Here is a 57,671-nt window from a genome sequence, read left to right on the forward strand (position 1 = left end):
GCGCACTCGCCGCAGTGGTGTTTTGGCTCCCTTCGGGCGCCAGCGGCTCGGCGCAGGTATAATGCCCGCTCTGCGGCCATTATACCATAAGTCCTTCGGCTGTACAGGGGGGAGTTTCTGGGGGGAGGGAAAGGGATTTTTTCTGAATTGGAAAGTTTTTTCGTGGGAGAGCTTCCCTGATTTTTTCTTCCAGAAGCCCAGTCGGGCGGGAGCAATCCCTTATATTTCCTGCATTTTCTGCATTTTTCAGGAATGCTCCCGCCCGACTGGACTTTGATTATTTTTGTTCTGAGGTACTGTTTTACTTATTGATTTTTTCTATTCTCAGTTTCTTTTTGCCTGAATTTTCTATGCCTGATCCGGCCCTTTTACCGGCTGGCGCCTGTATATTTTTCTGCCTGGCTCTCTGCCTTGACTCTCCTATGCCTGCCGGCTGATTTCCTTCTGCCTCCTTAGGCTGTTACGCCTTCTTCTCTTCCAGGAGCGCTCTCACCTCAAACGGCTGGAGCGGCGTCTTAGCAGGCTCTGCGCTGTCCGTCTCGGCAGCCGGTGCGGTTTCTGCTTCCCAGTTTCCCATAAGCAGGCGGGCTTTTTTGCTGTACTCCTGCTTCGCACCCTCGAATTCCTGGCACATTCCGGAAAAATTGCAGAGCACTGTCAGCTTTTCCTGAGAATTCTCCCTGACATAGCCAATCACCTTTTCATTTCCCGTCTCCAGGAACCGTACGGAGCCTTCCGAGATGACGCTGTGCTCTTTTCGCAGACGGATCAGCCTGCGGTAAAAGTTCAGGACAGAGGTCTTATCTTCTCTCTGGGCCTCCACATTGATCGTCTCATAGTTGTCCGGCAGGCTAATCCACGGCTCTGCCCCGGAAAATCCTGCATTTTTCCCGCTGTTCCACTGCATGGGCGTGCGGCTGTTGTCCCGGGAGCGGGCCTCGAGAATCTTCAGGGCCTCTTCCTCTGTCTTCCCCTCGGAAAGCATAATCCTGTAGTAATTCAGGCTCTCCACATCACGATAGCGGCTGATGTCATGGTAGTGAGGATCTGTCATGCCAATCTCCTCGCCCTGGTAGATATACGGAGTTCCCCGCAGCAGGTGGATAAAAGCCCCGAGCATTTTGGCCGACTCTTTCCAGTATTTCCTGTCATCTCCAAACCGGGTCACAATTCTGGGCTGATCGTGGTTGCACCAGAAAACGGCATTCCAGCCGCCATGCTCCTCCATCCCCTCCTGCCAGGTCTTAAACAGCTGCTTAAGCGCCTGCAGGTCTGGCTCTTTCAGTTCCCATTTATTTCCATTCCTGTAATCCACCTTCAGGTGGTGGAAGTTAAAGCACATGGAAAGCTCATGCTCCGCTGGGTTAGAGTAGCGGATGCAGTTTTCCAGAGTGGTGGAAGACATCTCTCCCACTGTCACCATGCCGTCAATGCCGGAATCCCGCACCAGCTCCTTCAAATACTCGTGAACTCTCGGCCCATCTGTGTAAAAGCGGCGGCCGTCTCCCTCCTCGTCGTTCTGAAAGCAGTCCGGTTTTGAGATCAGGTTCACCACGTCAAACCGAAATCCCTCTACCCCCTTATCTTTCCAGAAACGGAGCACCTTTTTAAGCTCCTCCCTGACCTTCGGGTTTTCCCAGTTCAGGTCGGCCTGCGTCACATCAAACAGGTGGAGGTACCACTTTTTCAGTTCCGGCACGTACTGCCACGCATTTCCTCCGAATTTGGATACCCAGTTGGTGGGCGGTTCCTGCCCCTTCCCATCCCTGAAAATATAGTAGTCCATATATTCCGGATCTCCTGCCAGAGCCTTTTTAAACCATTCATGCTCGGTGGAGGTGTGGTTAAACACCATGTCCAGCATCAGACCGATTCCCCTCTTTTTTGCCTCCCGCGAGAGTTCCTCAAAGTCCTCCATGGTGCCGTATCTGGGGTCCACGGACAGATAATCCGCCACATCGTATCCATTGTCATTCTGCGGAGAAATGAAAAACGGTGTCAGCCAAATGTAATCGGCTCCGAGAAATTGAATGTAGTCGAGTTTTTCCGTCACTCCCCTTAAATCACCCAGTCCGTCCCCATCTGTATCCCGGAAGGATTTAGGGTAAATCTGATATATCACCTTATCCTTAAAGCTGTTCATCTGTCCTCTCCTCTGATTTTCTATTCCTCAATCTCTGCCACAACGGTTTCTCCGGCCTGTGCATCCATTCCGGTTCTGTAGCTTAAAGCTCCCCGGCCGGTGCCGTCTGTCACAGCCATAATAGTAACAGCCCGCTTTCCGGCTTTCTGAATCTTGTCCCGGTCAAATCGGATGAGGGGCGTTCCTGCCTCCACCACATCCCCCTGGTTTACCAGATACTTAAAACCGTCACCGTTCATCTGCACCGTGTCAAGCCCCACATGGATCAGAAGCTCTCTTCCATCCTCCATCACAAGTCCCACTGCGTGCCTGGACTCCTGCATCAGCACGGCAACCGTGACCCTGGCAGGAGCCACCACTGTATCGCTCTCCGGCTCGATGGCGATTCCGTCTCCCAGGATTTTAGCTGAGAACACACCGTCTCCGACTTCCTCAATCGGGATCACCTTACCGGAAAGGTATGCCACAAGATGCTCCTTTTCTTTGCCGTTTCCATTCCCACTGTCCGCGTTTTTACAAACCTCTGCACCTTTTTTAGGCTCCTTCTCGCCGCTCTGGAGCTCTGCTCTGTCTTTTTTGTCCTCCTCTGCTGCCAGCCCTTCCTCCGTTCCTCTGTCAGCCGCTGACAGTTTCTTCTGTCCTGCCAGCATGGTCAGGATAAACGGAATGACGATGGCAGCCGCCATGGCAATGGCAAAGGTCGGCATGGAGGCCACCTGAATAGACAGGATGCCTGGAAGTCCTCCCACTCCCACTGCATTGGCCGTGGTGCCTGTTGCCACTGAAATCACGGCTGCCGCAGCGGAGCCAATCATGCCGCAGATAAATGGGAAGGTATATTTCAGGTTGACGCCGAAAATTGCAGGCTCTGTCACACCCAGATAGCAGGAAATGCAGGCCGGAACATTGACCTCCTGTGCCCTGGTGTTCTTTTTCTGAAGACGGATCATGGCGAGAACGGCCGAGCCCTGCGCAATATTGGAGAGAGCAATCATGGGCCAGAGCATAGTTCCGCCATAGTCAGCGCAGAGCTGAAGGTCAATGGCATTGGACATATGGTGAAGTCCCGTAATGACAAGAGGTGCATAGGCAAAACCGAAAATTGCCGCGAACACCACCTTAAAGCTGCCTGTAATCCCCGCATAAACCACGGAAGAGATGGCAGAGCCGATCTTCCAGCCAATGGGTCCCAGCACCCAGTGAGCCGCCATCACTGCCAGCAGAAGGCTTAAGAAGGGCACGACTATCATGGAAATGGCCTGGGGCACAATCTTCTTAAAAAAGCGCTCCAGATAAGCCAGGGTAAAGGCCGCCAGCATAGCCGGAATCACCTGTGCCTGATAGCCGATCATATTGATCTGGAAAAAACCGAAATCCCACTTGGGAATCTCTGCCGCAGCCGTGCCTGCCACACTGTAGGCATTTAACAGCTGACTGGAAACAAGGGTAAGTCCCATGACGATGCCCAGCATCTCCGTCGTTCCCATCTTCTTGGCCACCGACCAGCAGATTCCAACCGGAATTCCCACATGGAACACAGCCTCTCCAATGAGCCATAAAAATGAGTCGACGCCCGCCCAGAACTGGCTTAAATCGCAGAGTGTCTTTGTCCCGTTTTCAAACAGGTAAAGGCTGTCAATACAGTTTCTAAAGCCCAGGATCAGACCTCCTGTAATGATAGCAGGAATCAGAGGAGCGAAAATCTCTGCCAGAACTGCAATAGCCCTCTGAAGCGGATTCTGATTTTTCTTAGCCGCCTGTTTTACCGCATCCTTGGACACTCCCTCAATACCCGCCGCTGCGGTAAAGTCATTATAAAAGAGAGATACGTCATTTCCGATAATTACCTGAAACTGACCTGCCTGGGTGAAGCTGCCCTTCACTGCCTTTAATGCCTCAATTTTCTCCACATCTGCCTTCTTCGGATCATTTAGCACGAACCGCATTCTGGTCATGCAGTGTGAAACCGCGGCAATATTTTCCCTGCCGCCCACAAGCTCAAGGAGCTGTCTGGAATCCTCTGTGTACTTGCCCATCGTTACCCTCCGTTTTTATTTCTGGCTTTTCCTCTCTCGGGATGATACCGCTTTTCCCTGGAAAAGTCTCTGCTGAGCCCCGGCATGGTATGTTTTTCTTCGAACCGGGTTTAACTTGTTTAAACATCTTTTTATAATCCCGTTATAACACACTTGTTTAAACGTGTCAATCAATTTTTCCTAAAATCCATTGACTTTTTCTTCTATATTTAATATCCTTGATTTAGTTTCGGCCAGACACTGAAATTTATACAAGAAAACGGGAAGTGAGTACCTATGCCAAAGGCAAAATTTGAACAGATTTACAGGGATCTGAAACGGAAAATAGAAAATGCCACCTACGGCTTTCAGATGCTTCTGCCGTCGGAAAATATCCTGACAGAGGTCTATTCCTGTTCGCGCAATACGGTCCGCCGGGCCATCTCTGCCCTGGCGGCAGAGGGCTATGTCCAGTCCCTTCACGGCATTGGGGTGCGCGTTATCTTTCAGCCTGTAGAACAGGCAGCCTTCACTATCGGCGGCATCGAATCCTTCCGGGAATCTGCTGCCAGAAACCACCTGAATGCCTGCACCAGAGTTATCTGCTTCATGGAACTGACCGCCGATGAGCGGATCAGCAGGCGTTCAGGCTTCCCCGTAGGAAGTGAACTCTACTATATCCAGAGAGTCCGCTACCTGGACAAAAAAGCCCTGATTCTCGACATCAACATGTTTCTGAAGGAGAAATGCCTGGGACTGACTAAAGAAATTGCTGAGGATTCCATCTACAGCTACCTGGAGCAGGAATGCAGACTGAACATCGTCACCAGCAAACGGAAAATGACGGTAGAGCTTGTCACAGAGATCGATGAGAAATACCTGGAGCTTGGCGACTATAACTGCCTGGCCGTCATATCAAGCCAGACCTTTGATGCAGACGGAGTCATGTTTGAGTACACCCAGTCCAGGCACAGACCAGACTACTTCTGCTTCCAGGATACGGCAGTGAGGAGAAAATGAAAAGGGGAGTGGGGAAGGGAGAGGCGTTCAGGTTCCAGCGAAGTCACCTGAACGCCTCTCCCTTCCCCTGCGCAGTGCGGCGGATGGGTGTTCCCACAAGGAAAAAAGAGGAAGATTTTCAGTGACTTCGCTGGAACTGAAAATCTTCCTCTTTTTTCTCCCCCACTAATCCAACTCCAGTTTTCCTGTATAGAGCTGGTAGTAGATTCCTTTTTCTTTGATTAAGTCCTCATGGCTTCCTCTCTCCACGATCCGGCCGTGTTCCAGAACCATGATGGCGTCGCTGTTTCTGATGGTGGAGAGCCTGTGAGCGATAACGAACACAGTTCTGCCCTTCATCAGGTTATCCATACCCTGCTGAACAATCTGCTCGGTTCTTGTGTCGATGCTTGAGGTAGCCTCATCGAGGATCAGAACCGGCGGATCGGCCACTGCGGCTCTGGCGATGGCCAAAAGCTGCCTCTGCCCCTGTGACAGCTCTTCGCCGTCGTTTGTCAGCATGGTGTCATAGCCCTTTGGAAGCATCTTGATAAACTGATCTGCATGGGCCAGCTTAGCCGCCGCAAATACTTCCTCATCTGTCGCATCCAGCTTTCCATAGCGGATATTGTCCATAATGGTTCCTGTAAACAGGTGGGTATCCTGAAGCACGATTCCCAGGGAGCGGCGCAGATCTGCCTTCTTGATCTTGTTGATATTGATTCCGTCGTAGCGGATTTTTCCGTCCTGCACGTCGTAGAACCGGTTGATCAGGTTGGTGATGGTGGTCTTTCCGGCTCCGGTAGAGCCTACAAAGGCCAGCTTCTGCCCAGGCTTCGCATAGAGGGTCAGGTCATGGAGAACCATTTTCTCATCTGTATAGCCGAAGGTCATGTCAAAGAAGCGCACATCGCCCTTCAGCTCCGTGTAGGTAACGGTGCCGTCTGCCTGATGCGGATGCTTCCAGGCCCACATTCCCGTGCGCTCCGTACACTCTGTGATCGTTCCGTCTGCGTCTTTTCTGGCGTTTACTAAGGTTACGTATCCCTCGTCCACCTCCGGCTCCTCGTCCATCATGCGGAAGATCCGCTCAGCTCCGGCGAGAGCCATGACAATGGAGTTGAACTGCTGGGCGATGGACATGAAAGGCTGTGTAAAGCTCTTTGTAAACTGCAGGTAGGACGCCATAACGCCCAGAGTAATTCCTCCGATTCCCATTACATAGAGGAAGCCTCCCAGAACGGCTGTCAGAACAAACTGCAGGTTTCCAATGTTTCCAATCACCGGTCCCATCATATTGGCGAAGGTATTTGCATTGGCAGCACTGTGGAACAGCTTCTCATTCAGCTCATCGAACTCTTCCTCTGCGATGCGCTCATGGTTGAATACCTTGATCACCCTCTGACCGTTCATGTGTTCCTCCACAAAGCCGGTCACATCAGCGATGGCAAGCTGCTGCCTGAGGAAATACTTTCCGCTGTTTCCGCCGATAGTCCTTGTCACAAGCAGCATGACGATAATCATGACAACCGCAAGGACTGTTAAAAGCGGGCTTAACACCAGCATGGAAATAAAGGTCACAATCACCGTCAGCAGAGACTGAAGCACCTGTGGGATCGACTGGTTGATCATCTGCCTTAAGGTATCTGTATCATTGGTATAAAGACTCATGATGGAGCCGTTTGTATTCTGGTCAAAATAGCGGATAGGGAGCTTCTGCATATGCTCGAACATCTCATCCCTGACCTTCTTTAAAACGCCCTGACCGATATATACCATCAGCCTCGTGTAGATAAAGGTTGCCGCCACGCCGCAGAGGAAAATGGTTCCCAGTACGGCCAGCGCTCCGTAAAGCTCTGAATAGTCTGGGTTCTGCTGTCCTATCAGCGGAATAATGAAATCGTCCAGCAGGAATTTCAGCGACAGGGATACGGAAATAGACGCGATGGAGCTTATGAGAATACAGCAGAACACGCCGATAAATCGCAGCTTGTAATCCCTCAGCACGTATCCGAGAAGCCTTTTTCCTGTCAGTAATGTGTCCTTTGTCACTCTCGGTTTCTGCATCTTACTCATTATCCTCACCTCCCTTGACCTGTGACTCATATACCTCCCGGTAAATAGCGTTTGTCTTAAGCAGCTCCTCCGAGGTTCCGATTCCGTTTACCATACCGTCTTCCATGACGATGATCATGTCTGCGTCCTCTACGGAGGAAACCCTCTGGGCAATGATAATCTTCGTGGTATCCGGAATCTCCTCCCTGAAGGCTTTTCTGATCAGGGCATCCGTCTTCGTGTCAACCGCGCTGGTGGAGTCGTCGAGAATCAGGATTTTCGGCTTCTTCAACAGAGCTCTCGCAATGCAGAGTCTCTGTTTCTGACCGCCTGACACATTGTTTCCTCCCTCCACAATCATCGTGTTGTAGCCGGCCGGAAACTCTTTCACAAAGCCGTCAGCCTGAGCCAGCCTGCAGACTCTCTGAACCTCCTCGTCACTGGCATTCTCATCTCCCCAGCGGATATTGTCATAGATGCTTCCGGTAAAGAGCACATTTTTCTGAAGAACCATGGAGACCTGATCTCTCAGCTCTTTCAGCCCGTACTCCCTCACGTCGATACCTCCGACCTTCACACAGCCCTCTGTCACGTCGTAAAGCCTTGGGATCAGGTTTACGAGGGAGGTCTTCGCGCTTCCCGTTCCTCCGATGATTCCCACTGTCTGGCCTGACTTGATGTGAAGGTTGATATTCTTCAGGGAAAGATTTCCTCCCTTTCCGCCATAGCTGAAGGATACGTTCTCAAAATCGATATCACCGTTCGGCACTTCCTTCACTGCATTAGCCGGATCCTGCATCTCAGGCACCTCTTCAAGCACCTCCGCGATTCGGTCTGTGGATGCTTCTGCAATCATGATCATAACGAACACGAAGGTTACCATCATCAGCGACATGAGAATCTGAAATGCATACACAATCACGCTTGTAAGCTCTCCTGTCTCCATAGTCTGATTGATGATACTCCGCCCTCCGACCGAAACCATCAAAAGAATGACGCCGTACATGAAAAACTGCATCGTAGGCGCATTCCAGGCTACAATCTTCTCAGCCTTTGTGAACAGCGTGTACACCAGTCTGGAAACCCCGTGGAATTTCTCAATCTCATAGTCCTCCCGCACATAGGCCTTTACCACGCGGGCGGCGTTTACGTTTTCCTGAACGGAATTGTTCAGCACATCGTACTCATCAAATACCTTAATGAAGTGGGGATGAGCCTTTTTCGCAATAAACATGAGGATTCCGCCCAGAATGGGGATCAGAATCAGCAGTGCAACGGAAATTTCCACGTTGATTGTAAGGATCATCACCAGGGAGAGAATAATCATAATCGGCGCCCTGGCCAGCAGTCTCACGCTCATCATATATGCCAGCTGCACATTCGTAATATCTGTCGTAAGCCTGGTTACAAGGCTCGAAGTGGAAAAATGGTCAATGTTTTTAAATGAAAAATCCTGTATTTTGTAGAAAATATCATGGCGCAGGTTTTTGGCATATCCTGCCGCTGCGACTGCCGCAAATTTTCCGGCCATGGCGCCGAAAAACAGCGCAAGCATTGCCATGACAACCAGAATGGCGCCCATCTTCATAATGTAGGTCAGGTCTCCATTCTGGATGCCCACGTCAATGATCTTTGCCATCTGCAGCGGAATCAAAACTTCCATTAAAACTTCCAGGATCACGAACACAGGGGCCAGAATGGACTCCCGCTTATATTCCCGGATAGATTTAAACAGTTTTCTGTTCATGGTTTCCTCCTTGTGCAATTACTTGTTGTCATTTTCTGGGAAGGAACGGACTTCCTTAGGGAACTCTCTGCCGTGAAATCCCTGTGCTCTGCAGTCCTGTTCCCCGCATGAAAGATTGCGGGACATCCGGTTCAGCACGCGGATACAAATTTCAAGCTCTCCCGGCTCAATGCCCTCCAGCATCTTCTTCTCCACATTTCTGATGTCCTCAAGCACCCCGTCCCTGAGGGCCAGGGCTTTCTCAGTAGGGACCACCCTTTTAAGCCGGGCATCCCGCTTTACGCTCTCCCGGCGTATAAAGCCGTTTTTCTCCAGAAGCTGCATCATCCCTGTAGCCGTGGACTTCCTGATGTGAAACTCTGCCTCCACGTCCTTCTGATATATCTCCCTGTGCATGGAGGCCAGGATAATAAAATGGAGCATATGACGCTGAAGCATCGTCAGCCCACTGTCATCCACCGGGACGATAAAATGGCGTTTCAGCTGATTCGACAGGATGTTCACCATCCGTCCCGCATTCTTACAGCAGAGTTGTTCGCCGCAGTCTTCTGCTGTTGTACACATAGTCTCACCTCCGTCTAAAAGCAGGCCCGCAGCTGATTTTCTCTGCGGAAATTAATTGTTCGCTACCTAACTTTTGAAAGTATAGTAGGATTTTTTTTTATTGTCAAGTAGGAAAATAAAAGTTTCTTCAAAAAGTTGTATTGTCAACTATTGGACTGTCCCAATCTGTTTTCTGAACGCAGACAGGGAAGACTTCCCTTTCAGGAAATCTTCCCTGCCCCCTGGCTTTGCCGTTCTGGCCCATCAGCTTTTGGCCTCGCCTGTCATGACGATGCTTCCTTCCGGGAATGCACGCCTGAAGAGAAAGCGCACCATGGGTCCTGCGATCAGAAGCTGGAATGGCAGGGCCATAATGAAATTTCGGGGAATATTGAAAGCCCAGATAAAAAGCAGAGTCCCCCATTCTCCTGTTCTCACGCAGGCCTCCGCTGCCCCGAACAGAGACATGATAAATACCATGGGGACTACCATGCAGCTTGAGACCGCGATTACCATGCAAAACGGGCTGGATGCTCCCGGCTTTACAAGAAAGTGGAAGGCAAAGCCCTTGGCAAGCCCCGAAACCAGAAACCAGTCACAGCACATGGCAAACACATAGGCAACCGGAAATCCCAGCCAGGCGTCAGCGAGGACGGAAAATGACAGTCCTCCCTTGTGAAGAGCTACATTGTAAATACTCATCCAGAGTACCATCACAAAACACATCATCACTGTATAAATAAAACTCTCTCTTCTGTTTTTCGGCATACTTTTTCTCTCCTTTTTCTTTCCGGCTTTTTTCTGCTTTCGTCTTTATTTTGCAGGCAGACGCAAAAAGCCTGCCGCCCGTTATAATAGTTTATCATCGGGCCATGCAGGCAAATAAGCGTTTTTTTCATTTTCATGAATCTGTCAAATTACCCTCTCCGGTTTTTGAATGATTTAGGAAAATTATCCAGGAATTCGACTTTCATCTGCGTGTTTTCCCTTATCTTTTCTGTTGAGATTTGACAAATCTGCATTTACTGTCTGTTTTCCGTTCTCACCTCATCCCTGTCCCCCTGACAGAATCCCCCACAAAAGATTTGCCCCTCCGCACAGGCACATCACAAGGATGGGATTCCATTTCAGCCGGCGCAGGAACAGAAAGGCCGCCAGAAAGATGACTCCGCCTGCAAGGTGCAGAGCTTCCGCGCTCACCGCCCCTTCCCCGAACAGAGCCGTTTTCAGCATGGAAAGACCTGCCGCCGCAATCAGGGCCACCACAGCCGGGCGCAGGGAGGACAGCACCGCCCCCACGGCAGAAGCGCCCTTGTACCTGTAATAGAGGAAAGCCAGAAAGGTAACGATAAACAGCGCCGGAGCAATACATCCGGCTGTGGCGGCGAAAGCCCCTGGGATTCCCGCTATGCGTATCCCCACAAAGGTAGCGGAATTGACGGAAATCGGCCCCGGCGTCATCTCTGCGATTGTCACAAGATTGGTGAACTCGCTCATAGTAATCCAGTTTTTTCCCTCCACTACCTGGCTCTGAATGAGAGGAATTGCAGCATAACCTCCGCCTACGCTGAACAGCCCTACCTTTAGAAAGCTCAGAAAAAGTTCCACATAGATCATCTCTCTGCCCTCCTTCTTCTAAAAATCACCATTCTCAGCGCTCCCGCTGCTGCCGCTGTAAGGATAATACAGATCACATTTATCCCCAGAAAAAAATCAGCCGCAAACGCTCCTGCCAAAATCAGGACAGAGTAGATGCTCCGCTCTCTCGCCACACCTGTCCCCAGTTCACAGGCCACATCCAGAATCACTGCAGCCACTCCCGCCTGCATTCCCTGCATAGTCAGAGCTACATATGGGTTAGCAGAAAATGTCTCGTAAAAGAATGAAATAACCGACAATATGGCCATGGGCGGGAGAACCGTTCCAAGCACCGCCACAGCCACTCCAGGCGGACCGCACACCTTAAGCCCCACAAGAATTGCCGCATTCACGGCAATCGCCCCCGGAGAGGACTGAGCCAGAGCCGTAAAATCCAGCATTTCCTTCTCATCAATCCAGTGCAGCCCGTCCACAAATTTCCGCTTCATAAAGGTAACGATGACAAAGCCTCCCCCGAAGGTGAAGGCGCTGATATAGAGCGTTTCCAGAAATAAAACCCAGAGCCTCTGTCTCTTCCGTCTGCGCTCAGTGTTTTTCTCTTCTCTCCCTCTGTTTTTGTTTTCCTGCCCATCAGTTTCTCTCTGGCCTTTCGCATCATTCCAGCCTGGCTTCTCTTGTCCTGCTTTTTTTCGTACCATCTTTTCTACCCAACAGCCTGCAGTTTTTATATTCCTGCATAGCAGCCTCTCTGTATTTTGCCCATACGGCATATTTTGTTCCTCAGTGTCTGTTTTCCGGAGCCGCCCTGACTCCCTGTACGTCTGCCTCTCGGACCGTTTACTGCAGACATGCCTGAAATGCAGATGGAGCCGTCTGAAACTCCTCCTCTTTTCTCGTTTTATTATAGGAAAACGGCCGGCAAATTACAATTCCGTTTTTACTTCTTGAGGCTCCCCTGAACCGGCTTCTCCAGACACCGGAGAGGAAACTGTTTCATAGACCTCCCTATGTTTCCCTGCAGACTCGATTCTTCCCCATTCCATTGCCAGTTTGCACAAATTTATTTCTCATAATTTGTAAAGTTTACACGATTCATTTGACATTTCTTCGAAATTATCCCTAATTTTTTCTACAGTCTCACGAAAATCCATTTACTTTTTCATACTATTTTGATATTATATTCAATATTCAATTTTAATTTTCTGGCCGATATTTCGTCTGAAAACGCAGGTTTCTCTTTGTTTTTTGACGGACCATGCAGGCTTCCCTTTCTCACAGAAGGAGGCTTCGGGACTTACCTTTCAGGAAGACACGGATCTGCAGATACAGCTGCATTCCTCCGCGTCCGGCATGGATAATCACTGTTTCGCCAGAGAGAAAGGAGCTTCATCTTGAGCAGACTCAGTATTGTTACCACCAGCAGGGCCCAGACGGTCGTGGAAGGTCTGTATAAGGATCTGGAACGCCGGATTGTTGCCAGCCCGCCGGGGCTCTGTCCGGTGGATTTGACCGCCTCTTTTCTGAAAATGTGCCTGGCCCAGAGCTGCGGCAAATGCGTTCCCTGCCGCGTCGGACTCTCCCAGCTTGAATCGCTGTTTGCAGACATTCTCGAAGGGCGCGGGACCCATAAAACTCTGGAACTGATCGAACGGACGGCCCGCGTGATTTCATCCACCGCTGACTGTGCCATCGGCTACGAGGCCGCCAATATGGTTCTTAAAGGACTGTCCGGCTTCCGCGAGGACTTTATAAGCCACATTGAAACATCCCGCTGCAACTACCATCTGGATCAGCCGGTTCCCTGTGTGGCGCTCTGTCCGGCAGGCGTGGACATTCCAGGCTACGTGGCTTTGGTGGCCGCCGGCCGCTACGCAGACGCAGTCCGCCTGATCCGCAAGGACAACCCCTTCCCGACGGCCTGCGCCCTTGTGTGTGAACACCCATGCGAATCCCGCTGCCGCCGCAATATGATCGACGACGCCGTCAACATCCGCGGCATAAAAAGAGCAGCTGTGGACAACGCCGGAATTGTCCCGCCGCCGCCCTGCGCTCCTTCAACGGGAAAACGGATTGCCATTATCGGAGGCGGTCCCAGCGGCCTGTCTGCCGCATACTATCTTCAGCTTATGGGCCACCAGACAACGGTCTTTGAAAAGCGCTCCAAGCTGGGAGGAATGCTTCTCTATGGAATCCCCAGCTACCGGCTTCCCAGAGAACGGCTTCAGGAAGACGTTGACGCCATCTTAAAGACGGGCGTTGAGGTAAAGACTGACACAGCAGTCGGAAGCGAACCTGGCCAGGTTTCCATGGATCTTCTCCGCCGTGAGTATGATGCCGTTTACATATCCATCGGAGCCCACACAGATAAGAAGGTGGGAATTGAGGGTGAGGATGCCGAGGGCGTCATCTCGGCTGTGGAAATGCTCAGAGAGGTCGGACGCGGACGGATGCCTGATTTCACAGGAAAGAGAGTCTGTGTCATCGGCGGCGGCAACGTGGCCATGGACGTAACACGCTCTGCCATTCGCCTGGGAGCATCCCACACTACTATTGTCTACAGACGCAGAAAGGATGACATGACAGCTCTTCCTGCAGAGGTGGAGGGCGCTGTCGCTGAGGGTGCTGAAATTCTGGAGCTGCACGTACCGGAGCGGATCGAGACGGATGAAAACGGACGGGTGACTGCTCTCTGGGCTTCACCGAAGATGATAGGCCTTATCAAAGACGGTAGGCCTTCCCCGGCCTCTTCCGGTGAGCCGTCTCTGCGCATTCCCTGCGATGTTGTGATTGTCGCCATCGGACAGGGCATTGAGACAAGGCATTTCGAAGATGCCGGCATCCCCATCCGCCGCGGTGTCATCCAGGCGGCAAACTGGAGCGCAGTGGAACACGCTCCCGGCGTCTTTGCAGGAGGCGACTGTGTGACAGGTCCCGCTACCGTTATCCGGGCGATTGCTGCCGGTAAGGTAGCCGCCGCAAATATTGACCAGTATCTCGGCTACAACCATATCATCAGCGTCGATGTGGATATCCCTGATGCCGATTTCTCCGATCGCCCGCCATGCGGCCGCGTAAACATGAAGGAGAGAGATGCCAACGAGAGAAAACACGACTTCCAGCTGGCAGAATGCCCGATGAGCCTGAAAGAGGCCAACCAGGAGGCACACAGATGCCTGCGCTGCGACCGCTTTGGCTATGGAAGCTTTAAAGGAGGCAGGACAACGGAATGGTAAATATAATCATCAACAGACAGAAAGTTTGCGTCCCGGAAGGAACAACCATCCTGGAGGCTGCAAAAAAAATCGGAATCAATATCCCGACCCTCTGCTACTTAAAGGGAATCAATGAGATCGGAGCATGCCGCGTCTGTATTGTGGAAGTGGCCGGGACAAGCCGCCTTGTCACCTCCTGCAACACCCCTGTCACAGAGGGTATGGAAGTATTCACCAACAGCGCCCGCGTCCGGGAGGCCAGAAAGACCAATGTGGAACTGATCCTCTCCCAGCACCACACAAACTGCCCCACCTGCGTCAGAAGCGGAAACTGCAAGCTTCAGAAGGTAGCAAATGACCTGAATCTGGTAACAGACGAATACCCGATCCACTACGCCAAAACCCGCTGGACTACTACCTTTCCTCTTGTCAGAGACGCAGGAAAATGCATCAAGTGCATGCGCTGCGTCCAGATTTGCGACAAGATTCAGAGTCTGAATGTGTGGGATGTTCAGAATACCGGTTCCCATACGACAGTGGATGTATCCAGGGGAAGGGAAATCAAGGCTTCCGACTGTTCCCTCTGCGGCCAGTGCATCACCCACTGTCCCACCGGTGCCCTTCAGGAGAGAGATGACGTTTCCAGAATCTTCAGCATGAACGGAGATCTGAATAATCCCGACAAAATCACGGTTGTCCAGATTGCACCTGCCGTGCGGGCTGCCTGGGGAGAGGAATTCGGCCTCTCCAGGGAATTTGCCACTGACAAGCGGCTGGTGGCAGCTCTGCGCCGGATGGGCTTTGACTATATCTTCGACACTACTTTCAGCGCCGATCTGACCATCATGGAGGAGGGAACGGAGCTTATCGAGCGGCTGAAACACAGAGAGGAGTTTCAGTGGCCCATGTTTACCTCCTGCTGTCCCGGCTGGGTTCGTTTCCTGAAATCACAGTATCCAGATATGGAAGGACAGTTATCCACAGCCAAATCACCGCAGCAGATGTTCGGCGCAGTCACGAAGAGCTTTTTCGCCGCTAAGCTTGGCGTGGATCCGGACAATGTCACCTGCATTTCCATTATGCCCTGCGTGGCCAAAAAGCAGGAGGCAGATCTCCCAACTATGTATGACGGCAGCGTGAAGGATGTGGACTATGTGCTGACCACCCGGGAAATCTGCCGGCTGATCAAGGCTGAGCAGATTGATGTCTTCTCTCTTCCGGAAGAAGAATTTGACTCTCCTCTGGGCCAGTCCACCGGAGCCGGGATCATTTTCGGAGCCACAGGAGGCGTTATGGAGGCAGCTCTTCGGACAGGCTACCACCTGGTAATGGGCAAAAATCCTGATCCGGATGCCTTCTCGGCTGTCCGCGGAATGGACGGCTGGAAGGAGGCTGAATTCCGCCTGGGAGGCACAGTTCTTCGCACAGCGGTTGCAAGCGGCCTTGGAAACACCAGAAGGCTCATAAATGCCATAAGAAGAGGTGAGGCAAGCTACGATTTCGTCGAAATCATGGCCTGCCCCGGCGGCTGTGCAGGAGGAGGAGGCCAGCCGATCCACGACGGCAGGGAAGAGGCTGCAAACCGGAGCGAAACTCTGTATCAGATGGATCAGAAAAATCCTGTCCGCTTCTCCCATGAAAACCACGAGGTTCAGGAACTTTACAGAGCCTACTTCGGAAAGCCCGGTTCCCATCTGGCGCACCGGCTCCTCCACACAGATCACAGCGGCTGGAAGATGCCGGGTGAAAAGCAGGCTTTTGCAGCAGATGAGCAGGCATAGGCAAACATCATTTTGCCGGGCTGCAGTTTCGGCTGCAGTTTCAGAGAAAGGGGGAATCTGCTGTGGACAGAGGCGTGCGCACCCAGGTGATCGGCCGCATTCAGTCCCTGTATGGAGTTTCTCCCGAATATCTCTGGAGCAGCTCCCCGGACAGCGCAGTATTCCGACACACTGAAAACGGAAAATGGTTCGGGGTTCTCATGCGAGTTTCCGCAGAAAAGCTGCCCCGGCTTAGGGAAACGGGGACCGGCGGCACAGAATTCGTAAATATTCTGAATCTGAAATGTGAGCCGGAGCTTGCAGCGGCTCTGGCAGCCGGAAAGCGTGGAATCTTTCCCGCCTACCACATGAATAAAACTCACTGGATCTCCGTCTGCCTGAACGGCAGTGTATCAGAAGAGGAGCTGGACTCCCTGATTGAGCTGAGCTTTGAGCTGACTGGAGTGTAGCAAAGAAGGCCTCCATCAGGATTCTTGTCTCTTCTGAAGGGCAATTCTGAAGGGCAATCGCCCACTGCCCGTTTCAGCCATAGGGAATACCTGTTTCTTGCAGGGGAAAAGGGAGGGGAGCTTCCTGGCGTTTTAGGCCAGGAAGCTCCCCTCCCTTTTCTCTGTCTGTACCGCTCTATCGTTCGTCGCGATCAAGCTGTTCCAGCACCTCTCTTGGAAGAGCGCGCTCAGCAAATGGATAGACCACTTCATTCTCCTTCTGGATATGCCTTTTTAAAAGCTGACAGTATCCCATAGCCGCAGACAAAATTTCCAGCTTGTGTTCCGCTGACGGCTCTCTCTCGTATGCGTCCAGGGCTTCCTCCAGCTCCGCCGTCAGATGCCTTGCCATCTCATGTTCTACCAGCATACCGCCCCGTATAAGCTTCCTGGCAGGCTCGCCAAGGTGCTCCAGCATGGCGGCAAACAGGCCGTCCTCCTCTTTTCTGTGATGCTGTTCATCCGCATAGGAGCGGATAAAGGCCACAGCCTCCCGGAAAGCCTTCCTGTTGAGCTCGCCCGTTTCCATGAAGTGAATACAGGAGGCCTTCAATTCTGCCGTAAAATGTTCTATATTTTCATGCTGCCGCCTAAGTGTGTCAATCAGTACTCCCACGTTTGTCCCTCTCTCCTGCTCTTCCAAATGCTCCCTGAACTACTCTCTCACCAGCACTGCCTCGATGGAACCGATATACATGGTGTGATAATCCCTGTCTGCATACCATTTTTTATCATTTTCCTTCACATCGAAGTTCTCCGGGGTCATCTTCTGGTGAAACTGCTTTCTGCACACCAGAATCAGCTTTGCCTCCTCAAATGCGGCTGTCCCGTCTGCGTCCACAGGTGTAAGCCCCGCCTCCTTGATCTTATCACAGTCCCTCCCTGATACCTTTCCGCAGAGGTTTAAGGCCGGCCGGTAGGCCTCGTCAAATACGGAGATTGTAAACCGTTCTTCCCTGTCCACGAACTCCTTCGTGTAGCGGGACTGGCGGATATAGACTGTGGCTGACGGTTTTCCCCAGATTACTCCAAGGCCTCCCCAGCTTGCAGTCATTGTATTGCAGTCTGACACCGTCCCTGCTGTGATCAGCATCCACTCTTTGCCGATCATGGAAAATGGGTTGACGCTTAATTCCTCCGGGGCAATTCTTTTAAATGACATGGCTCTATCCTCCTTAACATCTTACTGCCGTGATGCCCGCCCGAAGCGCCTTTTCTGGTTCACTTTCCCCTTCAGTCTGTCTCCGAACGCAAACATCCCTCTCCGGCATTTTCTGCAGTCTATTATAAATTTTAATTTTCCTCAGGTCAAGTAAAGCTGAACTCCCAATTTCGCCGGAAACTCTGAACCTGGTTTGCCCAGGACTTTCGTCCGTTTCTCCTGAAAACACCCGCAGAAGGCTTAGCCGCCGCATTCTTATTATCTTTGCCATAATGTCAAGTGATGAATTCAATAATTTTGGATTCGTTTATTGTATAAAAGATGGTTTGGTTTGCATCGCTACTATTTTGATGCTGCGAGGAGCTAACTGATTGACAAATGAATTACTTTGTTGTCTAATATAAAATATAGATATTATAGAGATTCTTGTACTTCAAATAAGATAACGGAGGTATAAGCATGTTTATCATAATTGGGTGTACTGTTTTTATTCTGCTTCTGATAATCGGGGTCATTTTGGTGTACAACCGATTGCAACAGCTTTCAGTAAAGGTAGAAGAAGCCGCGTCCGGCATTGACGTGGCCTTAGAAAAGCGTTGGGATCTTTTAAATGAACTTTTGGCAGCGGTAAAAAAATACCTTTCCCATGAGTATGAAACTCTTACAGGCGTTACGGCCCTGCGCAGCAGTACGGGATTAGAAAACCAAAGGCTGAATCAGCAGGCGGAGATCTCAGCCGAAACAGTGCGCAGCATTGACCAGGAAATTAACTTTCAGAGCCAGAATATGCAAAAGATCCGAAGCCAGCTAAATGAGGAGCACAACAGGGGTTCCAGCTTTCAAAGCCGTTTTAAAGCCCGCAGTCAAAACCATAGTCAAAATCAAAACTCCCAAGGTCAGCTGCGCCAAGCAGACCGCAGCAGGACTTCAGCCGTCAGCCAGAAAATAGAGGCCCTGGCCTCTCTCCACCGCGACTTAAATGGCGTAACCGCCGGAATCGACGCCCTCTATGAGCAGTACCCCTTATTAAATTCCTGGATTTCCCTTGATCAGTACCAGCGGGCCGCTTTCCAGACCGAAGAGCATTTACAGGCCGCAAGGCGTCTGTACAACTCCAACGTTTCTTTGTACAACCAAACCCTTCGAACCATTCCATGGGCCATTGTCGCCTCCCTATGCCGCATGGAACCGGCCGCTTTCTATGAAGCAGATGAGAAAAAACGGAATTTTGAAGCGAATTTTGACTAAAGGAGCCTGAAATGGACGAAAAAACAATAGAAGCCTTACAGAAGAAGTCCCGCAGGAGCTACTATTTTGCCGCGGCTTTTTCAGCTACAGTATTCCTGGCTATCACTTCCGTTCTATTCTTTCTCCTGTTGACCACCCCAAGCGGCATAGCTTATTTAGAGGAAAGTCCCAAGGAAATGATTACCGGAGTGATTGTCCTGCCTGCCCTTCTGGCCGTGGGAATTTATCTCCTTCTCTATTATCTATTTGTGAAGACAACTTATGAAACCTTCAACCAGGCTTTTAAAGGTACATATGTGCTGCAGATCGTGGAGACAGCGGGCGGATTTTCCAACCTGTCCTATTCGCCCAAAAACGGATTGGACTACAACGAAATCCGCGACAGTCATGTAGTAAACAGCGGAGAATATAAATATTTTAAAAGTGAAGACCAGCTTTCCGGAACTCTTTACGCTATACCGTTTTCCTATAGCGACGTTGTTACCCAGTATTTAAAGCGCAATGGGAAAAAGTCGGAAATCCGCACGATTTTCAGCGGTCAGGTCATGCGCTTTTCCCTTCCTAATGAATTTAAATGGAGCTTTGGCCATCTGCAGATTTTTGAAAAAGAATTTCTTTCCAACTTAAAAGGCTACACGGCTCCCTACAAAATTCAGACTGAAAATGAGGCATTTAACCAAAGATTTGAGATTTTTGCAGCAGATGAGCACAACGCCTTTTATCTGCTCACTCCCCGGATGCTAGAGCAGATCATCCGATTTGCGGATTTTGCAAACTGTCAGATTGCCCTTGCCTTTGTAGGAATGGCCCTGTACGTGGCAGTGGACCGCCCTCACAGTATGTTCAACGCCTCCGTCCGACAATCCCTTACAAAACAGCGGCAGCTTATTTTTGACGATGCAATCCTTTTAAAAAAAGCCGGAGAAATTTTGCTTTTCGGAACAGATGCTCACTCTAACCAGGAACAGCCATGAATCTTTCCGTCTAAAGACAGATTTCACCTTGAAAGGAGACTATTATGGGAAAATTTTTCAGCGATGACGTAGAAGCCGCACTACAGTACATCTATTATGATAACCGCCTCAGGCTTCACCGAGGACAGGAGGGCTTCAACCTTCTGCTAAAGGCCTCTGAGGCCGGCGATGGAGATGCGGACTGTGTGCTGGCCCGATGCCTAAGCGGCTATCAGTATGTATGGCCGGGACACCATTTTCCGGTGGATGACAAAAAAGTGATGAAGCTGCTCCACCGCTCCATTGAACGGGGCAGCGCCTTAGGAATCCTGGTGGCCAAGCGCAGCGGCCTCTTTACCCCTGCCTGGCAGAAAAAATCTCCCATTACCTTAAAGGAAGCCTTCAAACAGGTGTTAGACAAGGCGGCGGGAGGGGAGGCCTTCTGTCAGTACACCATAGGAAATACCTATTTCTGGTGGGATTTTCTTTCCATCGAGGAAAAAAGCCAAAACGACTTTCCCAGCCAGGAAGCCTTCCGTTCCTACATGATCGAACATATTACCAAATGCGAGGACTGGTTCTGGCGGGCTTTTAAAGGCGGCATATACTTTGCAGGAAATAATCTGGAACATTATTACCGGAATGGGGATGAGGGCTATGTGACCCCCCAGCCGGAAAAAGCAGCCCAAATTTTCCCCATGGGCGCCGAAATGGGCTATCCGCCCCACCAGATTTTCTACGCCAACGACCTGGAAAAAGCCGGAGAAAAGGAAAAGGCACACTACTGGAGACTTCAGGCAGCCGAAGGGGGACAGCCCGGCCTCTGGTATGAAATCGGCATCGACTTCTACGATGGAAGGGGGGTAGAGAAAGATCCTCAAAAAGCCTGCGAGTATTTTAAGAGATCCATCGAAGAAGAAAATAATGGGTATGCCTACGATATGATGGGACTTTGCCTGTTTTTGGGCATTGGAATTTCTCAGGACCGAGCCAAGGCCTTTGAGTATTTTTCCACGGCCAGGCAGCTCCTGAAGGGCAATACCTTCGACTACCCATTTCTGGCCCACTGTTATCTGGATGGCTTCGGCACGGCGCAGGACTATCAGGAGGCATACCGGCTGGCATGGGAAACCAAAGATAAACCCCGCAGTCTTTACGTCTTAGGCCGCATCTACTGCGAGGGCTTAGGGATGCCCCAGGATATTGCCATGGGCGTGGAATTCTTAGACCGGTCCGGTATTGACGATGCCAATGAAGAGCGCAAGCACTACAAAAAATCTCTCTTTGGGCGGTGGAAACGGGTATAAGATTTTAGGATTCCACTCCATGCTACTGCCGGATCTCCTAAAACCTGCTCACTCGTGGTAATGTAATTGGAAAATTTGTGTGGGGATATTTCTACAGAAATCATAAGCAGTAGTCATTTTCGTTACCTAATAAAACTGATTTTCCACGTACATAGCTTAAGCCCCATAGGTCCGCATTCTGTACCTATGGGGCTTAAGCCTTATTTATGCTGCAATCTCCGGGATTTCCCCGACAAAGTTATACACGATCCTGACTTCCTGCACCTTTTGGCCGTCCACCTTTTTGACCTCGCCAATCAGAATCCGGCTGATGAGCCGGTTCAGCACCGCCTCGTCCAGTTCCTCGATGGCAGCATAGCGCCGGATTTCCTTGATAAAGGTGCGGACTTCGCTTTCCTGCGCATCCGCCCGGCTCTGCATCACCGCCAGATCGTGCAGACATTTCTGGTTGGCTTCCTGCTCCTGTTCCAGCGCCGCTGTCAGCTTCACAAACCGCTGCTCGGTCAGGATGCCTTTGGCCTTATCGGTGTACAGGCTTAAAAACATCCCGTCAATTTCCTGATTCCTGGCTTCCAGCCGTTTCCGTTCTTTCTCCGTCTGAGAAGCGTCCACCAGATACTGGCGCTCCATCCGGCGGCTGAGCCGCTGGTAGAACGCATCGGCATCCTTCATGGCCTGCGCCGCCAATTCCTGAATATCCTTCAGCAGCAAATTATACAAATCCCTTGCTTCAATCTTGTGGCTGGTACAGGCGTTCTTGCCCAGCCGGTTGTAGGTCTGGCAAATATAGTATGCCCTGTCAATCGGCTCCCGCATTTCGCCGGTGAACCGGTTCTTTCCGGTTCTGCCGACCTTTTCATACCGTACCTGCATCGACTTCCCGCAGGTGGCGCAGTAGACAAGCCCGTGGAACAGGTTATAGAAGGGGCAGGCGTTGCCTTTCATAATGGTGGGCCTGCGGTCAATGATTTCCTGCACCTGTTCCCATTCCTCCGGCGTCACAATCGCTTCGTGGCAGCCCTCGATGACCTCCCAATCCTCACGGGGGATAATGTCATAAGTGTTGGAGCGGATGCCTTTCTGATGTGTCCGGCAGACAAGATGTGCGCCCTTATAAAAGGGATTCCGCAGGATATGGCTGATCCTTGCGCTCCCCCATGAATAGTAGTTCACGTCACATTCTGTATTGCTTTTTACTCTGGTGATGGGGATTTTATCATCCATGAGCTGCTTTGCGATCCGCATACAGCCCCAGCCGTCCAGTGCCATATCATAGATTTTTCGGATCACCGGCGCTGTTTCCGGGTCAAGGATCAGATGCCCTTTGTCCTCCGGGTCGCGCATCAGGCCAAGAGGCGGCTGCCCGCCGCAGAACTTTCCCTGCCGGGAACGGGTCATGCGTCCCGCCAGCACCTTTTTGGAAATATCCCGGCTGTACATATCGTTCAGAATATTCTTAAAGGGCGTGATGTCCATTTCCTGACGGGTCAGGCTGTCCACACCGTCCGTGACGGCGATATAGCGCACATTGTGTTTGGGGAAAAAGATTTCGATATAGCTTCCAGCTTCGATATAATTCCTGCCGAGCCTCGATAGGTCTTTCGTGATGACACAGCCGATTTTCCCCGCCTCAATGTCAGCGATCATGCGCTGGAACGAGGGACGATTGAAATTGCGGCCCGTATAGCCTTCATCCACATAATACTCATACTGGAACATCCCATGCTTTTCTGCGAAGTCCCGGAGCATGAGTTTCTGGTTGCTGATGCTCATACTCTCATTGTCGCCGCCGTCATCCAGAGAGATACGGCAGTAGAGAGCGGTGATTTTCTCATAGACTTGTTTTTTCCTGCTCATAGCGTTCTCCTTCTATGAACAGGGACACGATACCATTATAGTACCATGTCCCCGTCCCTGAATCAACCGTTTTTACGCAGCTTTTTCTGCCATTTCCCGCTGATGACGCCATTCCTCGAAGTGTTCGCAGGTCTGGCGCTCAATGAGCTGCTCAAAGGCTTCCCGCATGGACTTCTCCCCGGAGAACTCCCGCACCACCACAAAACGGACTTTATTCTTCTGATTTTTGCTTTTTTCCATAGGCTACCTCCATAGAGAGACAGGCCGGACGGCAGCACCGGCAACGAAGTCCGGCAACGAACCTCCAAAAACCTGTAAACTACCGTCTGGCCTGTAAATCTTACTTTGTGAATTTTTTTGAAAAATCTCGTTGCTTTCGTTGCCGGAGATAAGGATAAATATTAAAATATCCCTTATTTACTGGCTTTTCCCGTATCCAGACAGGGAAATCCCCGGCAACGAACCCGGCAACCAACTGACAACCATCCCGGCAACAGACCGCCGTTTTCAGGCGATCCACTCCTTCGGAAGCTCCAACTGGCGGCATTCTTCCTCGCTCAGTTCCACAAATCTATCTTCGTTGCCGAGCAGTTCGTTGCCGGAAACATCCCGTTCCCAGCCCTTCTGCCTGCCGTATCCGGCGAACATCCTCGGATTGGAGAACGGCTTCCAGCCCGTCACCACCGTGTTCATGATCTCGTTAATATTGTGAAGCTGCCACCGCTTCGGCTCGTCATAGGTGTGACCCAGCGCCTCCTTGAATAGCTGTTTGGAGCAGACCATGCTGCCGGTGTAGTGTTCCAGAAAGCCCTGTATCTGCCCGGCCTCGGTGTCCTCCGGCATGAAATCCTTCTGCACCTCCACAAGCTGCCGCTGGATGGACTTGCTGAATTTCATGGAATACTTCCCGCTGCGGTAAACCGTCATGGCCTCCGCCCAGACCTGCAACAGGTAGGCTCTGGAAGCGTCCTCGTCCTCCAAAATGTGAACCTCCGCATTCTCCGGGTAAATCATGATGGGAAGGAAACGCCGGTTCCCGGCCCGGTCAAGGGGCAGAAAGTCCAGCGTGTTGGAAGAACCGCCAAACACGCACTGCCGCAGCCGGTCTTTGGGCTGGGCCTCGTAGGGCGTCCGGTAGGTTTCCTTCTGGCGGCTGATAAACGAGCGGATTTCCTCAATGCTTTTGGCGCTGCTGGTGGCCAGCATCTCCGACATCTCGATGATCCAGTGGCCTTGCAGCTTCAAAAACACCCGGTCATCGTCCAGCTTTTTCAGGTCATCGGAGAACCACTCGTCCCGGATCGCCAGCAGACGGAAGAAGCTGGACTTGCCAGCCCCCTGTCCGCCCACCAGACAGAGCATTTCCTCGTATTTGGAGCCGGGGGAAAACACCCGCCGGATCGCGCCCAGCAGGAAGTGTTTTAACATTTCCTCCACATAGTCGCTGACCTCTGCACCTAAGAAGTGATGGAGACAGGAGCGGATGCGGGGCGTCCCGTCCCAGACAAGGCCGTTCAGCACGTCCTGTATGGGATGGTAGCAGTTTTCGTTCGCCACGATGGACAGAGCAGCCGTCATCTTTTTCTCGCTGGTCAGTCCGTAGTTCTGCTCAAAATAGAGAAGCAGGTACTTCACGTCCGTATCCGTCAGGGCGCTGGTGTTCCTGCGCCAGCCCAAATCCCGCACGATGTCCACCCGGTCAGTCAGGAGGTTCAGCCGTATGGCGTCCCGCAGCAGCGGGTCATGGCAGAACACCGTCCGGCAGTTGCCGATGGTGTTGGCGGGCTGGCCTTTCTCCGTGACGGAGAGGCTTTCCCGAACCTCGTCAACGCTCTGCTCCGGCGCTAAGGCTTCGGCTGCGCTCATGGCGGCCTGCCGGGTGGCTGGCGGTAAACTCTGATATTTGCTGCTCAATCTTCCTCACCTCTTTTCCATACTCAGCGACTACGGAAGCACGTTCCTCCATACTGCCGGACAGCAGAATATCCAGCAGATACTCCGTGTACGGTTTCTTTTGCAGTGCCTCCACAAACAGCGGGTTCCATGTTTCCTCCGGCGTCTGCGGGGCGTATTCTTTCTCCCAGCGTTCCAGCAGATGCAGATAATCGCACAGCACCCGGAAACATTTCTGCTCTGCCTGCCGGCAGCGCAGTTCCTCGCTGATTTTTCTCTTGACCGGCCTCCTACGGGGCGGGTCATGGCCTTTGGCGTCATAGCTGACCGAGAAATCCTCCGCCAGTTTCAAGGCCACCTCTTTTTTGTTCAGTCCGAACAGACGGGAGGTAAAATCAATCACATCCCCGTCCGCCTGACAGCCGAAGCAGTGGAACCGGCGGTCAACCTTCATACTGGGATGTTTATCATCATGGAAGGGACAGCAGGCCATCCCGTTCCTGCCAACCTGTATTCCGTAAGATTCCGCAGCCTGCCTTGTGGGGACAGCCTGCTTCACCGCTTCAAACACATTCGATTTTCTCACCTCCAGACAGAGAAAAAGGCATCTGAATCCCGAAAACCAGACGCCTCATAACTCCATATCCTGTTTCTTTGTAGGGGCAATCCGCCCCTCCCTTTCCCAACGCTCCCGGTTATCCCGGTCTGCGTTGATCTTTGCCTTTGCCAGCATATCCATAATGGATTCTTTGGCTTTCTTCTTGACCTGCTCCTTCCCGGCCTGCTTGACCTCCGGCTGCATCAGCGTTCGCTGGATTTTCGCCAGAGCAGTCTGCATGACATTTTTAATCTTGTTAATGACCCCATCCAGACGGGCAGCGGCGTACTCACGCTCCTTCTTTGGAGCCTTGCGCTCCGGCGAAAGCACCCATTTTTTCGATTCTTCCACCAGACGAATATCTTCCTTGTGCGTCTCCTGCCGGACGGTATCGGTCACGACCTCCACCGCCTTGTCATAGGCCGCATCGGAAACATCATCTAACAGCGTCTCCACGTCCTCGATTTTGAGCGTCAGTTCTTCCAGCTTCTGCTCCTGCGCCGCAAGCTGCTCCTTCTGCTTCATCAGGATATAATCCTGTTTTTCCAGATAGTCCCGCCCGCCGTAGGACGGCTCCTGATCCAGATGCAGCCCATGCCGTCTGGCGATGTCAAACAGGATCGTCCGGCAGACCGCATCAAAGGTCTGCTTGCGGTTGTTGTTCCGGCCTTTGGGCTTCTCCGGGTTGGGGAGAGGGATGCCAAGTTCTTCCAGCGCCTTTTCCTGCTGGGGGCACAGTTCCCCATAGCGGTTCTCACAGTCAAAGACGTGCCGCTCATGGATGTGGGGCGTCCCCTCGTCCAGATGGAGCGCCCAGTCCAGGATGTGGATATGGGAACCGAAGCGGCGCTCAAATTCCTGATAAAACTCATTGACGATGGAAAAGAGCGTATCCGGCGAGACGGATTCTCCCATCGTGCCGATCTGGTAGATACTTTCCTCCGGGCAGGTCTTGTTGTTTTTCAGCAAGTCCTCCACAGTGCGGTTGCGCTCGGTGTGCCGGGTTTTCTCATTCCGGGCGTTCTGAGCTTCCACATAGCCGCCGTAATGCTCGTAGTAATACATCCGCTCGATTTCCTCAAAGCTGAAATCCGGCTGCTCCGGGTTCTCCCGGAACTCATGGGTGGTAAAGCCCCGGTAGCAGTCCCAGTAGACATTTTGCCTTGCCCGTTCTGCGTCAATGTGTTCGCTGTTCTCCACATCGAACCGGCGGTCATTGTGGCGGGGATTATAGGTGCCATGCTTGCCGGAGCGTCCATTGTGTCGTGTCAGTTTCAAACAGATTTCCTCCTTCCTGCGAAGATGTTCTGGGGCCGGGGAAGGGGCGGCGAAGCCGCAAATCCTGCGAATTTTGCGTCAGGTAATACCCAGTACAAGTTGACGCAGGCATCAACTTTCCCTGGGCCGAGGTTTTCCACCTCTGGACACCGGAGTAAAGGCTCGCCGCCTCTACACTCCGCACAGGCGCTGCCGCCCTGTACCCGCCCAATGGGCGTTGCCCCTTGACCCCAGCAGTGCGCTGCCGCCCCTGCACCCAGGCACAAAGGGCTTGCCGCCCTCTGTACTCCCGCCCGGCATCACGGAAAACGCCCTCAGACACGGCATTTCTCCCGTTGGCGTCCCCCGTGATACCGAATACCCCGGAACAATTTGGCAGACGAAACAGCGGCTCCAGAGCTGTACTTTTCCGCCAAAACCGCCCCGAAATCATGCGGTTTTCTGTTCCGGTGTCAAGACCTGAAAGCCATGCTCTCTGGCGTAGGCGCTGGCGGCGGCTTTCCGTTCCTCGCTGTAAGGCGGGATGAGCCGGATTGACAGCCAGGACTTGTCCAATACATAGGTCACGCTACCCTCCGGCGTGCTGCGCTCCAACCGGCACAGCAACGGATACTTCCGGCTGAAATCGGCCAGCCTGCGCTTCAAGCTGGCGTTAAAAGTGTAGATGCTGGCAAGGTTCTCCGCCTCGTTCCAGTTGATGATGGTTTCTTTCTCATACTTAGACAGCTTCGTCATACAAATCCTCCTCATAATCAGTGTAAGATTTCAGCACACGCAGGCTGCGCTTGAGACGGCGGTACTCGTCCATCTCCATACGCAGATGGTGGTAAAAAGCCTCATACCAGCTTTCGTCCACCTCCGTCTCCATCTTCCGGGCCAGCCCCAGCATCCGGCGTTTCGCCTCCGGGTCAACCGTCAGGGCCGTCAGCCATTTCAGCCGTGTCACCGTGTTGTGGTGGCTGGGACAGGCGAAAGCATAGAGAATCTTCTTTTCTTTCATGCTCAGTTTCATAATGATATTCCTCCATTTCTTTGCTGCGGAGCCATGCGCCCCGCATGATAAACTTGTTTCTGTCCGCCGGTCTGCCTGCAAGCCGCTCCTGCCCGGAATTTCTCCCGGCGTATCGGCCTCTTTGGTGCGCTCGATTTCTGTCCTGGCGTCACTTCCCCGGAGGTCATACCCCTTGCAGTCGGTCATTCGATTTTCAAGGTTCAGTGCCTGTCTGCAAGAACCATTCTATCGAAAAAAGGGGGCTGCTCCCGTATATCCAAGACGTTGGAAAAACGCTCGAAATCCGCATATTTCCACGCTTATGGAATCGTGCTATAATGGGTGTATTCACTGAAAAAACAATAATGAGAGAGGGGGCATTGGATGTACACAAAGCTGTCAATCCCAGAGCGGCTCAAAGACCTGCGGGTGGTGGACAAGCACCTGACGTTGGAACAGCTGGCAGAGAAGACCGGCCTGTCCAGATCGGCTCTGGGGAAATATGAAAGCGATGACTATAAGGACATCAGCCCGTTTGCGATTGCGACACTGGCGGATTTTTACGGCGTGTCCGCCGACTATCTGATGGGGCTAACCGATAACAAGGAGGTTCCCAACGCTGATGTGCAGTCGCTCCATTTGAACGATGAGATGATTGAACTTCTGCGGAGCGGTAAGATTAACAACCGGCTTCTCTGCGAACTGGCTACACACCCGAACTTCCGGCGGCTGATGGTGGATATGGAAATCTGTATCGACCGGATCGCCAATATGCGGGTGGAGCAGATGAATCTGGTGATGGAGGCCACCCGGCAGACTGTCCTCAGCAAATATGCGCCCGGAGAAGATGACCTCTATGTGCGGACTCTGGAACTGGGGCAGGTGCAGGAAAGCGACTTTTACAGCCACGTCATGCACGATGACCTGGACAGCATTGTCCGGGATATACGGGAAGCCCACTTGAAGGACAAGACCACCGCCGACCCGCAGCCCACGCTGGATGACGTCAAGGAAAAGTTTGAACAGGCGCTCGAACAGGGCAGCCAAGAGGAAATGGTAATCCACGAATTTTGCGACAGAATGCAGATACCCTTCGAGAAGATTTCCTCGGAGGATTTCTCAGCTTTCCTGCGGATACTGAGCCTGTCAAAGATGCTCAAAAATCCCAACAACATGAGGGGGAAGGCCAAGCCGCAGCCGTACTATGCGCCCAAGCGGAAGAAACGTAGGTAGTGAAAAAGCCGTCCAACCTGTACCGTTGGACGGCTTTCGCCCATGTGGGCGGAATAAAATATGTTGTTGTACATTCGTTAGCTGACCGTTTTCATCAGCTTTTTCATAAATTTCCAAAGACGGATGCCATCTTTGAGGCCCAGCCGGTAAAAGAAGCATTCGCTTTCTGCACCGGAATCGAAGATGGAATCGCAGTAGTGCCTTACAGCGTTCTTCTGTTCCTCAGACAATGCGCTGATCGCTTTTTCATACTCGGTTTCCAAGCGAAGGTAGTCAGCTTTTTTCTCCTTGCCGGTTTCTGCCTCCCGCCATTTAGCGAACTGGCTCTGCATCCGCTCCTGAATCATCAAATCAACCAGTTTTTCTATATCTGTACCCATAAGCGCCCCTCCTTATGCTGGACGGATATAATTCCGGTATGTTTCCAAGACGGAATCCGACACACCGCTTTTATATACTTTGCGGATGTCGGAGATTTCCTCTTGCTTCAGCAGTTTCAGCCATTTCAGCAGTTCAGCCCTACCGTTTGCAAAGTTACAGTAGCGTCCATCGGCGTATTCGATACGGTATCTCATAGACAGGCACCTCCTTAAACATAAATCATCTCAGACCGGATGATTTCCTCTGCCCGGATGCGGATACTGTTCATGGCTCCGACCCAGGCCAGCTGATCACAGATTTTCAGTTCCTCGCTAACGCCCTCCGCCGCCTGCATCTGCGAGATGATACACGCCAGCCGGTCATCGGCCTGCTCGTTCAGATCGGCAAGATACGTCCAGAGTTTTCCCGACAGAAGCAGTTCATTGTACTGGCCGGGACGGTGTTCTTGCAGAAACGCCTTGTGCATCCGTCCCCACCGCCCGATGGGGCGGCTTTCCTCCGGCAGCTTCAGATAGGGGATGTAGTAGTCTCCCACCAGCGTATAGCTGATGCCGTAGTGATGGATTTTCTTTGGTAAATGTTCCATGTTCGACCTCCTGTATTCAGTTTTTTCAGAATCCAGTTGATCGTGTCCCTGTTCATGATAAATTCAAGGCAACTGAACTCTTCACGAACAAGTATGGCACATCACTCCAGAGCAAACAGTGCTTTTTTGTGAGATCTATGATATAATGAGCGCAAGCGAGCCTGTGGGAGCTTGCTCACACGAGACGAGCGGCGACTGACGCTCACAGGCTGTGCCTGTGATATAATGACTGCTTTGCAGTCATTATATCTGCGCATGCCGGTTTCAGCATTTACTGCTGAAAGCCGGATGAATTCCCACACACTCAAATCTGCATCGGAACTGTATCTCTTCCTGTATGCGTCAGAAAGAGTCTCTCTGAGTTCCGGCAGGTGAAAATATATAAGAAGGAGAAAAGGAAATGAATATTACGGCAGTAAAGGCAGTGTACTACAGTGCGACAGGAAACACGGAGGCTGTAGTCACAAGAATCGCAAAAAGGATTGCAGAAAGACTTGGAGTTTCTGTGGAATCCTATGATTTTACATTACCGAAGAACAGAACACAGTTGCAGAATTTCGGCCCATCGGAATTAGTTGTATTTGGCACTCCTGTATATGCAGGGCGTGTTCCGAACAAGATGCTTCCGGCAGTTCAGACCCTCTTCAAAGGAGACGGAACACTGGCAGTTCCGGTTGTCACCTTTGGAAACAGAAATTTCGACAACGGCTTAATTGAGCTCAGAAATGAGCTGGAACACAACGGTTTCCACACAATCGCCGGAGCCGGTGTGGCCTGCAGCCATGTTTTTTCCGATCAGATTGCTCCAGGAAGACCCGACGAAGAGGACTGGAAAATTCTCGACGACTTTGCCGACCGGGCAGCTGAAAAAGCTGGAAGCCTGACAGAAATTCCGGCTCCCGTCCAGGTGAGAGGCGATGATCCGGTAGGCCCATACTATACACCTCTGGGTACAGACGGAAAACCGGCTGTCTTTTTAAAGGCAAAGCCCCTTACCAGGATGGATGCCTGCGATCAGTGCGGAATCTGTGCCAAGGTCTGTCCCATGGGCTCCATAAGTGCCGAGGATCCATCACAGGTCACCGGTATCTGCATTAAATGCCAGGCCTGTGTAAAAAAATGTCCGCAGCACGCAAAGTATTTCGACGATGCTGCCTTCCTGTCCCATGTGTCCATGCTGGAACAGAACTATACAAGACGTGCAGAGACCGAAGTGTTTATCTAAAAGCATCTCCAGAAAAACAGCTCTGCCTTAGAATAAAAACCGGGCGCCGCAGAAGTATCTTCTGCAGCGCCCGGTTTTTCTCTCATATCAGCCTGCACACTAATTTCCTGTGCCAGGACCGATAATCACTCCTGTGTCTGTGTTCTGTCCAGGAACTGTACCGCCCGGTGAAGTCTGGCTTCCCCCCGGCTGCACAGGGCTTTGCTCAGAACTTCCGCTTCCCGGGTATGCAGAACTGCCGTTCTGGCCCTGACCGCTTCCTGCGCTGCCAGCCTGGCTTCCACTGCCTCCGGTTATGCCGGTTCCCTGGCCTGGAGCAGTACCTGTGCCTGTGTCCTGGCCGGTTCCGGGTCTTGGTATGGAGCCCTGTGATTCCTCTGCCCCGCTTCCGGGATAGATAATAATTCCAGAATCACTGCTGCCCTGCCCGCTCTCGCTCTGGGACGGATTGGTTTCAGCTCCCGGTCCTCCTCCCTGACTTTCTCCCGGATAGGACCCATTATGGGAATTTGACTCGCCATATGGCCATGACTCCTGTCCCGACTGGTGGGGCCTCGTTTCCCGTCCTGGCCCGGTAGCTCCGTCATTTCCCTCTGTTTCCCAAGGATACCAGTATTCATGGCTGGAGCCGGTTCCGCTGTAGGCGTCCGACTCGCCGGAAGTCTCCGTGCTGGGTGCCTCTGTAGTTTCCGGCGCCTCCGTGGTCTTTTCTGTGTCGTTTTTCTTTCCTGAGCTTCCGCCTCCGCTGAAGTCTGACAGGATCTTATTGCTGATCGTCTTTACCTGAGAGGAGGGCTCATAGTTCTCATCACCGAACAGGAACTGGTGAAGCTCTGTCACATTGCTCTCCAGCGTATTGGGAATTACACAGTCGCCTTTGCTTCCCACTCTTCCTTCCTTGCGCTCTGACGGGAATCCCATGGACTCTCCCAGATGGAGCTTTGCAATTCCGCGGCCCATCTTGACAATGTCGCCCAGCTCAATACTGGTATCCACATCCTGCTCTGTCACGAGAAGCGTCTGTATAACATTGTTAAGTGTAGCCCAGTCTGCCTGTTTTGCCTTTTCGAAGGCCAGGGAAATTACCTTTCTCTGCCTCTCTGTTCTCTGATAATCTGTATCCATAAGCCTCAGACGTCCGTAAGCTACTGCCTGCACACCGTCCAGGTGGTTCATTCCCGCGCTCTTAAGCTGCTTTGACGGAATCCCTGTGGCCTTCACCGTCTCTGTGATGAAGGCATTGATATAGTAGAATTCTTTTTTTGAAATCTCAATATCCACACCGCCCAGAATGTTAATCGCCTCGGCCACAGCTTTCCAGTTAAATACTGCGTAGTCGTCAATCTCCAAATCCAGATTTTTATTCAGAGCCTTAACGGCCTGGGTCGGCCCGCCCTGAAGAAAAGCAGAATTAATCTTATTGTAGCTGTTCTTATCGCTGATATTCAGATATGTGTCACGGTAAACGGATACTATCTTGATTTCGCCTGTAGCCAGATCCACGTTGCAGACCATATTTACATCTGCGTTGTTTCCCTTCCCGACGGAACCGTTTCTGCTGTCGAGCCCAAAGACTGCGATAGTCCAGTACCCCTCCATCTGCTCCTGTTTTTCTTCAGAAATATCCAAGTTGATTAATTCATCCGGGTTCCAGTCTTCTGCTCTCTGGGTCAGTCCCTTCCACTTAATATCCAGATACGTATAGCCGGCAAAGGCCGCTATCCCTAAAAAGAGGAAAATTCCCAAAATGACAGTGGCAATTTTTCTTCTCTTCTTTTGAGCCTTCTTCTTAGCCGCCGCACGGTAGAAGGAAGGCTGCCCGGACTGGGCGGCTGCCTTCTTTTTCTCCTTCCCCTCCTTTTTGGAGGATTTTGCCCGCGATGAGGCCTTCTTCGGCCTTTCATAGCTGCTCTCATTCATTTTTGACCTGCGCCGCGCATCCTCCTTGAAGGAATCCGTAATCAGCGTCAGCTCTTTCTGGCGGTTTGACGCCGGTTTTTTATTGCCCGAACGCTTAACCGTATCCCTTCCCCGGCTCTGCCGGCGTCTGGAACGGTCGATTTCATCCTCATACCTCATGTAGCTTCCTCATTCTTTACAGCATTTCTGCGCGGCCGCCTGCAGCAGCGCCTGCGCCTCTCCTATCGGGAGCTTTGTCCCGGAATGCGGCTGGCTTTTCCTTTGGCCAAATAACGCCCAAAATCACGCCTTAATATGCATTCTTATTAATAAATCCCTTAAATACAGTAAGGAACAGAATTTTAAAATCAAATCCCAGAGTCCAGTTTTCAATATAGTACAGGTCGTGCTCGATTCTCTTGACAATGGAGGTATCACCCCGGTATCCGTTGACCTGGGCCCAGCCCGTCAGACCCGGACGCACCTGGTGCTTGACCATATATCGCGGAATTTCTTCCTTAAACTTCTCTACGAAGAAGGGGCGTTCCGGTCTTGGCCCAACCAGGCTCATATCGCCTTTCAGCACATTGAAAAACTGCGGCATCTCGTCAATGCTCGTCTTCCTGATAAACTTTCCTACTGTAGTAACACGGGGATCTCCCGGAGTCGTCCACCTGCTCTTCTCCTGGGATGGGGGCTGTACCTGCATGGAGCGGAATTTATACATTTTGAAAGGCTTATTGTGGAGCCCCACCCGTTCCTGGCTGAAAATCACCGGCCCCTTCGAAGTGAGCTTAATGGCTATCGCCGCAGCAAGCATCACAGGTGAGAACAGCACAATGGCCACCAGCGCCCCGAAGATGTCTATGAGCCGTTTCATCGTAGCGTTTGTAAGGCTTGTCAGCGGCACATGCCTGATGTGGATGACCGGAAGTCCCTGCAGATCTTCCATATAGGGAAGCGTGGGGATCATATTGTTGTAATCAGGAATGAATTTTGTATGCACTCCTGACTTCTCACAGGAAGCCACTATCTGTTCCAGATTCCCGTATTCGTTAAGCCCCAGAGTAATTGCAATTTCATCCAGGGAATTGAGTTCCAGAATCGCATCCAGCTCATCGGTGGTGCCTATTACGCGGACCCCTTTATACTCTGTTCCCCATTCCCTGTGATTATCAAGGATACCCCTGACATTATATCCCCACTCTGGATTTGCACACACCCGGTCGATAAATCCTTCCGCTGCGCGGCTGTATCCCACAAGAAGGATGTGCTTCTGATTATATCCCCTGGAGCGCATACTCCGCAGTGCGCGGCGTATAAAATTGCGTTCCAGAAATTCCAGGACAATATTAAACAGATAGAAGCAGGCCACCATCTGACGGGAAAAGTTCATGAAATATTCATTCTTTCCGTTCAGATACAGCACCAGCGCAATAGCCAGCACGCCTATGGTGTTGGCCTTTACAATGTTGGCAAACTCCTGCCTTCTTCCCTGTACCCTTTTCGGCGTATACAGATGAAAGAAAGCGTAGAGGATCAGATACGCGGGAACGATCAGCACCAGCGCCAGTATATACACCCATGCCATCACTTCCCTGTTGTGAGCCGTTACGTCAGGACTCAGCACAAGGCTCACGAACCATGCCAGCCAGTAGGATGCCATGATTACCAATGCATCTAAAACTACATGAAAACGGTTCAGCCGCTTCTGATTATCTTTTATCATAGTATCTCACCTGATTCTGCCGCTCTGGCCCCTTCTGCAAAGGCATCAGGCAGCCGGGCCGGCAGGCCCTGCGCTTCCCCCAGGTCCTGCGGCCTCCTGCTCTTGTTCCGGCGGATCAGAGATTGCCTGCCCGCCGGAAGTGTTTGTATCAGAACTGCCCTGATTTCCTGTTCCTGCTCCTCCTGCCGGTGAGTCAGGAGTCAGGCCGGATGTGCCTGAACCGGAACTTCCCGGGCTGGTGGGTTTGCTTCCAGAAGAGCCGTTTTCTGAGCCAGAGCTGCCCTGAGCGGCGCCAGAGGATTCATCCTGGGAAGATTTATCAGATGTACTTCCTCCAGGACTCGTCTGAGAGCTGCCGGAAGAGCTGTTCGAACTGTTTCCGGGAGCTGAGGTTCCTGGTTTTGAGGTTCCCGGTTTTGTCGTTCCTGACTCAGCCCCTGGGCCGCTCACCTCAGCGCCTGGGCCTGTGGCACCGTCATCGCTGCCGATTCCCTCATCTCCCCAGTCATCATACCAGTTTCCTCCGCCCCAGAATTCGTCCCAATCCTCTTCATTCCAGTCACCGAAGTAGTCTGCTGTCTCTGCCTGCGTCTCTGTCTGGAGAGATTCTGTAGTCTCATCTTTCTTCTTCTGGGCAGCCTCAGCCTCTTCCCTGGCCTTCTGCTCCGCGGCCGCCTTCTCAGCCGCCCGCTTCTGCCTTGCCTTGATATAGGAGCTTGCATTTAATCCCTGGTCAACCGGAACGTGGTCAATGGATTTTCCCTCATTGTACATTCCGGACACCTCCGAAATATGGCTGCTGTAAGACTGAACCTTGGACGAAGGCTGGTAATTTTCTGTTCCAAAGAGGAACTGATGAAGTTCCACAACATTGGATTCCAGTGTCTGCGGAATGACGCAGTCACCGTTCTTTCCGATGTTTGCCTCTCCTCTGGCCATCGGGAATCCCTTTGTATCTCCTATATGGAATTTGCTCAGATTTCTGGCAAGAGGGATCAAATCTGTCATCTCTATATTTGTAGCCAGCTGAGGCATTACCGTCTGGATTACGTTGTTGATTGTCGCCCAGTCTGCTGTCTTTGCTTTGTCAAAAGCTGCCTGAAGGACAATTCTCTGCCGCTCTGTACGGGCATAGTCTGTATCGCCGTAGCGGATTCTTCCGTAAGCCACAGCCTGAACGCCGTCCATATGGACGAGACCGGCCTTTTCGATCTGGTGGGAACCGATTCCTGTTTCATTAACTGTTTCTGTGATGTACGCATTGATCCAGGAGCGCTCGTTCTCGCTTAACTCAATATCAACGCCTCCCAGAATATTGATTCCGTCGGCCACGGCCTTCCAGTTGAAGGTTGCATACTGGGTAATATTGAGATCCAGGTTTTTGTTGAGCGCCGCCACAGCCTGCTCAGGACCTCCGATTGCGTATGCGGCGTTAATCTTATTATAGGTGTTTTTGTCGCTGATATTCAGGTATGTATCACGGAATACGGAAACCAGCTTGATCTCTCCTGTTTCCATATCGATACTGCAGATCATGTTGACGTCGGCATTGCTTCCCTTGCCCACATTCATCTTTCCGTTTTCCGCTCGCGAGTCCACGCCAAAACAGGCAACCATCCAGTGCCCCTTCATCTGTGCAAGCTGATCATCGCTCAGGTTTACATTTTGAACCTTCTTTTCATCAAAGTCCAGCTGCTGCATATTTCCGAAAATCGCGTGGTTGACATAGGCGAGGGCTGCTGCTGCCAGAAGAATCAGGGCCAGAATCACTCCTCCTGCAATGACAAGGATCTTTTTTCTCCGATCCAAACCGGCAAAGCCTCTGCGCCCTCCGCGGCCTCCTCTTCCTTTGCGGCCCCCTGCGCTGCTTTTAGGGCCGTTATATCCAGAGCGAAAGGATGCGGACCCGGAAGTTCTCTGCTCCTGCCCGCCTGTCCGGGAACCGGCCTCCCCCCGGGAGCGCCTTCCCTCTGTTCCAGGCCTGCTCTCCTCCCGATAGGTACGGCTTCCTGCGCGATGGCCGCGCTCTGCATAATCCTGCTCTCTGCGGCTTCGCTCTCTGGCTCCATGGCCGCTGCGTTCATGAGTGCCGTACTGCGCTCCAAATTCATCAGAGGTATATCTCGCCGCCTGCGGGCTCCTGCCATGCTCTCTTCCTGAGGTGCTCCTGCGGCTGTCCTCCGTATTAAAATCTTCCCGGTAGGAACCTGCTCTCCCGGTCTCCTCCCGGCTCTGACGGGCCTCGCGTCTTTGCTGCCTTCTTAAGCGCATACGCTCTAACTCGTCATCTCCATCATAATTCATTGGTTCATCATCCCCTTGCATTCTAACTGACTGTACTTACGCGTCGTCTCTGCAGCCTGCTGCCGGCGCTGCATTGTCCTGCCCCATTGGGGCTGCTGTCTGCCCGGCCTTCGCAGAAAGCTTTCTTGACGCGAATTCCCATGTATAGATAAAAAGGCCTGCGATCAGCTCCATCTCAATTAAAAGATAGTTTTTCAGATGTTCTCTGCAAAATTTTACCTTCCTGCACTTCCCGGCAGTGGCAAATCCTTCTCTCAAACCTTCCATATAGTCCCTTTCAAACCCAATTTTCTTAAAAAATCCTCTCTTTATGAGAATTCCAAGACCAATCGGAACTGCGTTGATGAGAAGCTGCAGGGCAGGCATATTTTTATAATTTAAGTATACGTTGTTCCTGGCCGCCAGCTTCACTTTGAAAGAATTATATTTGGAACCGCTGGTTCCGCTTCCCACATGGCGCACAATGGCCGCCGGGCAGTATACATTGTCGTATCCGAAGATTCTGGCCCGGTAGCCCACATCCAGATCCTCCAGGTAGGCGAAATGCATCTCATCGAAGTAGCCGATTTTCTCGAACACCTCCCGCCTGTAGATAGCCGCCCCGGCGCATGCCGAAAAGACACGGCGGGAACGGCCGTATTTCCTGACGCTCTGCCCCACTCCTCTCTGGTAGGCCCAGCCCAGGATGCAGTACATATCCCCCGCGTCATCCATCAGCTCCGGATGGTACATCTGTATCATGCGGCTGCTGACGGAAAAGATCTTCGGTGAGCGCTCAATGGCCCGCACCATCTCCGCCACATAGTATTCATCTGCCTCTGTGTCATTGTTCAAAAGGATCACATAGGGCGTATCTGCCGCCCGGATTCCGGTGTTCACAGCCCCGGAAAAGCCGGTGTTCTCCTTTAGAAAGATTGTATCGATCCCGCGCTCCTCAAGCCACTGGGCGCTCCCATCGGTGGAGCCGTTGTCCACCACAAGGATCTTAAAGTTTTGATAGGTCTGCGCCTGAAGGGCCTTTAAGCAGGGCTCCAAAAATTTCATTCCGTTGTAGTTTGGAATAATTACCGTCGTCGTAGCTGTCATGTTTTTCCCTCTTTTGCTCTCAAAACCGCCTCTAAACCTCTAATTTATATGGCTCTCCGATGCCCTCTTTCTTTAAATCCCTGAGGGCAAAGTTGGATTTTCTGAGAGTCAGGTTCGGATTGTAGTAGGGATCTCCCTTCTCAAGAATCTCCGGCCAGCGGTCGGCAAAAATACGGATCTCCCGGTTGAATCTGGCAATCTTCTCCGGCGTGTCCTCAAGTCCTCTGGACTTGGACTCATAGTGATAGAGAAGAGCGTAAGGGTTGTAGACCACCAGCTTTCCCGCTGCCCTTACCTTCATGCAGTAGTCAATGTCATTAAACGCCACGGCAAGCTCCTCTGTAAATCCCCCTACCTGCTGGAAAATACTCTTTTTGCTCATCATGCAGGCTGCCGTCACGGCGCTGTAGTCCTGAGTGCTCATGGCCCGGTGGAAATAGCTGTTCTCAGCCTTGTGAAGGCCGATAAAGGTATGTCCGGCAATGCCGCCGAACCCCACCACCACGCCTGCGTGCTGGATGGTGTCATCCTGGTACAGAAGTCTCGCTCCCACGATTCCCACATCGTCCCTCTGGCACAGACCCAGCATCTCCTCGATAAATTTCGGTTCAATAGGCTCCGTGTCGTTGTTTAAGAAGAGCAGGTACTCGCCCTTTGCAAAGGTCACACCGAAATTGTTAATGGCGGAATAGTTGAACTCCCGCTCCCACCTTACCACGCGGACATTGGGGAATTCCTTCTGAATTTTTTCATAGTAGGCAAAGGTTTCCGGCTCGGTGCTGTTATTCTCCACCACGATGAACTCCAGATTTTTGTAGGTGGCCCGCTCGCTTATGGAGCGGATGCACAGATCCAGATCCTGCCTATGATCCTTGTTTGGAATGATCACTGACACCAGAGGCTCGCCCTTGATTTTGTAGATGGAGTGGTAGATTCCGTAGTCCACTCCCTTTTCCACACGCTCAGCCTCAATGCCCACCCGCTTATAGTGGGCCATAATGGCCCGCGAGCCTGCCTCAAAGGCATAGAGCTTGCTCTCCGGGTTGCTGGCGGTGGAATTCTGGTGGCAGCGCCAGTGATACAGCACCTTGGGGATATGACAGACCTCTGAGGCTCCCTCCGTGCAGCGGAAAATAAAGTCATAGTCCTGGGCGCCGTCAAATTCCTGCCTGAATCCTCCCACCCGGGCCGCCAGATCATGGCTTACCACAAACAGATGGCAGATGTAGTTGACGCTCCTTAACAGATCGATATTGAAGTCAGGCTTGAAGTGGGGATCGAAGAGGGCGCCGCCGTCCATATCCATCTTGTCCTCGTCAGAATAGATCACATCTGCTCCCGGATGCTCGTTGATGGCCTTCGCCACCTCGAAAAGCGCATGCGGCGGGAGCGTGTCGTCGTGATCCGCCAGCACGATGAAATCCCCCACTGCCATGTCCATGGCAGCGTTGGTGTTCCCGGAGATTCCCTTATTCTCCCCCAGAATCACATATTTAAAACGCTGATCCTTCTCCGCGTACCGCCTGAGCACCCTCTCGATTCCTTCTCCCGCCGGGCTTCCGTCTGCCACGCATACCTCCCAGTTTTCATAGGTCTGGGCAAGAATGGAATTCAGCATCTCCTTCAGATACCGCTCCGGCGTCTTGTAGGCCGGAATCACGATGGAGAGCTTGGGCATATACTCAAATACGGTCGCTCTCTGCTCAGAAAGCTCCTCCTCTGTGGGCTTGGTCAGCTCATACCACTCTCCATAGTCGTAGTCATTGTCAATCCCCTGGATCTTGTGCTTAGATTTTTTGATCAGCGCCCGAAGTCCGTTCTCCTTCCAGAAATCATAGGCCACCCGGACGGTTTCCATATTCATCAGATCCTTTATCTTCTGCATCTTCTTGTGGGCGACGCTGCTGCGCTTTGCGATCAGCTCCTCGTTGTACTTTACGCGGATTCTGCGCCCCTCCCCGCGGATCACCAGGTAGTACTCCTTCCCCCGCTCGTAGGGAAACTGGATGTCAAATCCAAACTCCCTATCCAGGACGCTTCCAAAATAGATCTGGCTTACATCGTCCCGCCTGGTGGCCACATACTTATGATCCAGATGGAGGTGGTCTCCATCCTCCACGTCGTAGGCGATCTTCGCGTCCGGCGTCTTTCCGATGGCCCATCCGTTCAGCTGTATGGAATTTTCGCGTATTCTCACTACATCTACATTAAATTTCATGCATTATCTCCTGTCCTGTCAGAATCTGCGCCCGAACGCTCTGCTGTTTGAGGATCGCTGTCTGTGGGCTCTGCGGCTGCAGGGACCTGCCCGTCCTCTTTTGAATGCTCTTCCTGCTGCGCCGGATTCGTCCCGGTGTCTGTGCCAAAGTTAATTCTCTCCTCCTCCACCACAAGAGGACGCTTCATCACCCTGGCGTTGATGGAAAGAATGTACTCTCCCACAAGCCCGATAAAGAAAATCTGAACAGAGCCCAGAAAGCACATGCCGATCAACATAGGAGCCATGCCTGCCGGGAAATCGTTCCAGTGAAGGAGCTTCAGCACCAGATAGACAAAGGCCACGATTATGCTGATTCCGGCGCAGATGCTTCCGAAAATCGTCGCAAGCCTGAGCCCCACCTTTGTGTAGGAGGTTATACTGAGCATGGCCGCGTCGTATAGCTTATAAAAGTTATTGTGGGTCTTGCCCGCTCTTCTCTGAGGCTGGATATAGGGGATTTCCTTTCTCTTATAGCCCAGCTCCGCCACAATTCCCCGCAGAAACGGAGTGGGATCGTCAAGATTTCTGAGCACCTCGATAAAATCCCTGTCATAGAGCCCGGAACCAGTAAAGTGCTCAATCTGCTCCACATCGGAGAGCTTCTTAATCAGCCTGTAATAGAAGCTCCTGAGACTGTACATAATAGGATTTTCCTTGCTGCCCGTCTTGATGCCGATTACAATCTTATAGCCCTTTTCCCACTCCCGCACATACTTTGGAATCAGCTCCACCGGATCCTGGAAATCAGCTACCATGCTGATCACGCAGTCGCCTGTCACCTGCAAAAGCCCGTAGTAGGGAGAATTGAACTGTCCAAAATTTTTTGCATTGAAAATCGCCTTGATCTTTGGGTTTTTCCTGCACAACTCCCGGAGAATCGGCCTGGTCTGATCCGTAGAATCATTGTCAATAAATACCAGCTCGTAGTCATACTCCGGCAGATCCCTGGTGACGGTTTCCACCACGGCCTCGCTGATCGGCCCCACATTTTCCTCTTCATTATAGCATGGAATTAAAATGCTGATCTTCTTCATCGCAAACTATTCTCTCTTCCTGTCCTGTTTTTCAGTTCTCCGGCATATCCAATCAGATTATTTATCTATTCTAATCTTCCCCCCGTTATTTTACAAGGGACATTTTTCTTAAGATAAGCGGACTGCTTTCTGAAGCACAGCCTCCATTCCCTCCCGGAAACGGACTGCCGGCTTCCACCCAGTGACGCGCTCCATCTTTGAAATGTCTGGAATCAGGTTCACCACGCCCTCAGCGTTGGGCTTTCTCACACCGTAGACACAGGTTCCCCTCCCCTGGCACATCTCGTGGACTGTCTCCACAAATTCCCTGAGAGGCCTGGTTTCCTCCATGGGACCGCCCAGATTGAACACGCTCCCCTGCTCCATCAGGCTTCCTCTGTACTCGCAGAGCGCGGCAATAGCCCGGGCCGCATCGTCGATATACAGGAAATTCCACATCTGGGTGCAGTCTCCCATCTCCATCACTCCGTCTGCGAGAAAGGTCTTCACACAGGTGGAGAGAAGGGACCAGGGGTGATCTCCCGGCCCATAGGTGCTGAAGATTCTTGCATGTCCGTAATCCATGGAAAGCTCCCGGCAGAGGGCAGGCGCCTCCCTGCACACCCTCAGCTTCGCGGCTCCGTACGGGGAGGTAGGTCTGCACTCGGCATCCTCCCCCATCAGGGAATCATGGATTCCATACTCTGCCTGAGAGCCGGTAAACAGAAACCGTCTGCAGCCCAGAGCCTTTGCAGCCTCCACAGCCTTAAGGGCGTCCCGGGCATTTTCCTCCTGAATGGCCAAAGCGGCACGGGAATCACTTCCCGCGCCCTTCCAGCCCATATGGAGAAACACGTCGCAGGGCTCCGGGATTCTTCCGGCAAGCTGATCCAGATGTCCCAGATCCTCCTCGAGAATCACCAGACCGTCCGGCAGCTTTCCATCCGTAAGCAGCCTGTCTGCCTTCACAGAGCCCTTTCTGAGTACCGCGTAAACCTCGTGCCCCCGGTCAAGCAGAGCCTTCACTGCCCCGCTTCCCACAAAGCTCGTGGCCCCTGTAGCAACTATCCTCATAACTGTCCTCCAAACTGATACGTCCTCTTATTTTTTGATCCGCTCAATAATCATGTTTTCATCCATCTCCTCGTCGGAAAGGAAGGGCGCCAGATCCTCAAGAGGCGGGGACACCAGCGTTCCGTCCGGCAGCTTCTTGGCAGCCGACTTGGGCTCAAAGTTCTGGTCCATGGTCACGAATACCTCGCAGATCACCGGACCGTCAATAGCCAGCGCCTCCTCCAGCTTTTCGTCCAGCTCCCTGTTTCCCCGGATGGAAACGTAGGGGAAGCCGTAAGCCCAGGCCAGCTTTTCCATGCTGGGGAAGGTCAGATCTCCGCTGTCCACGCCCACTCCCACCAGGGGCTCGCCGAAGAAATTCTTCTGCGTCTGTCTGATGGAGTGGTAGCCGCCGTTGTTGATCACAAAGATTTTAATGGGAAGCCATCTTCCGATTACCGTCTGAAGCTCCTGAAGGTTCATCTGTATGCTTCCGTCTCCCGTCACAAGGATAATATCATGGGTATGGTCTGCAATGCAGGCGCCGATAGAGGCCGGAAGGCCATAGCCCATGGACGCGATCCCGGAATTGGAGATAAACCGCTGCCCCTTCTTCATAATATTGGCATGGCCGCAGACCACGTTGGCAGAGCCGTTTCCCACAACCACAATCTGGTCCTCCAGAAGTCTTGCGCTCAGCTCATGGGCAAAGGCATATACGTTTGCCTCATGCTCCGTGCCGCCCTCCATGTGGCGCTTTAATACGACCGGATACTTTTTCTTCCAGTTTTGGCATCTTTCCACCCAGGCATCCTGTGCCTTCCTTATCTCTCCGTCCATGGCGTCCCTTGCGAGGCTCTCATCCTCCTTAAGAACCTCCTCTATGGTTTCCAGCAGATCTTTTACGTCTGCATGGACCGGCATGTCCACATGGAGGGTAGGCTTTTTGAGCTCCTCCGCATCGATGTCGTTGATAATCGTGTAGGCCTCCCTTGCCCAGGTGTCAAACCTGTATCCGACCTGGCGGAAGCTCAGGCGGCTTCCCAGGGAGAGGAGCAGATCGCTGTTCTGAATGGCAAAGTTGCCTGCCCGATCTCCCACATTTCCTCCCTTTCCCGTGTAGAGAGGATGCTCGTCCCAGATACAGTCAATGCTGTCGGCTCCCGTCACAACCGGGATTCCCAGGGCGTCCACGACGCGCATAAATACCTCATGAGCGCCGGCGATCCGGATTCCGTTTCCGGCATTGATCACAGGCCTCCTGGCGCTTCTGACCTTTCTCACAATTTCCCTGGCTGTTTCCTTCGTCACCTTTTTCGGAAGCAGAGCGCGGTACTCTCCCTTTCCGGCTGTATCCTCCGGGATCTCGGCGCCGCTTTCGCAGGCCCAGCCTGTTCCTCCTGCCTCATAATCCTCTCTGTCAAAGCCTACCAGGTCATCTGTCTCCACCTCGGCTGCCTGGACATTCAACGGCACATCCAGCCACACAGGACCCGGACGTCCTGCGTATGCCAGATACAGCGCCTTCTCCATGCAGAACCTGATTCTCATGGGATCAATGATCATTTCCGTGTATTTCGTCATATTGGCCACAGAGCGGGTGATGTCAAACTCCTGATCCCCCATAGCTCTCAAATGCAGTCCCGTGCTTCTGGACATGGTGTCGTAGCGCACCTGCCCTGACACGATAAACATGGGAATAGAGTCCAGATAGCCTCCCGCCACTCCTGTCATGGCGTTGATTCCTCCCGGCCCCGTGGTCACACAGACGGCGGCAATCTTGCCGTGCACTCTCGCATAGGCCTCTGCCGCCATGGCACAAGCCTGCTCGTGGTGATTGAAAATACAGTTCAGCCCTTCCTGGTGTCCCAGGGCATCATCCAGATGCATGGCGCCGCCTCCGGTTATCATAAACACATCGGTAATGCCTGCCTCCAGCAGCTTTTTTGCAATATAATTGGATACCTTTATCCGCATTCGCGCTTCTCCTCACTCTCTTCTTATTTCCCTGCAGCTTGTAAATTTTTTCCGTTTCTTTTCCTGAAATTTACACAGGCTATATATTTTACAGTTATGTTAACAAAGTATTAAGTTTCTGAAAACCCACGCTCAGTATATCACACTTTCCCGTAAATGCCTATTAAACTTTTTCTTACATTTCTCCGATATTTCCGGTATTTTGCCACTTTGTCTTGTGTTTTACCATGATTCTTTTTATAATGAAATAAGATTTTGAGAAAGGCTGGTAAATTTTATGAAAATTACAGGCATTATCCCGGCACGGTACGGCTCATCCCGTTTTCCCGGAAAGCCTCTGGCTATGCTGGAGGGGCGTCCCATGCTGTTTCGGGTGTTTGAGCAGGCCTCCCGCTCCCGGCTGCTGACGGAGCTTTTTGTGGCCACTGAAAGTCCGCTGATCGAGGAAGCCTGCCGCCAGGAGGGAATCCCCGTCCTGATGACCAGCCCGGATCATGAAAATCCCACCTCCCGTCTCTGTGAGGCAGCAAAGAAAACGGATGCCAGCCTCCACGTGATGATCGGAGGGGATGAACCTCTTCTGACCGGCAGTGACATTGACTCCACCGTCCGCCGGGCCCTGAAGCTAATCCAGTCCCCAGAGCCGCTTTTCCCCGGAAGGGAGGAGCTTGCCGCAGGCGTCCGCTCCGGCCTGTTTGTGGTAAACGCCATGGCGCCTGTCTCTTCGCCGGCAGAGGCTATGGACACCACCAACATCAAGGTGGTATGCGGAGATTTCGGCGTGGGACTCTACACCTCGAGATTTCCCGTCCCCTATCCCAAGGGGAGCTTAAATTTCACCTACAGGAAATTTGCAAGTATCGGCGTCTACACCCGGGAAGCCCTTCGCTTTTTTGAGGAAACGCCGAGGGGAATCCTTGAAACCATCGAGGAATGTGATCTGCTGCGCTTTATGGAAAAAGGCGTTCCCGTCTTTTTCGTCGATACAGGCCATCCTTCTCTGTCCGTGGACACGAGAAAGGATCTGGCCGAGGTCAGCCGGATGCTCACATCCGGCTGAGTGGGAGCTGCCGTTTCAGGCGGCTTCCCCTCACACAGATTTTATTTTACGGAGGACTAAACCACATGTACAGAGGAATTATTTTCGACCTGGACGGTACCCTTCTCGACACTTCCGAGGGGGTTTTATCCAGCGTCCGTCACACCATAAAAACCATGGGCTACAGGGAGCTTCCCGAGGAAACACTTCTGACCTTTATCGGCCCTCCGGTCAAGCGTTCCCTGATGGAACACTACGGACTGGATGACGCCGAGGCTGACCGGGCCACGGCAGTGTTCCGCGACCAGTATAAGAATGTGGATCTCCTCAAGGCGCGCCCCTATGACGGAATTCTCCCTCTTCTCGAGCGCCTGAAGAGCCAGGGATTTTTAATCGGGGTGGCCACTCTGAAGCGGGAGGACTATGCCCTCACGATCCTCGAACATTTCGGCATCGCAGAGCGCTGTGATCTCATCTGCGGCAGCGATTTTGCCAGCAAGATGCAGAAGGTTGATGTACTGCACAAATGTCTCGACGGACTGAATCTTTCCCCGAAGGAAGCGCTTCTCATCGGGGATACCGCCTCCGACGCAGGCGGAGCGAAGGCAGCCGGCACTGATTTCATGGCTGTCACCTTCGGCTTTGGCCCCAAGACAAAAAAAGAGTGGGAGGAACGCTACTCCCCCGTGTTTACGGCAGACCGGGTGTCCGAGATCGCAGAGTTTCTCGGAGCGGCACATCTATAATAGTATCTGAAGAAAGGACAGACATACATGAAACAGGTAAAACTTCTTGACTGCACCCTCCGCGACGGAGGCTATGTCAATGACTGGAACTTTGGACACGACAGCATGGTAAGCATCTTCGAGCGCCTGATCAGCTCAGGCGTCGACATTCTCGAGATCGGCTTTCTAGACGAACGGCGTCCCTTTGACAGAAACCGCACAATCATGCCCGACACTGCCAGCGCAGACCGCCTGTTCGGTCATCTGGACAAGGGCAGCACCATGCTGGTGGGCATGATCGATTACGGAACCTGCTCCATCGAGCACCTCTCTCCCTGCAGCGAGAGCTGTCTCGACGGCATCCGTGTAATTTTCAAAAAGCAGGTGATGAGAGAAGCCCTGGCCTTCTGCACCCAGGTGAAGGCTCTTGGCTACCAGGTATTCGTGCAGGCCGTCTCCATCACCAGCTATTCTGACAGAGAACTTCTCGATCTCATCGATCTGGTCAACGAGCTGAATCCCTACGCCCTCTCCATGGTGGATACCTACGGACTTCTGCACCAGAGCAGCCTTCTGCACTACTTTGAGATCCTCGACCACAACTTAAATCCCGAGATCTCCATCGGCTACCACTCCCACAACAATTTCCAGATGGCATATGCCAACAGCATGGAAATGCTGAGCAAGCCGGTAGACCGCACGGTTCTCGTGGACGCCTCTCTCTACGGCATGGGAAAGAGCGCCGGAAATCTTCCCATTGAGCTGATTTCCATGCACATGAACGCCCTCTACGGAAAATCCTATGACACCAGCCAGATGTTAGAGGCCATCGACATCAATATTATGCCGTTTTTCGAGAAAAGTCCCTGGGGCTACAGTCTTTTCTTCTATATTGCGGCTTCCAACAACTGTCATCCAAACTACGTCAAATTCCTGATGGACAAGCACACGCTGTCCCTGAAATCCTTAAATGTAATTCTCGACCGGATTGAACCTGAGAAAAAGCTCATGTACGACAAAGATTATATTGAAAGCCTGTATCTGAGCTATCAGAATATGGAGTGCAGCGACGGGGAGGACTTAAAAAAGCTGTCCGACCAGTGGGCAGGAAAAACTCTCCTTCTCCTGGGTCCTGGGCGGAATATGGAGCTTCAGAGGAGCCGCATTGACCAGTTCATCCGCGAAAACCATCCCATTGTCATCTCGGTTAACTATATCCCGGATGATATCCCCGTGGATTTCGCCTTCCTGAGCAATTCCAGGCGGTACGTGCAGCTGGGAACACGGCTCTTAGAGCTGAAGCAGCAGGGCGGCTCTATCGTAAAGGTAATCGCCACCTCCAATGTGACCAATGTAAAGGGCAGCTTTGATTACACCCTGAACTACAACTCTCTCATCGACAGGAATGCGGAAATCATAGACAACTCCTTTGTCATGCTCCTGAACGTCCTCGTAAAGACAGGGGTTTCCCGCGTATCCTGCGCCGGTTTTGACGGCTACAGCGTGGGCGGTGAAAATTATTTTAACGCCGATATGGACTACCGGATCGGAAAAGAAAAATCCATGAATCTGAACACCTATGTAAAGGAAGTTCTGAAAAAACTCCAGGACAGCCTGACTGTGGACTTTGTTACAGATTCCTGGTATGCCGAATAACAAAGCCGGTATCCTCCAGAGGGTGCTCGCCGCGCAGAGCGCTTTATCTGGCATAAGGCGAAATTTCTTCTGAACAGTGAACGGCTGCTTTCTGCAGCCCGGACCGTCATGGCTCTGCCGCAGAGCTGTGACGGCTTTTTTCATTTTTCCTCACCAGACCGGCCCTTCTTTCACCTCTCTCCCGGAATCCTTCTCATTTTTCTTCCTGCCACATTCTCCCTCCGTTTCCTGTGCCCCTGACCCCTATGTTTCCGGCCTTCTCCCCGGAAAACCCAGTTTTTAAGGCTTTTTTCCGCGGCAGACTTCTTATCTCCGGGCAAACTCTTTCCAGTTCTGCTGCCCGCTCTCTTCCACTGTCCGCCTATCGCTTCCCTCACCTTCCATTCCTTCCAGCAACCTGCACTTTCAAAGCCCGAAACGGCACGCTATAATAAGCACCGTAATGCAACGATGGATTTTCAAAAAACACCATTCATGAAAAAGGAGAGATTGTTAAATGAGAAAAACAACCAAACTGATCGCTGTGTTATCTGCTGCTGCCATGATGGCTGTGTCTGCACCCAATGTGATGAGAAGCAGTTTTTTAATGGAAGCTTACGCTGCTGAAAACGGATGGGTTGAAGAAGATGGGGGCTGGCACTTCTACGATGAGGACGGATACATGGAGTCCAACACCTGGAAGAAGCGCGGAAATGACTGGTATTACCTCAATGACGACGGTGATGTGACTGTCAATGAGAGGGTGGATGAATACTATGTTGACGGCGACGGAAAGATGGTTAAAAATAAATGGGTATCCCCTGAGGGAGAGGAAACCTATGATTCCCCTGACTCTGCCGCTGATACAGAGTGGAACTACTTTGACAAAAACGGAAAGATTGTAACTTCCAAATGGATGTCTGTGAATAATAACTGGTACTATTTTGACGGCGACGGCATCATGCAGACAGGCCTTCTTGAACTGGACGGCGAAACCTACTATCTGGGCGCCGAGAATGACGGAGCCAGAAGAACAGGCTGGGTGCTTCTCGAGGAGATCACTGAGGATACCGACGACGAGGGGATCTGGTGCTACTTTGATCAGGACGGAAAACTCGTAAAAGATCAGATTGACAGAAAAATCGACGGCTTCTACTATACCTTTAAAGACGGACAGATGCAGACCGGCTGGGTAAAGGTGTCGGATACTGCAGGCGGCTCTTCTGACGGTGAGGAAGGCGGCAGTTCTGCTTCGAATCCTCTGGCTGACTATCGATACTACGATAAGGAGCTGGGCGGAAAGCGTGCCTCCGGATGGTATGTTATCGAGGGTGTGGAAGGAATCAGCGAGGAGGGCGAGGAATACTACTTCTACTTTAAGGACGGAAAACCCTACTACTCTGAGGCCGAAGGTCTGGAACTCTTCAATATCAATTCCGAGCGCTATGCCTTTAATGAAAAAGGAGAGATGCAGACGGGACTTCAGAAACTCACAACTAAGGACGGCACAGAGGCCAATTACTACTTCGGCGACGACGGTATCATGAAGACAGGCAAGCAGACGATCTACGATGAAGATTTGGAGGAAAACCAGATCTGGTACTTCTATCCGAGCGGTTCCAAGAAGGGACAGGGTTACACCGGTGAGAAGGACAACCGTGTCTATGCAGGAGGCCTTATGAAAAAGGCAGATCCGGAGCTCCGCTATGAGCCGGTTCAGGCCGGAGACAAGACTTATCTGGTAAACACCAGCGGTACGATCCAGAAATCCTCCGCCTCTTCCACCTCTGATGCCAAGCCAGAGCTTGGAAAGGGCTTCAGAGACTACAAAGATTCCAACGATACGGTATGGACAGTTGACACAGAGGGAATCATCCAGTAAAATATATAAGTCATCCGTTCAACAGGAGAGGGCTGCCGCTGCAGCGCCTCTCCTGCTTTGCGGCCATTTCCCGGCAGAGAGCTCCGCGGGAAAGCAGCGGGCTGTAAAGGTCTGCTGCTCTTTCCTACTCTTTGCCGGGGCCGCTTTTTTCAGATTGCTGCCGAACGGATATTTGATTTCGCATCCCGGGAAACCTCCTGAAAAAATCAGATACAGCTCCTGCCGCAGAAAGCATGGGTCAAAATTTATATTTTTTTCATTTTTCAGTCATATTTCGGTTATTTCTGTCGTTTTTTTAATAGGACGGCTAAAGTATATCTGAAGGCTGACTCATCCCTGTTATCTGCCATATCTCTTCGCAGCGGGTGGCAGGACAGAGTTTTCAAAGGTGCTCTAAGGAATATCAGGAGGGATATATGAGAGAATTAACGGTTTTCTACTGTTCGAAATGCGGCTACTATGCCTACTACCAGCTTCCCAAAAACGCAGTCTGCCCTAAGTGCAGCGCTTCCATGACCAAACTCCCCATGACTTATCAAAATTTCATGAATCTGGACTATGAGATGCGTGATGAATTAATCGGAAGCCAGATCCTGGGCGATGCAGTGCCCAACTGCTCCGTTGTCCAGAGAATCACAGAACCTGAGAGGCAGTATAACAGCCGCGCAGTCATTGCAAAACAGGCAGTACAGATTCGGGAACTCACCCAGGAGGTTGAACGCCTGCGTGATGACAACAAAAAGCTGAATGATACTGTCACCTGGATGCACGCTACTATCTGGGATTTGACAATGAAAAACAAAAAGCTGACCTGACGAATACCGGCAGCCTATGCCGTCGCTTCTCAGGCAAAAAAATATCCGGCAGACGCCTGTCTGAGTCTTCTTCTCATCTTCTAACAGCCGATGCCGGGATTTTTCTTCTTCGTATCGTAATTTCCAAGTTTGCCTGCAGAATTTCTGTTCTGCACCATTCGCCTCTTTTTTCTCACGCTTCCTGCTTTCCGTTCTCTATATATTTAATAATCAGTCTGTCCAGTGTCTGTTTCATCTGCAGCACTGTTTTGAAAAGAGTTTCATTCTCACTTTTCAGCCTCTCCACCTCTTTTATCAGATTTTCCGTCTGTGTTACCGCATCCATCCCTAATCCTCCTGTTTTTGCGATTGCTAATCCAGTTATAGCCTATTTTCCCTTAAAATGGAAGTGAATTCGGACGCAATTTTCGACATATCGCTTGATTAATCTGATTTTCCCAAAATATATTGTCATTATTGGGATAATAACATCCCTTCCACCTGATGAAGCTGATCAAAAAAGTATCCGCCGTTCAAAATTTCCTGTATCTGTCCTAATCTCAGACTTTTGCTCTGTGCCATACAGAAAACTTCTTTCGACGGATACTTGCCGAGCAGCCTGCTGAAGATGCCTGAGGAAGCGCCTGCTCTTTTGGCAGTCTGCTGAAAATTTTGCCCGTCTATTAGAGGACAACGCAGCCTAAAATCTTTTTGTCAAGGCTCTTCACAATCTCAAGCTCCCTCTCGATTCCCGTGAAGGAGGACTCCTTTCTCTTCTCTACCAGGATTACGGCATCACAGGACGCGGCCTTCCTTATCGCCTCTGCCTCCCTGTCCAGATTTCCTCCGGAAGTCAGCGTGAGGGAGGGAAGGACAGCTGACAGCTCTTCATTCACTGTATCAAGCACTCCCGCATCTGTGGATGTGACAAGCAGGATCTGCTTTGCCTCTCCTGCATAGTTCATCACATTGGCAGCTACCACGCTGCAGGCCTGCGCGCTGCTCATTTTTCTGGCTGCCGTTCCCTCCATGCGGTCTATAAATCGGTCTACAAAAGCAAACAGGCCCTTTTTCTCCCCGCTGTCAAATACACCGAGCACCATAAGGCCATAGCGGCGGCGAAGCTCTCTGTCATTTGCCAGCTTGTCGCTCATCAGAAATGAGACGCAGATAAAAAATACAGCTAAGAATGCGCCCAGGACTCCGCCAAGCACTCCATATTTCACAGCCGATTTCAGCGCGCTCCCTGTGCTGGGCAGTGTATTGGCCGGTTCCTTCAGCTCATTCAGTTCCTTTGTTTTATCTGTGAGACTCTGGTTCAGAGTTTGTGTTCTGGCAGACTGATCCTGCTGCTTTTTCTCAAGCTCCAGATCTACGGTAGTGTACACCTCCGGTGTCTGACTCATCTCACCGCCGGGAGCTGCCGATGGACCTGCAGCGCCTGTATCCTGAATCATGTTAAGTGTATGAGGGCCTATTTTCTGGGTTATCACGGCCTGATATTCGTTCAGAGATTCCATGATCAGGGACATAATCTGCTCTGCCCCCTCCTCTGTACTGCTGATTACACGGACATTGAACATATTGTTGTCATAATCAGGCTCTACTGTCACCAGCTCCTGCAGGTAACGAAGCTCCAGGGACGGCTCCATTTTCTTTAACACATAATTGTACATCTCTCCGTTCTGGATCATGGACATATAGGCTGCCATAATGCTGGAAGCTGTGTTGGGGTTCTGGTAAGCCATGCCAGGCATAATCTGGTAATCGGTAGCCACGTAAAATGATACGGCTGTCGTATACCCATCATATGGGTTAATATTCATCAGCACAGAATTTTCCATATAATCATTCTGGCTTTCCAGACTCGCCTTGATATTTTCAATTTCCTTTTCCAGGCGTTCCTTTGACATTTCATACTGATCCATGCTGTTGTCATATTCCTGCTGTTTCGATGCAACATACTCTGCATCCTTCATCTGTCCCAAACCTCTGACTGCCTTAAAGCCTCCCAGAAGAAGGGCGAAAATGATCGCAATCAGGATGATGGGACGCCATCTGCGAAGCACGGCGAACATCAAATCCTTCAGATCAATTTCCTGTTCATAATTCTGATAGGAATCCATGGTAAACCTCCTCATTGTACATGCTATGTTATCCATCTTATCACAGAGAAAATATTTTATCAATTATAAATCCTTTAATATATTTTTAAAGAATTTTTCTCTGTAACAGTTCACCATGCGAAGATTTGAACAGGAAAATGCGTGGAAAGCGTGTTTTCATAAGAGTTTTCCTGTCCGATTATTCATAAGGCGGACACCATACGCTTCTTGTCCGCTTTAAGCGGACAAGAAGATACATGGCTGAACTGTTGCTTTTCTCTTCCAGAGACAGATAGATTTAAAGTCCGTCCAATACGCGATCCATATAGCTTTTCTTCTGTCTCATGCTGCTGTGAACATAGATATCCATAGTTATTTTGACAGAGGAATGTCCGAGAATTTCAGATAAAGCCTTGCTGTCAAACCCGTTTTCAATCCATTTGGATGCAAAGGAATGTCTGAGAGAGTGAATATTGACAGGTTCAATCCCGCATTTTTTCAGGAGATTTTTAAACCGCCTCTGTACCCCTCTCGGCTCCATAAACTGCGCTCTTCCTGTGAGCACATAGGCCTGGGAGGAAAATCTGCGCTCCTCCTGCCTCTCCCTCAGTCTCTCCACGAGAAACTGAGGAAGCGGAATATCGCGCACGGAGGTTTCTGTTTTCGGAGGCCCAATCTGTATAATCGTTCTGCTCTGTTTTGCCGGAAACGGCTTTTGCTGTTCCTCTATATCCACATTGCGTATCCTGGAAACGGTTCTTCTGACTCTCAGTATCCCTGCCTTCAGGTCAATATCTCCCCATTTTATACCGCACAGCTCCCCCACCCGTATTCCGGTGCTCAGGGAAATCAGAAGTCCCAGATCAAAGCTCCTTCTGGAGTGCAGAAGGTAGCTGAGGATCTTGTGGAAATCCTCCCATTCCATAATGTTCTTCCCTCCTGAAAGCTGCCTTGGCTGTCGGAAGCTGAGTTCCTCTGCCGGCCATATCCCCCTCTCCTTTCCCGCCTGAACGATGCGTTTCAGCAAAAAAAGAAGCAGCCGGACGGTTCCTGCGGAAAGTCCCTGCCTTTGTTTCTTTCTCACAAATTCCAGAATCACCCGGTTGGTCAGCTTCCCCGCTGACATGTTTCCGAGCTCCGCCTGAATATGCTTTTCAATCAGCGTCACATAGCAGGCATAGGTGCTGGGCTTTACACTGCTTCTGACAGAAGCCTCCCATATTTCGCAGAGAGATTTTACTGTCATCTCCCGCCTGCCTCCTCCATATTCCTCTCCTGTCTGCATTTCTGTCTGTCGGTTCATCTTCCTTCTCCTTTACCATTATTATCCATTTATAAACAATAACTATCTTAGCAAAGGAGTTCTTTTACAGATACCTGTAATATTTATCTTCCAGAAGCCTCCTGCCTCCTGAAATTTCTTTTCTCTGCATCTGTATTTTACTTTTCTTTTTTCCCATTCTGTATTAAACTTTTAGATAGTACAGTCCCATAGCGACTGCCCGTACTGCAGAATACCCTTTATGCAGCCGGTAAGCGCAGGAATATGGACACTGCATAACCGCATTCGGCATTACAAAAAACAGAGAGGAGTCCTGCCAGGAGGGATTCCGGAAAGAGAGGCCTTCATGACTTTTTCAATCATACCTGCTGTCCTGTCAGACAGCCCCAATATCTATCGACTCATGAATGAGGGGGCAGAGACTGTTGCCCAAAAAGAGTGGTTCTGCCCGGATAACCAGGAATTTATTGAAAACCATATGGATCGGCAGGGATTTATCCTGAAAGCCGTCTGTGAGGAAGAGGAGAACCAGCTTCCGGCAAGAAGCGCCCCCGACAGAGATATCACTGGCTCAATCCCCGCTCAGGGCAGTATTGCAGCCTTCCTCCTCGTCCGCTTTCCCGGCCTGGACAGTGATAACCTGGGCTCTTCCCTTCACCTGTCTGCCCGGGAACTCCCCCTTGTGGCCCACATGGAGACAGTTGTGGTCAGCAGAGCCTATACCGGAAACGGGCTGATGCGCCGTCTTCTCAGGGCCGGTGAGGAAAAAGCCGCCTCCATGGGCTATCGCTTCCTGATGGCAACCGTTCACCCTGAAAATCTGTACAGCCTCCGGAATTTCCAGTGTCTCGGCTACGAAAAAATAGAGGAGGCTCTGAAATACGGAGGGCTCCGGCGCTGGATTCTGGGAAAACGTCTGTAGCGTCCTCTCTGTCCGCCGCAGTGCGATCCCCGCGGAGCGTTTTTATATAACAGAGAACGAAGCTTCCTGTTATATAACACAAAAGCCTGACAGGCAGGCTCACCGAAAGGTAAGCGTCTGCCCGTCAGGCTTTCTTCATACTGCATTCTGAATCTGCTGTATGTCAGCTGTTAGAAGTCAACCTCTGTTCCGTAGTAAATACAGGTAAACAGTTTTTCCATGGTCTTGGGATCAATCGTTCTTGGATTGGATCCTGTGCATGCATCGCCCACCGCATTCTCAGAGATAGCGGCCAGCTTCTCCTTAAACTCCTTCTCCTCAATTCCAAACTCCTTCAGTGTATTGGGAATACCCATATAATCATTCATGGAACGGATTTTCTTTCTCAGTCCCTCAATACACTCCTCCACAGTGCCTGTAATGCCGATGGCATTGGCGATCTCCGCATAGCGCGCTGCCGCCTCCGGCTCCTTGGCATTGTAGGAGATTACATATGGAAGATACATGGCATTGGCCAGGCCGTGTGTGATATGGCCGGTGGAAAATGCAGCTCCTGTCTTGTGAGCCATGGAGTGCACAATTCCGAGAAGCGCATTGGAAAAGGCCATTCCTGCCAGACACTGGCCATAGTGCATCTCCTCACGGCTTCTCATGTCGCCGTCATAAGATTTCTGCAGATCACTGTTTACGATCTGGATGGCCTTGATTGCCAGCGGATCCGTAAAGGTGCAGTGGAGTGTGGAAACATAGGCTTCGATCGCATGAGTCAGGGCATCCATTCCCGTATAGGCCACCTGTTTTGCAGGAAGCCCTTCCACCAGCTCCGGATCGACAATGGCAACATCCGGCGTGATATTAAAGTCTGCAAGAGGATACTTGATTCCCTTTTCGTAATCTGTGATAACGGAGAAGGCGGTAACCTCTGTGGCTGTGCCGGAAGTGGAGGGAATCGCTGCAAATTTCGCCTTTGTCCTCAGCTCCGGAAAATTAAAGGGTGTGCACAGCTCCTCAAACGTCACCTCCGGATACTCATAGAAAGCCCACATAGCTTTCGCTGCGTCAATGGGTGAACCGCCGCCCATGGAGACAATCCAGTCCGGCTCAAACTCTCTCATGACCTGCGCACCCTTCATAACCGTCTCTACCGACGGATCCGGCTCCACGCCTTCAAAGACGCGCACCTCCATCTCGGCTTCCTTTAAGTACTCAACCGCCTTGTCTAAAAATCCCTGACGCTTCATGGAACCTCCGCCCACAACGAGGATTGCGCGTTTTCCTTTCAGGTTTTTCAGCTCCTCAAGGCATCCTTTTCCATGGTAAATATCTCTCGGTAACGTAAATCTTGCCATTTCTGATTCCTCCTTCATAAATGGATGCACCCTTCCGGCCGGACCGTCTCCAGACATCCTGCATTCCCCACTGCAGACACGCTTCTGTCTGCGCAGAAGCCTTCACAGAAAATGAACGGTTTCATATTAACTGCCGTTCCCCTTCTGCAGACGGCCTGTCCGCTTTCTGGCACATGATTTGTTATTTTTTTAACCATATATATTATATACCAAAACTGCCGAATACTCAAGTAAATTCTCGTTAAATTAGTTACTGTTTTTTTACAATAATATACAAAATCGGATGTATCTGTTCTCATTTTTATTATTTGAATTCATTTCCAAGAATATACAGAATTTCAAGATAATTCATCCTCCCTTTTACGCGGAACCGGCTCCCGGCTGATGTTCTTACAGCTCACATAGACTCCCTCCCTCACAAACCTGAACGCAGAAAAAAACGGGCCGGCTCAGAATTCCTGCGATTATCCTCTGAACTGCCCGTTTTTATAATTGCTGAATATTTATCTTTCTTATTCCGATGCTTCAGGTACTCCTTAAGCGCTCAATTCCCGCTTTCTGCCTGTCCTTTCCCTTAACTTCTCATCCTACTTCTCATCCCTTTTGATCACATACGTGGGAACGATCCGCTGGACGGCCTCCTTGATATTCTCCGAATCCCTGTTTGCAATCTCATACAGCTCATCCAGCTGCTTCTGGAACTCGTCCTCATCAAACTCAATGGGCTTTCCAATGTGGATCAGCTTATTGGGGGTATCCTGCATGCCCTCCTCATCCATAAGCATCTCCTCATAGAGTTTCTCTCCCGGCCTGAGCCCGGTAAATTCAATGGCAATATCCTCTCCCGGCACATATCCCGACAGCCGGATTAAATTCTTGGCCAAATCCAGGATTTTTACAGGCTCTCCCATGTTCAGGACAAAAATCTCTCCGCCCTTTGCATAGGCTCCCGCCTGAAGCACCAGCGACACAGCCTCCGGTATCGTCATAAAATAGCGGATAATATCGGGATGTGTGACGGTGACAGGGCCTCCCTCTGCAATCTGCTTTTTAAACAGGGGAATGACGGAGCCGTTGCTGCCCAGCACATTTCCAAAGCGCACTGCCACAAACTCGGTCCTGTACCTGTGATCCATCATCTGAATAACCATCTCGCACATCCGCTTGGAGGCCCCCATGATGTTGGTCGGGTTGACCGCCTTGTCTGTGGAAATCAGGACAAAGCGCTTTGCTCCGTACTTTCCGGCAGCCCTGGCTGTCTTGTATGTACCGAAGACATTATTCTTGATCGCCTCGTTGGGGCTGTTTTCCATGAGGGGGACA

48 protein-coding genes (1 of these 48 running past the window's edge) are annotated in these 57,671 nt (G+C 51.5%); 15 read left to right on the plus strand and 33 right to left on the minus strand.

Features of this window, described 5'->3' with window-relative positions; all coding sequences use genetic code 11:
- Positions 1–460: 460 nt before the first annotated feature.
- Positions 461–2,143: an alpha,alpha-phosphotrehalase gene (treC, locus tag DW757_RS09185; protein WP_118751537.1), complete on the minus strand. Its 1,683-nt coding sequence runs from the start codon at positions 2,141–2,143 to the stop codon at positions 461–463.
- A 20-nt stretch (positions 2,144–2,163) separates the two neighbouring features.
- Positions 2,164–4,179 (minus strand): PTS system trehalose-specific EIIBC component, encoded by a 2,016-nt coding sequence (gene treP, locus DW757_RS09190; RefSeq protein WP_118751538.1) that lies wholly within the window; start codon positions 4,177–4,179, stop codon positions 2,164–2,166.
- Between the two features lie 276 nt (positions 4,180–4,455).
- Here treP and treR point away from each other — a divergent pair, with 276 nt between their 5' ends.
- The gene (gene treR / locus DW757_RS09195) at positions 4,456–5,178 is read left to right on the plus strand and encodes a trehalose operon repressor (protein ID WP_118751539.1); all 723 of its coding nucleotides are present in this window, start codon (positions 4,456–4,458) and stop codon (positions 5,176–5,178) included.
- Positions 5,179–5,343: 165 nt separating this feature from the next.
- Here treR and DW757_RS09200 read toward each other — a convergent pair whose 3' ends face one another.
- The 6 genes from DW757_RS09200 to DW757_RS09225 form a co-directional block, all read right to left on the minus strand.
- Entirely contained in the window at positions 5,344–7,233 is a 1,890-nt protein-coding gene (locus DW757_RS09200) for an ABC transporter ATP-binding protein (protein WP_015572921.1), read from the minus strand.
- Complete coding sequence (locus DW757_RS09205; protein WP_015572920.1) at positions 7,226–8,959, minus strand: ABC transporter ATP-binding protein; 1,734 nt, start codon at positions 8,957–8,959, stop codon at positions 7,226–7,228. The genes DW757_RS09200 and DW757_RS09205 overlap by 8 nt, the downstream gene beginning before the upstream one ends.
- 18 nt (positions 8,960–8,977) lie before the next feature.
- Positions 8,978–9,523 (minus strand): MarR family winged helix-turn-helix transcriptional regulator, encoded by a 546-nt coding sequence (locus DW757_RS09210; protein WP_021965860.1) that lies wholly within the window; start codon positions 9,521–9,523, stop codon positions 8,978–8,980.
- A gap of 243 nt (positions 9,524–9,766) precedes the next feature.
- Positions 9,767–10,270 (minus strand): DUF2798 domain-containing protein, encoded by a 504-nt coding sequence (locus DW757_RS09215; protein WP_118751540.1) that lies wholly within the window; start codon positions 10,268–10,270, stop codon positions 9,767–9,769.
- Positions 10,271–10,549: 279 nt separating this feature from the next.
- Positions 10,550–11,119 (minus strand): chromate transporter, encoded by a 570-nt coding sequence (locus tag DW757_RS09220; protein ID WP_008397508.1) that lies wholly within the window; start codon positions 11,117–11,119, stop codon positions 10,550–10,552.
- Positions 11,116–11,799 (minus strand): chromate transporter, encoded by a 684-nt coding sequence (locus DW757_RS09225; RefSeq protein ID WP_227910182.1) that lies wholly within the window; start codon positions 11,797–11,799, stop codon positions 11,116–11,118. Before DW757_RS09225 ends, DW757_RS09220 begins: the two co-directional genes overlap by 4 nt.
- 693 nt (positions 11,800–12,492) lie before the next feature.
- Between DW757_RS09225 and DW757_RS09230 the strand changes: the two genes are divergently transcribed.
- From DW757_RS09230 to DW757_RS09240, 3 genes are all read left to right on the plus strand, one after another.
- Positions 12,493–14,334, plus strand: a complete 1,842-nt coding sequence (locus DW757_RS09230) for an NAD(P)-binding protein (protein ID WP_118751541.1) — start codon at positions 12,493–12,495, stop codon at positions 14,332–14,334.
- Positions 14,328–16,094 carry an NADH-dependent [FeFe] hydrogenase, group A6 gene (locus DW757_RS09235; protein ID WP_118751542.1) on the plus strand — a complete coding sequence of 589 codons (1,767 nt, stop codon included), beginning with the start codon at positions 14,328–14,330 and terminating at the stop codon, positions 16,092–16,094. Before DW757_RS09230 ends, DW757_RS09235 begins: the two co-directional genes overlap by 7 nt.
- Before the next feature lie 62 nt (positions 16,095–16,156).
- Positions 16,157–16,543, plus strand: coding sequence for an MmcQ/YjbR family DNA-binding protein (locus tag DW757_RS09240; protein ID WP_243033551.1), 387 nt, complete (start codon positions 16,157–16,159; stop codon positions 16,541–16,543).
- A gap of 175 nt (positions 16,544–16,718) precedes the next feature.
- Here the strand turns inward: DW757_RS09240 and DW757_RS09245 are convergent, their stop codons facing one another.
- Positions 16,719–17,198, minus strand: a complete 480-nt coding sequence (locus DW757_RS09245; RefSeq protein WP_182433286.1) for a hemerythrin domain-containing protein — start codon at positions 17,196–17,198, stop codon at positions 16,719–16,721.
- A 39-nt stretch (positions 17,199–17,237) separates the two neighbouring features.
- Positions 17,238–17,744, minus strand: coding sequence for a flavin reductase (locus DW757_RS09250; RefSeq protein WP_118751544.1), 507 nt, complete (start codon positions 17,742–17,744; stop codon positions 17,238–17,240).
- Between the two features lie 459 nt (positions 17,745–18,203).
- Between DW757_RS09250 and DW757_RS09260 the strand changes: the two genes are divergently transcribed.
- From DW757_RS09260 to DW757_RS09270, 3 genes are read left to right on the plus strand one after another with little or no spacing between them, the layout of a single operon-like run.
- Entirely contained in the window at positions 18,204–18,992 is a 789-nt protein-coding gene (locus DW757_RS09260; protein ID WP_118751545.1) for a LemA family protein, read from the plus strand.
- Between the two features lie 11 nt (positions 18,993–19,003).
- Positions 19,004–19,966, plus strand: coding sequence for a DUF3137 domain-containing protein (locus DW757_RS09265; protein WP_118751546.1), 963 nt, complete (start codon positions 19,004–19,006; stop codon positions 19,964–19,966).
- 44 nt (positions 19,967–20,010) lie between these two features.
- Positions 20,011–21,252, plus strand: coding sequence for a tetratricopeptide repeat protein (locus DW757_RS09270; RefSeq protein WP_118751547.1), 1,242 nt, complete (start codon positions 20,011–20,013; stop codon positions 21,250–21,252).
- Positions 21,253–21,456: 204 nt separating this feature from the next.
- Here DW757_RS09270 and DW757_RS09275 read toward each other — a convergent pair whose 3' ends face one another.
- The 7 genes from DW757_RS09275 to DW757_RS09310 all read right to left on the minus strand — a co-directional run bounded on the left by DW757_RS09275 (position 21,457) and on the right by DW757_RS09310 (position 27,890).
- A complete protein-coding gene (locus DW757_RS09275; RefSeq protein ID WP_118751548.1) occupies positions 21,457–23,109 on the minus strand; it encodes a recombinase family protein in 1,653 nt (550 codons plus the stop codon).
- A gap of 72 nt (positions 23,110–23,181) precedes the next feature.
- Complete coding sequence (locus DW757_RS17385; RefSeq protein WP_009891878.1) at positions 23,182–23,349, minus strand: hypothetical protein; 168 nt, start codon at positions 23,347–23,349, stop codon at positions 23,182–23,184.
- Between the two features lie 267 nt (positions 23,350–23,616).
- Positions 23,617–24,975, minus strand: coding sequence for a virulence-associated E family protein (locus DW757_RS09285; RefSeq protein ID WP_118751550.1), 1,359 nt, complete (start codon positions 24,973–24,975; stop codon positions 23,617–23,619).
- A complete protein-coding gene (locus tag DW757_RS09290) occupies positions 24,935–25,588 on the minus strand; it encodes a CHC2 zinc finger domain-containing protein (RefSeq protein WP_118751551.1) in 654 nt (217 codons plus the stop codon). The genes DW757_RS09285 and DW757_RS09290 overlap by 41 nt, the downstream gene beginning before the upstream one ends.
- Before the next feature lie 45 nt (positions 25,589–25,633).
- Positions 25,634–26,878: a serine/arginine repetitive matrix protein 2 gene (locus DW757_RS09295; RefSeq protein WP_118751552.1), complete on the minus strand. Its 1,245-nt coding sequence runs from the start codon at positions 26,876–26,878 to the stop codon at positions 25,634–25,636.
- A gap of 429 nt (positions 26,879–27,307) precedes the next feature.
- Positions 27,308–27,613, minus strand: coding sequence for a molecular chaperone (locus DW757_RS09305; RefSeq protein ID WP_118751554.1), 306 nt, complete (start codon positions 27,611–27,613; stop codon positions 27,308–27,310).
- The gene (locus tag DW757_RS09310; RefSeq protein ID WP_118751555.1) at positions 27,597–27,890 is read right to left on the minus strand and encodes a hypothetical protein; all 294 of its coding nucleotides are present in this window, start codon (positions 27,888–27,890) and stop codon (positions 27,597–27,599) included. The genes DW757_RS09305 and DW757_RS09310 overlap by 17 nt, the downstream gene beginning before the upstream one ends.
- A gap of 363 nt (positions 27,891–28,253) precedes the next feature.
- On the opposite strand from DW757_RS09310, the gene DW757_RS09315 reads away from it, so the two are divergent.
- Complete coding sequence (locus DW757_RS09315) at positions 28,254–29,102, plus strand: helix-turn-helix transcriptional regulator (protein ID WP_118751556.1); 849 nt, start codon at positions 28,254–28,256, stop codon at positions 29,100–29,102.
- Positions 29,103–29,179: 77 nt separating this feature from the next.
- On the opposite strand, the gene DW757_RS09320 is transcribed toward DW757_RS09315, so the two are convergent.
- Genes DW757_RS09320 through DW757_RS09330 form a run of 3 tightly spaced genes read right to left on the minus strand, consistent with a single transcriptional unit; the run spans position 29,180 to position 30,069 of the window.
- A complete protein-coding gene (locus DW757_RS09320) occupies positions 29,180–29,482 on the minus strand; it encodes a hypothetical protein (protein WP_117518998.1) in 303 nt (100 codons plus the stop codon).
- Between the two features lie 12 nt (positions 29,483–29,494).
- The gene (locus tag DW757_RS09325; protein WP_055219873.1) at positions 29,495–29,677 is read right to left on the minus strand and encodes a hypothetical protein; all 183 of its coding nucleotides are present in this window, start codon (positions 29,675–29,677) and stop codon (positions 29,495–29,497) included.
- A gap of 14 nt (positions 29,678–29,691) precedes the next feature.
- Entirely contained in the window at positions 29,692–30,069 is a 378-nt protein-coding gene (locus DW757_RS09330) for a TnpV protein (protein ID WP_118751557.1), read from the minus strand.
- 400 nt (positions 30,070–30,469) lie between these two features.
- On the opposite strand from DW757_RS09330, the gene DW757_RS09335 reads away from it, so the two are divergent.
- Complete coding sequence (locus tag DW757_RS09335; protein WP_118751558.1) at positions 30,470–31,294, plus strand: EFR1 family ferrodoxin; 825 nt, start codon at positions 30,470–30,472, stop codon at positions 31,292–31,294.
- Between the two features lie 99 nt (positions 31,295–31,393).
- Here the strand turns inward: DW757_RS09335 and DW757_RS09340 are convergent, their stop codons facing one another.
- The 8 genes from DW757_RS09340 to DW757_RS09375 form a co-directional block, all read right to left on the minus strand.
- Positions 31,394–33,373, minus strand: coding sequence for an LCP family protein (locus DW757_RS09340; protein ID WP_118751559.1), 1,980 nt, complete (start codon positions 33,371–33,373; stop codon positions 31,394–31,396).
- A 130-nt stretch (positions 33,374–33,503) separates the two neighbouring features.
- A complete protein-coding gene (locus tag DW757_RS09345; protein WP_118751560.1) occupies positions 33,504–34,922 on the minus strand; it encodes an undecaprenyl-phosphate glucose phosphotransferase in 1,419 nt (472 codons plus the stop codon).
- Positions 34,923–34,967: 45 nt separating this feature from the next.
- Positions 34,968–37,226 (minus strand): LCP family protein, encoded by a 2,259-nt coding sequence (locus tag DW757_RS09350; protein WP_118751561.1) that lies wholly within the window; start codon positions 37,224–37,226, stop codon positions 34,968–34,970.
- 36 nt (positions 37,227–37,262) lie between these two features.
- A complete protein-coding gene (locus DW757_RS09355) occupies positions 37,263–38,312 on the minus strand; it encodes a glycosyltransferase family 2 protein (RefSeq protein WP_118751562.1) in 1,050 nt (349 codons plus the stop codon).
- Between the two features lie 31 nt (positions 38,313–38,343).
- Positions 38,344–40,530, minus strand: a complete 2,187-nt coding sequence (locus DW757_RS09360) for a glycosyltransferase family 2 protein (RefSeq protein WP_118751563.1) — start codon at positions 40,528–40,530, stop codon at positions 38,344–38,346.
- Complete coding sequence (locus DW757_RS09365) at positions 40,527–41,606, minus strand: glycosyltransferase family 2 protein (protein WP_118751564.1); 1,080 nt, start codon at positions 41,604–41,606, stop codon at positions 40,527–40,529. Before DW757_RS09365 ends, DW757_RS09360 begins: the two co-directional genes overlap by 4 nt.
- A gap of 108 nt (positions 41,607–41,714) precedes the next feature.
- Positions 41,715–42,659 (minus strand): NAD(P)-dependent oxidoreductase, encoded by a 945-nt coding sequence (locus DW757_RS09370; RefSeq protein ID WP_015545003.1) that lies wholly within the window; start codon positions 42,657–42,659, stop codon positions 41,715–41,717.
- A 27-nt stretch (positions 42,660–42,686) separates the two neighbouring features.
- Complete coding sequence (locus DW757_RS09375; protein WP_008397541.1) at positions 42,687–44,615, minus strand: thiamine pyrophosphate-binding protein; 1,929 nt, start codon at positions 44,613–44,615, stop codon at positions 42,687–42,689.
- Positions 44,616–44,892: 277 nt separating this feature from the next.
- Here DW757_RS09375 and DW757_RS09380 point away from each other — a divergent pair, with 277 nt between their 5' ends.
- From DW757_RS09380 to DW757_RS09405, 5 genes are all read left to right on the plus strand, one after another.
- Complete coding sequence (locus DW757_RS09380; protein WP_118751565.1) at positions 44,893–45,675, plus strand: NTP transferase domain-containing protein; 783 nt, start codon at positions 44,893–44,895, stop codon at positions 45,673–45,675.
- Between the two features lie 65 nt (positions 45,676–45,740).
- A complete protein-coding gene (locus DW757_RS09385) occupies positions 45,741–46,400 on the plus strand; it encodes an HAD hydrolase-like protein (RefSeq protein ID WP_008397545.1) in 660 nt (219 codons plus the stop codon).
- A gap of 27 nt (positions 46,401–46,427) precedes the next feature.
- Positions 46,428–48,035, plus strand: a complete 1,608-nt coding sequence (locus DW757_RS09390; protein ID WP_118751566.1) for an aldolase catalytic domain-containing protein — start codon at positions 46,428–46,430, stop codon at positions 48,033–48,035.
- Positions 48,036–48,531: 496 nt separating this feature from the next.
- Positions 48,532–49,896, plus strand: a complete 1,365-nt coding sequence (locus DW757_RS09400) for a hypothetical protein (protein WP_015572908.1) — start codon at positions 48,532–48,534, stop codon at positions 49,894–49,896.
- Between the two features lie 416 nt (positions 49,897–50,312).
- Entirely contained in the window at positions 50,313–50,711 is a 399-nt protein-coding gene (locus tag DW757_RS09405) for a teichuronopeptide (RefSeq protein WP_118751568.1), read from the plus strand.
- 172 nt (positions 50,712–50,883) lie between these two features.
- Here the strand turns inward: DW757_RS09405 and DW757_RS17390 are convergent, their stop codons facing one another.
- The 3 genes from DW757_RS17390 to DW757_RS09415 form a co-directional block, all read right to left on the minus strand.
- A complete protein-coding gene (locus tag DW757_RS17390; protein WP_008397554.1) occupies positions 50,884–51,036 on the minus strand; it encodes a hypothetical protein in 153 nt (50 codons plus the stop codon).
- Between the two features lie 337 nt (positions 51,037–51,373).
- Complete coding sequence (locus DW757_RS09410; RefSeq protein ID WP_118751569.1) at positions 51,374–52,816, minus strand: chain-length determining protein; 1,443 nt, start codon at positions 52,814–52,816, stop codon at positions 51,374–51,376.
- 277 nt (positions 52,817–53,093) lie between these two features.
- Positions 53,094–54,098, minus strand: a complete 1,005-nt coding sequence (locus tag DW757_RS09415) for a site-specific integrase (protein ID WP_008397557.1) — start codon at positions 54,096–54,098, stop codon at positions 53,094–53,096.
- 325 nt (positions 54,099–54,423) lie between these two features.
- On the opposite strand from DW757_RS09415, the gene DW757_RS09420 reads away from it, so the two are divergent.
- On the plus strand, positions 54,424–54,999 hold the full coding sequence (locus tag DW757_RS09420) for a GNAT family N-acetyltransferase (protein ID WP_243033556.1): 576 nt from the start codon (positions 54,424–54,426) through the stop codon (positions 54,997–54,999).
- Between the two features lie 170 nt (positions 55,000–55,169).
- Here DW757_RS09420 and DW757_RS09425 read toward each other — a convergent pair whose 3' ends face one another.
- Together DW757_RS09425 and DW757_RS09435 are read right to left on the minus strand one after the other, a co-directional pair.
- Positions 55,170–56,348 carry an iron-containing alcohol dehydrogenase gene (locus DW757_RS09425; protein WP_118751571.1) on the minus strand — a complete coding sequence of 393 codons (1,179 nt, stop codon included), beginning with the start codon at positions 56,346–56,348 and terminating at the stop codon, positions 55,170–55,172.
- A gap of 587 nt (positions 56,349–56,935) precedes the next feature.
- Positions 56,936–57,671, minus strand: partial view of a nucleoside-diphosphate sugar epimerase/dehydratase gene (locus DW757_RS09435; protein ID WP_118751572.1) — the 3' portion only. 1,121 nt of this gene lie beyond the right edge of the window; the window shows 736 of its 1,857 coding nt (coding positions 1,122–1,857); the start codon falls outside the window, past its right edge — the gene reads right to left on this strand; its stop codon occupies positions 56,936–56,938.

It is taken from the genome of Clostridium sp. AM29-11AC (assembly GCF_003480545.1).
In the GTDB taxonomy this organism is placed as follows: domain Bacteria; phylum Bacillota; class Clostridia; order Lachnospirales; family Lachnospiraceae; genus Otoolea; species Otoolea saccharolyticum_A.

What these genes read in the sequence shown, in the direction of transcription:
- DW757_RS09415 (WP_008397557.1), bottom strand. Translation starts at nt 54,098, where the DNA reads ATGAACCGACAGACAGAAATGCAGACAGGAGAGGAATATGGAGGAGGC.
- treC (WP_118751537.1), bottom strand. Translation starts at nt 2,143, where the DNA reads ATGAACAGCTTTAAGGATAAGGTGATATATCAGATTTACCCTAAATCC.
- DW757_RS09420 (WP_243033556.1), top strand. Translation starts at nt 54,424, where the DNA reads ATGACTTTTTCAATCATACCTGCTGTCCTGTCAGACAGCCCCAATATC.
- DW757_RS09215 (WP_118751540.1), bottom strand. Translation starts at nt 10,270, where the DNA reads ATGCCGAAAAACAGAAGAGAGAGTTTTATTTATACAGTGATGATGTGT.
- DW757_RS09385 (WP_008397545.1), top strand. Translation starts at nt 45,741, where the DNA reads ATGTACAGAGGAATTATTTTCGACCTGGACGGTACCCTTCTCGACACT.
- DW757_RS09260 (WP_118751545.1), top strand. Translation starts at nt 18,204, where the DNA reads ATGTTTATCATAATTGGGTGTACTGTTTTTATTCTGCTTCTGATAATC.
- DW757_RS09360 (WP_118751563.1), bottom strand. Translation starts at nt 40,530, where the DNA reads ATGAAATTTAATGTAGATGTAGTGAGAATACGCGAAAATTCCATACAG.
- DW757_RS09275 (WP_118751548.1), bottom strand. Translation starts at nt 23,109, where the DNA reads ATGAGCAGGAAAAAACAAGTCTATGAGAAAATCACCGCTCTCTACTGC.
- DW757_RS09410 (WP_118751569.1), bottom strand. Translation starts at nt 52,816, where the DNA reads ATGGATTCCTATCAGAATTATGAACAGGAAATTGATCTGAAGGATTTG.
- DW757_RS09210 (WP_021965860.1), bottom strand. Translation starts at nt 9,523, where the DNA reads ATGTGTACAACAGCAGAAGACTGCGGCGAACAACTCTGCTGTAAGAAT.
- DW757_RS09355 (WP_118751562.1), bottom strand. Translation starts at nt 38,312, where the DNA reads ATGACAGCTACGACGACGGTAATTATTCCAAACTACAACGGAATGAAA.
- DW757_RS09425 (WP_118751571.1), bottom strand. Translation starts at nt 56,348, where the DNA reads ATGGCAAGATTTACGTTACCGAGAGATATTTACCATGGAAAAGGATGC.
- DW757_RS09265 (WP_118751546.1), top strand. Translation starts at nt 19,004, where the DNA reads ATGGACGAAAAAACAATAGAAGCCTTACAGAAGAAGTCCCGCAGGAGC.
- DW757_RS09370 (WP_015545003.1), bottom strand. Translation starts at nt 42,659, where the DNA reads ATGAGGATAGTTGCTACAGGGGCCACGAGCTTTGTGGGAAGCGGGGCA.
- DW757_RS17390 (WP_008397554.1), bottom strand. Translation starts at nt 51,036, where the DNA reads ATGGATGCGGTAACACAGACGGAAAATCTGATAAAAGAGGTGGAGAGG.
- DW757_RS09235 (WP_118751542.1), top strand. Translation starts at nt 14,328, where the DNA reads ATGGTAAATATAATCATCAACAGACAGAAAGTTTGCGTCCCGGAAGGA.
- DW757_RS09335 (WP_118751558.1), top strand. Translation starts at nt 30,470, where the DNA reads ATGAATATTACGGCAGTAAAGGCAGTGTACTACAGTGCGACAGGAAAC.
- DW757_RS09400 (WP_015572908.1), top strand. Translation starts at nt 48,532, where the DNA reads ATGAGAAAAACAACCAAACTGATCGCTGTGTTATCTGCTGCTGCCATG.
- DW757_RS09365 (WP_118751564.1), bottom strand. Translation starts at nt 41,606, where the DNA reads ATGAAGAAGATCAGCATTTTAATTCCATGCTATAATGAAGAGGAAAAT.
- DW757_RS09315 (WP_118751556.1), top strand. Translation starts at nt 28,254, where the DNA reads ATGTACACAAAGCTGTCAATCCCAGAGCGGCTCAAAGACCTGCGGGTG.
- DW757_RS09375 (WP_008397541.1), bottom strand. Translation starts at nt 44,615, where the DNA reads ATGCGGATAAAGGTATCCAATTATATTGCAAAAAAGCTGCTGGAGGCA.
- DW757_RS09305 (WP_118751554.1), bottom strand. Translation starts at nt 27,613, where the DNA reads ATGACGAAGCTGTCTAAGTATGAGAAAGAAACCATCATCAACTGGAAC.
- DW757_RS09205 (WP_015572920.1), bottom strand. Translation starts at nt 8,959, where the DNA reads ATGAACAGAAAACTGTTTAAATCTATCCGGGAATATAAGCGGGAGTCC.
- DW757_RS09220 (WP_008397508.1), bottom strand. Translation starts at nt 11,119, where the DNA reads ATGATCTATGTGGAACTTTTTCTGAGCTTTCTAAAGGTAGGGCTGTTC.
- treP (WP_118751538.1), bottom strand. Translation starts at nt 4,179, where the DNA reads ATGGGCAAGTACACAGAGGATTCCAGACAGCTCCTTGAGCTTGTGGGC.
- treR (WP_118751539.1), top strand. Translation starts at nt 4,456, where the DNA reads ATGCCAAAGGCAAAATTTGAACAGATTTACAGGGATCTGAAACGGAAA.
- DW757_RS09200 (WP_015572921.1), bottom strand. Translation starts at nt 7,233, where the DNA reads ATGAGTAAGATGCAGAAACCGAGAGTGACAAAGGACACATTACTGACA.
- DW757_RS09250 (WP_118751544.1), bottom strand. Translation starts at nt 17,744, where the DNA reads ATGTCATTTAAAAGAATTGCCCCGGAGGAATTAAGCGTCAACCCATTT.
- DW757_RS09405 (WP_118751568.1), top strand. Translation starts at nt 50,313, where the DNA reads ATGAGAGAATTAACGGTTTTCTACTGTTCGAAATGCGGCTACTATGCC.
- DW757_RS09345 (WP_118751560.1), bottom strand. Translation starts at nt 34,922, where the DNA reads ATGATAAAAGATAATCAGAAGCGGCTGAACCGTTTTCATGTAGTTTTA.
- DW757_RS09320 (WP_117518998.1), bottom strand. Translation starts at nt 29,482, where the DNA reads ATGGGTACAGATATAGAAAAACTGGTTGATTTGATGATTCAGGAGCGG.
- DW757_RS09270 (WP_118751547.1), top strand. Translation starts at nt 20,011, where the DNA reads ATGGGAAAATTTTTCAGCGATGACGTAGAAGCCGCACTACAGTACATC.
- DW757_RS09340 (WP_118751559.1), bottom strand. Translation starts at nt 33,373, where the DNA reads ATGAGGTATGAGGATGAAATCGACCGTTCCAGACGCCGGCAGAGCCGG.
- DW757_RS09225 (WP_227910182.1), bottom strand. Translation starts at nt 11,799, where the DNA reads ATGGTACGAAAAAAAGCAGGACAAGAGAAGCCAGGCTGGAATGATGCG.
- DW757_RS09350 (WP_118751561.1), bottom strand. Translation starts at nt 37,226, where the DNA reads ATGAATTATGATGGAGATGACGAGTTAGAGCGTATGCGCTTAAGAAGG.
- DW757_RS09325 (WP_055219873.1), bottom strand. Translation starts at nt 29,677, where the DNA reads ATGAGATACCGTATCGAATACGCCGATGGACGCTACTGTAACTTTGCA.
- DW757_RS09285 (WP_118751550.1), bottom strand. Translation starts at nt 24,975, where the DNA reads ATGAGCGCAGCCGAAGCCTTAGCGCCGGAGCAGAGCGTTGACGAGGTT.
- DW757_RS09330 (WP_118751557.1), bottom strand. Translation starts at nt 30,069, where the DNA reads ATGGAACATTTACCAAAGAAAATCCATCACTACGGCATCAGCTATACG.
- DW757_RS09380 (WP_118751565.1), top strand. Translation starts at nt 44,893, where the DNA reads ATGAAAATTACAGGCATTATCCCGGCACGGTACGGCTCATCCCGTTTT.
- DW757_RS17385 (WP_009891878.1), bottom strand. Translation starts at nt 23,349, where the DNA reads ATGGAAAAAAGCAAAAATCAGAAGAATAAAGTCCGTTTTGTGGTGGTG.
- DW757_RS09390 (WP_118751566.1), top strand. Translation starts at nt 46,428, where the DNA reads ATGAAACAGGTAAAACTTCTTGACTGCACCCTCCGCGACGGAGGCTAT.
- DW757_RS09310 (WP_118751555.1), bottom strand. Translation starts at nt 27,890, where the DNA reads ATGAAACTGAGCATGAAAGAAAAGAAGATTCTCTATGCTTTCGCCTGT.